The 55,681-nt window shown below is 61.0% G+C and carries 54 protein-coding genes and 3 pseudogenes (1 of these 57 cut by a window edge); 34 read left to right on the forward strand and 23 right to left on the reverse strand.

The window, feature by feature from the left end; all coding sequences use genetic code 11:
- Positions 1 to 118 precede the first annotated feature (118 nt).
- The gene (arfB, locus tag HX807_RS06330) at positions 119 to 532 is read left to right on the forward strand and encodes an alternative ribosome rescue aminoacyl-tRNA hydrolase ArfB (RefSeq protein WP_003212972.1); all 414 of its coding nucleotides are present in this window, start codon (positions 119 to 121) and stop codon (positions 530 to 532) included.
- On the opposite strand, the gene HX807_RS06335 is transcribed toward arfB, so the two are convergent.
- The 3 genes from HX807_RS06335 to HX807_RS31600 form a co-directional block, all read right to left on the reverse strand.
- Entirely contained in the window at positions 529 to 1,728 is a 1,200-nt protein-coding gene (locus tag HX807_RS06335) for an MFS transporter (protein ID WP_177008479.1), read from the reverse strand. The genes arfB and HX807_RS06335 overlap by 4 nt on opposite strands.
- A gap of 86 nt (positions 1,729 to 1,814) precedes the next feature.
- Positions 1,815 to 1,988 (reverse strand): hypothetical protein, encoded by a 174-nt coding sequence (locus tag HX807_RS06340; protein ID WP_008430977.1) that lies wholly within the window; start codon positions 1,986 to 1,988, stop codon positions 1,815 to 1,817.
- A 74-nt stretch (positions 1,989 to 2,062) separates the two neighbouring features.
- Positions 2,063 to 2,191 carry a hypothetical protein gene (locus HX807_RS31600; protein ID WP_003212978.1) on the reverse strand — a complete coding sequence of 43 codons (129 nt, stop codon included), beginning with the start codon at positions 2,189 to 2,191 and terminating at the stop codon, positions 2,063 to 2,065.
- A gap of 362 nt (positions 2,192 to 2,553) precedes the next feature.
- Here HX807_RS31600 and HX807_RS06345 point away from each other — a divergent pair, with 362 nt between their 5' ends.
- Entirely contained in the window at positions 2,554 to 3,828 is a 1,275-nt protein-coding gene (locus tag HX807_RS06345; RefSeq protein WP_052024259.1) for an MFS transporter, read from the forward strand.
- On the opposite strand, the gene HX807_RS06350 is transcribed toward HX807_RS06345, so the two are convergent.
- Both HX807_RS06350 and HX807_RS06355 read right to left on the reverse strand, forming a co-directional pair.
- Complete coding sequence (locus HX807_RS06350; protein WP_177049526.1) at positions 3,825 to 4,409, reverse strand: HD domain-containing protein; 585 nt, start codon at positions 4,407 to 4,409, stop codon at positions 3,825 to 3,827. The two genes, HX807_RS06345 and HX807_RS06350, sit on opposite strands and share 4 nt — an antisense overlap.
- Positions 4,410 to 4,442: 33 nt before the next feature.
- Positions 4,443 to 4,754: a DUF962 domain-containing protein gene (locus tag HX807_RS06355; protein ID WP_003212984.1), complete on the reverse strand. Its 312-nt coding sequence runs from the start codon at positions 4,752 to 4,754 to the stop codon at positions 4,443 to 4,445.
- A gap of 161 nt (positions 4,755 to 4,915) precedes the next feature.
- Between HX807_RS06355 and HX807_RS06360 the strand changes: the two genes are divergently transcribed.
- A complete protein-coding gene (locus HX807_RS06360) occupies positions 4,916 to 5,971 on the forward strand; it encodes an AraC family transcriptional regulator (protein WP_003212986.1) in 1,056 nt (351 codons plus the stop codon).
- Here HX807_RS06360 and HX807_RS06365 read toward each other — a convergent pair.
- The 7 genes from HX807_RS06365 to HX807_RS06395 all read right to left on the reverse strand — a co-directional run bounded on the left by HX807_RS06365 (position 5,928) and on the right by HX807_RS06395 (position 13,605).
- Positions 5,928 to 7,382, reverse strand: coding sequence for a TrkH family potassium uptake protein (locus HX807_RS06365; RefSeq protein WP_177049527.1), 1,455 nt, complete (start codon positions 7,380 to 7,382; stop codon positions 5,928 to 5,930). The two genes, HX807_RS06360 and HX807_RS06365, sit on opposite strands and share 44 nt — an antisense overlap.
- Before the next feature lie 263 nt (positions 7,383 to 7,645).
- A complete protein-coding gene (locus HX807_RS06370) occupies positions 7,646 to 8,983 on the reverse strand; it encodes an imelysin family protein (protein ID WP_003212990.1) in 1,338 nt (445 codons plus the stop codon).
- A 162-nt stretch (positions 8,984 to 9,145) separates the two neighbouring features.
- Positions 9,146 to 11,197: a bifunctional diguanylate cyclase/phosphodiesterase gene (locus HX807_RS06375; protein ID WP_003212994.1), complete on the reverse strand. Its 2,052-nt coding sequence runs from the start codon at positions 11,195 to 11,197 to the stop codon at positions 9,146 to 9,148.
- A 270-nt stretch (positions 11,198 to 11,467) separates the two neighbouring features.
- The gene (locus tag HX807_RS06380; protein WP_003212995.1) at positions 11,468 to 11,665 is read right to left on the reverse strand and encodes a hypothetical protein; all 198 of its coding nucleotides are present in this window, start codon (positions 11,663 to 11,665) and stop codon (positions 11,468 to 11,470) included.
- A gap of 158 nt (positions 11,666 to 11,823) precedes the next feature.
- A complete protein-coding gene (locus HX807_RS06385) occupies positions 11,824 to 12,420 on the reverse strand; it encodes a superoxide dismutase (RefSeq protein WP_003212997.1) in 597 nt (198 codons plus the stop codon).
- Positions 12,421 to 12,595: 175 nt separating this feature from the next.
- On the reverse strand, positions 12,596 to 13,198 hold the full coding sequence (locus HX807_RS06390; RefSeq protein ID WP_003212999.1) for a LysE/ArgO family amino acid transporter: 603 nt from the start codon (positions 13,196 to 13,198) through the stop codon (positions 12,596 to 12,598).
- 5 nt (positions 13,199 to 13,203) lie between these two features.
- Positions 13,204 to 13,605, reverse strand: coding sequence for an ACT domain-containing protein (locus HX807_RS06395; RefSeq protein WP_003213000.1), 402 nt, complete (start codon positions 13,603 to 13,605; stop codon positions 13,204 to 13,206).
- Positions 13,606 to 13,703: 98 nt separating this feature from the next.
- On the opposite strand from HX807_RS06395, the gene HX807_RS06400 reads away from it, so the two are divergent.
- The 10 genes from HX807_RS06400 to HX807_RS06445 all read left to right on the forward strand — a co-directional run bounded on the left by HX807_RS06400 (position 13,704) and on the right by HX807_RS06445 (position 24,877).
- The gene (locus tag HX807_RS06400; RefSeq protein ID WP_003213001.1) at positions 13,704 to 14,597 is read left to right on the forward strand and encodes a LysR family transcriptional regulator ArgP; all 894 of its coding nucleotides are present in this window, start codon (positions 13,704 to 13,706) and stop codon (positions 14,595 to 14,597) included.
- 52 nt (positions 14,598 to 14,649) lie between these two features.
- Positions 14,650 to 15,648 carry an NAD(P)-dependent oxidoreductase gene (locus HX807_RS06405; protein ID WP_003213003.1) on the forward strand — a complete coding sequence of 333 codons (999 nt, stop codon included), beginning with the start codon at positions 14,650 to 14,652 and terminating at the stop codon, positions 15,646 to 15,648.
- 118 nt (positions 15,649 to 15,766) lie between these two features.
- Positions 15,767 to 16,594, forward strand: coding sequence for a hypothetical protein (locus HX807_RS06410; RefSeq protein WP_003213005.1), 828 nt, complete (start codon positions 15,767 to 15,769; stop codon positions 16,592 to 16,594).
- 156 nt (positions 16,595 to 16,750) lie between these two features.
- Positions 16,751 to 18,010 carry an AGE family epimerase/isomerase gene (locus HX807_RS06415; protein ID WP_177049528.1) on the forward strand — a complete coding sequence of 420 codons (1,260 nt, stop codon included), beginning with the start codon at positions 16,751 to 16,753 and terminating at the stop codon, positions 18,008 to 18,010.
- A 106-nt stretch (positions 18,011 to 18,116) separates the two neighbouring features.
- Positions 18,117 to 19,403 (forward strand): ABC transporter substrate-binding protein, encoded by a 1,287-nt coding sequence (locus HX807_RS06420; protein ID WP_003213009.1) that lies wholly within the window; start codon positions 18,117 to 18,119, stop codon positions 19,401 to 19,403.
- Between the two features lie 88 nt (positions 19,404 to 19,491).
- Positions 19,492 to 20,400 carry a carbohydrate ABC transporter permease gene (locus HX807_RS06425; protein ID WP_003213011.1) on the forward strand — a complete coding sequence of 303 codons (909 nt, stop codon included), beginning with the start codon at positions 19,492 to 19,494 and terminating at the stop codon, positions 20,398 to 20,400.
- Positions 20,393 to 21,238 carry a carbohydrate ABC transporter permease gene (locus tag HX807_RS06430; protein WP_003213012.1) on the forward strand — a complete coding sequence of 282 codons (846 nt, stop codon included), beginning with the start codon at positions 20,393 to 20,395 and terminating at the stop codon, positions 21,236 to 21,238. The genes HX807_RS06425 and HX807_RS06430 overlap by 8 nt, the downstream gene beginning before the upstream one ends.
- A 2-nt stretch (positions 21,239 to 21,240) precedes the next feature.
- Positions 21,241 to 22,401 (forward strand): ABC transporter ATP-binding protein, encoded by a 1,161-nt coding sequence (locus HX807_RS06435; RefSeq protein WP_017475738.1) that lies wholly within the window; start codon positions 21,241 to 21,243, stop codon positions 22,399 to 22,401.
- Positions 22,402 to 22,506: 105 nt separating this feature from the next.
- A complete protein-coding gene (locus tag HX807_RS06440) occupies positions 22,507 to 23,853 on the forward strand; it encodes a carbohydrate porin (protein ID WP_063027703.1) in 1,347 nt (448 codons plus the stop codon).
- Positions 23,854 to 24,031: 178 nt separating this feature from the next.
- Positions 24,032 to 24,877 carry a D-hexose-6-phosphate mutarotase gene (locus HX807_RS06445; RefSeq protein ID WP_003213018.1) on the forward strand — a complete coding sequence of 282 codons (846 nt, stop codon included), beginning with the start codon at positions 24,032 to 24,034 and terminating at the stop codon, positions 24,875 to 24,877.
- Positions 24,878 to 25,019: 142 nt separating this feature from the next.
- Here the strand turns inward: HX807_RS06445 and HX807_RS06450 are convergent, their stop codons facing one another.
- Positions 25,020 to 25,880: a MurR/RpiR family transcriptional regulator gene (locus HX807_RS06450; protein WP_173406104.1), complete on the reverse strand. Its 861-nt coding sequence runs from the start codon at positions 25,878 to 25,880 to the stop codon at positions 25,020 to 25,022.
- A gap of 218 nt (positions 25,881 to 26,098) precedes the next feature.
- Between HX807_RS06450 and zwf the strand changes: the two genes are divergently transcribed.
- From zwf to HX807_RS06465, 3 genes are read left to right on the forward strand one after another with little or no spacing between them, the layout of a single operon-like run.
- Positions 26,099 to 27,565 (forward strand): glucose-6-phosphate dehydrogenase, encoded by a 1,467-nt coding sequence (gene zwf, locus HX807_RS06455; protein WP_003213023.1) that lies wholly within the window; start codon positions 26,099 to 26,101, stop codon positions 27,563 to 27,565.
- Positions 27,552 to 28,265, forward strand: coding sequence for a 6-phosphogluconolactonase (pgl, locus tag HX807_RS06460; protein WP_008431579.1), 714 nt, complete (start codon positions 27,552 to 27,554; stop codon positions 28,263 to 28,265). The genes zwf and pgl overlap by 14 nt, the downstream gene beginning before the upstream one ends.
- Before the next feature lie 17 nt (positions 28,266 to 28,282).
- Positions 28,283 to 28,948 carry a bifunctional 4-hydroxy-2-oxoglutarate aldolase/2-dehydro-3-deoxy-phosphogluconate aldolase gene (locus HX807_RS06465; RefSeq protein WP_003213027.1) on the forward strand — a complete coding sequence of 222 codons (666 nt, stop codon included), beginning with the start codon at positions 28,283 to 28,285 and terminating at the stop codon, positions 28,946 to 28,948.
- Positions 28,949 to 29,047: 99 nt separating this feature from the next.
- Here HX807_RS06465 and HX807_RS31605 read toward each other — a convergent pair.
- From HX807_RS31605 to HX807_RS06475, 3 genes and pseudogenes are all read right to left on the reverse strand, one after another.
- A pseudogene (locus HX807_RS31605) lies at positions 29,048 to 29,155 on the reverse strand (outer membrane lipoprotein carrier protein LolA); the annotation flags it as partial.
- Positions 29,146 to 30,327: an aminotransferase class V-fold PLP-dependent enzyme gene (locus HX807_RS06470; protein WP_177049529.1), complete on the reverse strand. Its 1,182-nt coding sequence runs from the start codon at positions 30,325 to 30,327 to the stop codon at positions 29,146 to 29,148. The gene HX807_RS06470 and the pseudogene HX807_RS31605, both read right to left, overlap by 10 nt.
- A gap of 12 nt (positions 30,328 to 30,339) precedes the next feature.
- On the reverse strand, positions 30,340 to 30,576 hold the full coding sequence (locus HX807_RS06475; RefSeq protein ID WP_003213031.1) for a DUF3820 family protein: 237 nt from the start codon (positions 30,574 to 30,576) through the stop codon (positions 30,340 to 30,342).
- A gap of 206 nt (positions 30,577 to 30,782) precedes the next feature.
- On the opposite strand from HX807_RS06475, the gene HX807_RS06480 reads away from it, so the two are divergent.
- Entirely contained in the window at positions 30,783 to 31,250 is a 468-nt protein-coding gene (locus tag HX807_RS06480) for a PA2169 family four-helix-bundle protein (protein ID WP_003213033.1), read from the forward strand.
- 55 nt (positions 31,251 to 31,305) lie between these two features.
- Here HX807_RS06480 and HX807_RS06485 read toward each other — a convergent pair whose 3' ends face one another.
- Positions 31,306 to 31,776 carry a MaoC family dehydratase gene (locus tag HX807_RS06485; protein WP_003213034.1) on the reverse strand — a complete coding sequence of 157 codons (471 nt, stop codon included), beginning with the start codon at positions 31,774 to 31,776 and terminating at the stop codon, positions 31,306 to 31,308.
- A gap of 58 nt (positions 31,777 to 31,834) precedes the next feature.
- Positions 31,835 to 32,779, reverse strand: a complete 945-nt coding sequence (locus tag HX807_RS06490; RefSeq protein ID WP_177049530.1) for an alpha/beta hydrolase — start codon at positions 32,777 to 32,779, stop codon at positions 31,835 to 31,837.
- 209 nt (positions 32,780 to 32,988) lie between these two features.
- Between HX807_RS06490 and fadD2 the strand changes: the two genes are divergently transcribed.
- Positions 32,989 to 34,677 carry a long-chain-fatty-acid--CoA ligase FadD2 gene (fadD2, locus tag HX807_RS06495; protein WP_003213039.1) on the forward strand — a complete coding sequence of 563 codons (1,689 nt, stop codon included), beginning with the start codon at positions 32,989 to 32,991 and terminating at the stop codon, positions 34,675 to 34,677.
- A gap of 394 nt (positions 34,678 to 35,071) precedes the next feature.
- Positions 35,072 to 36,763, forward strand: a complete 1,692-nt coding sequence (fadD1, locus tag HX807_RS06500) for a long-chain-fatty-acid--CoA ligase FadD1 (RefSeq protein WP_003213041.1) — start codon at positions 35,072 to 35,074, stop codon at positions 36,761 to 36,763.
- Between the two features lie 183 nt (positions 36,764 to 36,946).
- Here the strand turns inward: fadD1 and HX807_RS06505 are convergent, their stop codons facing one another.
- Positions 36,947 to 37,324, reverse strand: a complete 378-nt coding sequence (locus tag HX807_RS06505; RefSeq protein WP_003213043.1) for a hypothetical protein — start codon at positions 37,322 to 37,324, stop codon at positions 36,947 to 36,949.
- A gap of 199 nt (positions 37,325 to 37,523) precedes the next feature.
- On the opposite strand from HX807_RS06505, the gene HX807_RS06510 reads away from it, so the two are divergent.
- From HX807_RS06510 to def, 3 genes are all read left to right on the forward strand, one after another.
- A complete protein-coding gene (locus HX807_RS06510) occupies positions 37,524 to 37,709 on the forward strand; it encodes a CsbD family protein (protein WP_003213044.1) in 186 nt (61 codons plus the stop codon).
- 181 nt (positions 37,710 to 37,890) lie between these two features.
- Entirely contained in the window at positions 37,891 to 38,835 is a 945-nt protein-coding gene (locus tag HX807_RS06515; RefSeq protein WP_017475750.1) for a YihY/virulence factor BrkB family protein, read from the forward strand.
- Positions 38,836 to 38,838: 3 nt separating this feature from the next.
- Entirely contained in the window at positions 38,839 to 39,378 is a 540-nt protein-coding gene (def, locus tag HX807_RS06520; protein ID WP_177049531.1) for a peptide deformylase, read from the forward strand.
- Positions 39,379 to 39,514: 136 nt separating this feature from the next.
- Here def and HX807_RS06525 read toward each other — a convergent pair whose 3' ends face one another.
- Entirely contained in the window at positions 39,515 to 40,333 is an 819-nt protein-coding gene (locus HX807_RS06525; RefSeq protein ID WP_177049532.1) for a class I SAM-dependent methyltransferase, read from the reverse strand.
- Between the two features lie 60 nt (positions 40,334 to 40,393).
- Complete coding sequence (locus tag HX807_RS06530) at positions 40,394 to 40,831, reverse strand: GNAT family N-acetyltransferase (RefSeq protein WP_177049534.1); 438 nt, start codon at positions 40,829 to 40,831, stop codon at positions 40,394 to 40,396.
- Between the two features lie 334 nt (positions 40,832 to 41,165).
- Between HX807_RS06530 and HX807_RS06535 the strand changes: the two genes are divergently transcribed.
- The 9 genes from HX807_RS06535 (at position 41,166) to HX807_RS06575 (ending at position 52,244) form a co-directional block, all read left to right on the forward strand.
- Complete coding sequence (locus HX807_RS06535) at positions 41,166 to 42,107, forward strand: fatty acid desaturase (protein ID WP_003213058.1); 942 nt, start codon at positions 41,166 to 41,168, stop codon at positions 42,105 to 42,107.
- A gap of 9 nt (positions 42,108 to 42,116) precedes the next feature.
- Positions 42,117 to 42,896 carry a phosphate/phosphite/phosphonate ABC transporter substrate-binding protein gene (locus HX807_RS06540; protein WP_102369758.1) on the forward strand — a complete coding sequence of 260 codons (780 nt, stop codon included), beginning with the start codon at positions 42,117 to 42,119 and terminating at the stop codon, positions 42,894 to 42,896.
- Positions 42,897 to 43,114: 218 nt separating this feature from the next.
- Positions 43,115 to 43,624 carry a sigma-70 family RNA polymerase sigma factor gene (locus tag HX807_RS06545; protein ID WP_003213062.1) on the forward strand — a complete coding sequence of 170 codons (510 nt, stop codon included), beginning with the start codon at positions 43,115 to 43,117 and terminating at the stop codon, positions 43,622 to 43,624.
- Positions 43,621 to 44,556: a FecR domain-containing protein gene (locus HX807_RS06550; RefSeq protein ID WP_177049536.1), complete on the forward strand. Its 936-nt coding sequence runs from the start codon at positions 43,621 to 43,623 to the stop codon at positions 44,554 to 44,556. The genes HX807_RS06545 and HX807_RS06550 overlap by 4 nt, the downstream gene beginning before the upstream one ends.
- 253 nt (positions 44,557 to 44,809) lie before the next feature.
- The gene (locus HX807_RS06555) at positions 44,810 to 47,449 is read left to right on the forward strand and encodes a TonB-dependent receptor (protein ID WP_177049538.1); all 2,640 of its coding nucleotides are present in this window, start codon (positions 44,810 to 44,812) and stop codon (positions 47,447 to 47,449) included.
- A gap of 146 nt (positions 47,450 to 47,595) precedes the next feature.
- Complete coding sequence (locus tag HX807_RS06560) at positions 47,596 to 48,609, forward strand: ABC transporter substrate-binding protein (protein ID WP_003213067.1); 1,014 nt, start codon at positions 47,596 to 47,598, stop codon at positions 48,607 to 48,609.
- The gene (locus tag HX807_RS06565) at positions 48,609 to 49,535 is read left to right on the forward strand and encodes an aliphatic sulfonate ABC transporter substrate-binding protein (RefSeq protein ID WP_008431606.1); all 927 of its coding nucleotides are present in this window, start codon (positions 48,609 to 48,611) and stop codon (positions 49,533 to 49,535) included. The genes HX807_RS06560 and HX807_RS06565 overlap by 1 nt, the downstream gene beginning before the upstream one ends.
- 313 nt (positions 49,536 to 49,848) lie before the next feature.
- A complete protein-coding gene (locus tag HX807_RS06570; protein WP_177049540.1) occupies positions 49,849 to 50,853 on the forward strand; it encodes an ornithine cyclodeaminase family protein in 1,005 nt (334 codons plus the stop codon).
- A complete protein-coding gene (locus HX807_RS06575; protein ID WP_177049542.1) occupies positions 50,850 to 52,244 on the forward strand; it encodes an aromatic amino acid lyase in 1,395 nt (464 codons plus the stop codon). Before HX807_RS06570 ends, HX807_RS06575 begins: the two co-directional genes overlap by 4 nt.
- A gap of 106 nt (positions 52,245 to 52,350) precedes the next feature.
- Here the strand turns inward: HX807_RS06575 and gstA are convergent, their stop codons facing one another.
- A complete protein-coding gene (gene gstA, locus HX807_RS06580) occupies positions 52,351 to 52,953 on the reverse strand; it encodes a glutathione transferase GstA (RefSeq protein WP_008431610.1) in 603 nt (200 codons plus the stop codon).
- Positions 52,954 to 53,051: 98 nt separating this feature from the next.
- On the opposite strand from gstA, the gene HX807_RS06585 reads away from it, so the two are divergent.
- The 3 genes and pseudogenes from HX807_RS06585 to HX807_RS31930 all read left to right on the forward strand — a co-directional run.
- Entirely contained in the window at positions 53,052 to 53,921 is an 870-nt protein-coding gene (locus HX807_RS06585) for a LysR family transcriptional regulator (protein ID WP_177008465.1), read from the forward strand.
- Between the two features lie 272 nt (positions 53,922 to 54,193).
- Positions 54,194 to 54,817: pseudogene (locus tag HX807_RS31925) on the forward strand (PAS domain-containing protein); the annotation flags it as partial.
- Between the two features lie 165 nt (positions 54,818 to 54,982).
- Positions 54,983 to 55,408, forward strand: a pseudogene (locus HX807_RS31930) (methyl-accepting chemotaxis protein); the annotation flags it as partial.
- A 137-nt stretch (positions 55,409 to 55,545) separates the two neighbouring features.
- Here the strand turns inward: HX807_RS31930 and HX807_RS06595 are convergent.
- Positions 55,546 to 55,681, reverse strand: partial view of a hypothetical protein gene (locus tag HX807_RS06595; protein WP_008431614.1) — the end only. Its footprint extends 374 nt past the window's final position; only the last 136 of its 510 coding nucleotides appear in the window; its start codon lies beyond the right edge, outside the window; it ends in the stop codon at positions 55,546 to 55,548.

The following is a 55,681-nucleotide window of genomic DNA, read 5'->3' on the forward strand; positions in this document are numbered from 1 at the left end:
AAGAGCGGAACCAATATCAGCCATCACCCAAATAACGGATATGTACCCAGCCCCCAGCCCCCAGCAGCCCAACACATTGGCGTATCCTTACCCCTCCACCCCAAGGCCCGATCAAAAAATGCTGGTGATATCCAACAACGTGCACCTCCCCGACGCCGAGATCGAACTGACAGCCATCCGCGCCCAGGGCGCTGGCGGTCAAAACGTCAACAAGGTCTCCAGCGCCGTGCACCTGCGTTTCGACATCCCGGCCTCGTCCCTGCCTGACTTCTACAAGGAACGCCTGCTGGCCCTGCGCGACACCCGCATCACCAGCGAAGGCGTACTGATCCTCAAGGCCCAGCAATACCGCACCCAGGAACAAAACCGCGCCGACGCCCTCGAGCGCCTGGTGGAACTGATCCTCAGCGCCACCAAGGTCGAAAAGAAACGCCGCCCCACCAAACCCACCCTGGGCTCAAAGAAGCGCCGCCTCGAATCCAAGACCAAACGCGGCAGCATCAAGGCCGGCCGCGGCAAGGTTGATTTCTAAGCCGCGTCCCGCTCCTCGCGGTACTTCGGCGCCTGCCGATACAAATACAGGCTCAACAGCAACCCGCCAAACGCCGCGATCGCCGCAAACAGGAAGATCGAGGCAAACCCGAACCCCGCCGCAATCGCCCCGGCCAACGGCCCGGTGATCCCCAACGACAAATCGATAAACAGCGAATACGCCCCCACCGCCGCACCCCGGCTCGAGGCGGGCACCAGGTTGACCGCCTCCACACCCAAGGCCGGAAACACCAGGGAAAAGCCAAACCCGCTCAACGCCGCACCCGCCAACGCCAAATGAGGATCCGGCGCCAGCCACAGCAGCAGCAGCCCCAGCGTCTCCACCGACAAACAGGCAATCGCTACGCGAAACCCGCCAATGCGGTTGATCAAATTGCCGAACAACAACCGCGCCCCGATAAAGCTGGCACCGAACAGGCTCAGGCACAGCACCGCGTTATCCCAATGCTGGGTCGCGTAATACAAGGTGATGAAGGTGGCGATGGTGCCAAACCCGATCGAGCCCAGCGCCAGCCCGCAGCCGTGAGGCAACACGCGCCCCAGCACATGCATGAACGGCAGGCGCTCGCCCACCACGATCGGCGCGGCGACTTTCGGCCAGGCCAGCAGCAGGCCCAGCACCGCCAGCAGGATGATGCTGACGCCCATGCTCCACAACCCGAAATGACTGACCAGCAACACCCCCAGCGGTGCGCCGATGGCCAGGGCGCCGTAGCTGGCGATGCCGTTCCAGGAGATGACCTTGGCGGTATTCGCCGCGCCCACCCGGCCAATGCCCCAGCCGATGGAACCCGAGCCCACCAGGCTTTCAGCGCTGCCCAGCACCAGGCGGCCAATCAGCAGGCTGGTGAGGCTCAGCGCCGGCAGGTGTGACAGCCACGCCGAGAGCAACATGAACACGCCGCTCAAGCCGCAACCGGCCAGGCCGTACATGACGGCGCGCTTGCTGCCGCGGTTATCGATGATGCGTCCCGCGTAGGGCCGGCTCAGCAGAGTGGCCAGGTATTGCACGCTGATCACAAGGCCCGCGATCACGGCGCCAAAGCCCAGGTCGCTGTGCACATAGCCAGGCAACACGGCCAGGGGAATGCCGATATTCAGGTAGCCGATGAAGGTGAACAAAACGATGGAAACGACTTGCAGCGTGACCGCCATGGGGCGCTGGGTATCTGGCATGGGGAGAGGTCCACTGTCGCAGCAGGAAAAGATAGGCTGCTTATGATACCGATGCTGGGCGCGTGCGGGGGCAGCAAAGCAAACTTTTAGCGATCGGCGGGGTTGAGCAGTTGCGTGGTTACCAACGCGGCGAGGGCGTTTTCCTGGGTGCCGAAGCGCTTGAGCAGGAGGGCCTGTTTTTCCGGGGTGAGGCGGTTCCATACGTCGACCATGTGCAAGGCAGTGTCGAGCAGGGCGGTATCGGGGGTGGTGTCGGTCATGGCGGGGCTCACGGTGTTCAGGCGGTGTGGAAAGCGCGCAATGTCACGCTTTCCACACGGTCTGGGTACGGCTCTCAGTCTTCGCTCTTGCGGTCGACCGGTTTTGCCTCTTTGGGCTCGGGCTTGGTGGCACCGGCCTGTTGCGGGGTTGGCTGCTCAGTTTCGTGCAGGCTTGGGAAGGGGAGATTAGGGATTTCGTGCATCGTCGTCGCTCCTCGCAAGATCTGTTTTATCAATCGCAGGTGATTCCGCGCGTTCAAAAAGCCTGTGCAGGATACAGCACTGTAAATGACAGAAAGATTTTATCTCAGAAAATGAACGCGTCTTCATCCCGCCGCGCAAGTGACGTGGCGCCACAGGGGTGTCGATTGTCATCGTACAACATCACCCTTCACGGATTGACATCGTGCTGCGGACTGAATATAACGCTAACAGTTGTATGACGACATATGACGTTACAGTTTTATAGCGCCCGTAATACGGATGCGCTCGGTCGCAGAACGTACGCCTCAAATCTAAAAATAATTAAGGTGAAGCGATGAAAATCAAAGGCATCCGTTGGTGGATGGTCGGGCTGATGACGGTCGGCCTGATTATTAACTACCTGGCCCGCAACACGCTCTCAGTCGCAGCCCCCACGCTGATGACCGACCTGAGCATCTCCACTGAGCAGTATTCCCACATCGTTGTTGCCTGGCAGGTGTGCTACGCCTTGATGCAGCCGATCGCCGGTTATGTGATCGATGCGATCGGTACCAAGATGGGCTTTGCCATCTTCGCCATCTCCTGGTCGGTAGTCTGTGCCCTGGCGGCATTCGCCACCGGTTGGCAGAGCCTGGCAGTGGCCCGTGGCGCACTGGGGCTGACGGAGTCGGCGGGCTTCCCCGGCGGCGTCAAGGCGATTACCGAGTGGTTCCCGGCCAAGGAGCGCTCCGTCGCCATCGGCTGGTTCAACTTTGGTTCGTCGTTTGGTGCGTTGTTGGCGCCGCCACTGGTGGTCTGGGCGATTTTGCACAGCGGCTGGCAGTTGGCATTCCTGATCGTTGGCGGCATCGGCCTGGTGTGGAGCGGGCTGTGGCTGCTGCTGTACAAGCACCCGCGTGACCAGCGCCTGCTGGCCCAGGCCGAGCGTGAGTACATCGAGGCCGGCCAGGAAACCCACCTCAAGGAAGGCGTGCAGAAGAAAGCCAGCTGGAAGCGCATCCTCAAGAGCCGCAACTTTTTCGCCATCGCCTCGGCGCGGATGCTCTCGGAGCCGGCCTGGCAGACGTTCAATGCCTGGATTCCGTTGTACCTGATGACCGAGCGGCACATGAACATCAAGGAAATGGCGCTGTTCGCCTGGCTGCCGTTCCTGGCCGCCGACATTGGCTGTGTGCTGGGTGGCTACCTGAGCCCGTTGTTCCACCGCTACTTCAAGGTCTCGCTGTTCACCTCGCGCAAGCTGGTGATGCTGTTCGGTTGCCTGTGCATGATCGGCCCGGCGTGCATCGGCCTGGTGGACAGTGCCTACACCGCGATTGCCCTGCTGTGTGTCGGCGGTTTCGCCCACCAGACCTTGTCGGGTGCACTGTTTTCCATCGCCTCGGACTCATTCGGCAAGAATGACGTGGCCACCGCCACCGGTGGCGGGCAGATGTGCGGGTTTATCGGGGCTGCGGCGTTTACTGCGGTGTTCGGCGTGCTGGTGACCAAGGTCGGCTACAGCCCGCTGTTTGTGGTGCTGGCGATTTTCGACATCATTGCGGCCATCGTGATCCTGATGGTGGCCCGGGAGATCGTCAAAGATCCGGAGCCAGCCACCCAAACCGGTCACGGCGGCACATTGCTGCCGGTTTAACCCTGGAGTTCCATCGCCGCCTTGTAGAGCGAGTTCTTCGGCTGGGCAAACACCCGCGCCAGCATCGGCTCGAAGAAGCTCAGCGGCAGGGTGTCGTAGGCCGGGTCGAACGCCGCCGCGTCGTACTGCGCGCAGAACTCGATGGTTTGCCGGTACTGCGGGTGGTCGCCAAATTGCTCGCGCAGGTGGCGGTCCATCCCCAGGTGGTGGAAGAAGTAGTAGCCCTGGAAGATCCCGTGCTTCTCCACCATCCACAGATTCTCGGCGCTCACAAACGGCTTGAGGATCGCGGCGGCGATGTCCGGGTGGTTGTAGGAACCGAGGGTGTCGCCGATGTCGTGGAGCAGGGCGCACACCACGTACTCTTCATCCCGGCCATCGTGCCAGGCGCGGCTGGCGGTTTGCAGCGAGTGGGTCAGGCGGTCCACCGGGAAGCCGCCGAAGTCGCCCTCCAGCAGCCGTAGATGCGCCAGGATCCGGCTTGGCAATTGCCGGGCGTAAGCACTGAAATCCTTGGCGATGATCGCCCAGTCTTCCTGGGTACCATCCTGCATATGGGTGAAGCGGGCCTGCTGGTTCATCAAAGCCTCTCTTATTGTTCTTCAAGCGTGGGGCTAGAACGGCACCTTGCCCAGAATCATGTCGCGGTACATCACGAAATCCCCCAACAGGCTGTACAGCGGGTGCTGGAAGGTCGCCGGGCGATTCTTTTCAAAGAAGAAATGGCCGATCCAGGCAAAGCTGTAGCCGGCCACCGGCAGCGCCAGCAGCAGCCACCACGCACCTTTGCCGATCGCCAACGCGAGTATGAAGATAACGAGGCTGGTGCCGATAAAGTGCAGGCGACGGCACGTACTGTTGCCGTGTTCGCTCAGGTAATACGGGTAGAAATCGGCGAAGCTGTTGAATTGCCTGGCATTTTCCACAGTGGTCGGCCCTCTGGTTATTGTTCTGCCCGACAGATGTTCGGCGGGGAGCTTATTTGAGTCTAGAGTCATCAGTGGTAACAGCCAGTGACAATAGATGCCACTTTAGTATCCTTCGGATTCCTGGCTGTCGTTTCAGCCTTCCTTGTTAAGAAAACGCCATGAGCGAACGAACGACTTCTGCAAGCTGGGCGATGGGGATAGTCAAGGCGCTGGAAATGGACGGCCTGGATTGCCGTGCCTTGTTCAAGCAGCTTGGCCTGGATTACGCCGCGCTGAATGACCCGGATGCACGCTTCCCCCAGGACTCCATGACCCGGCTCTGGCAGCGCGCGGTCGAGCTGTCGGGCAACCCGGCGATTGGCTTGAACATGGGCAAGGTGGTGCGCCCGGCATCGTTTCATGTGGCCGGCTACGCCTTGATGTCCAGCAATACCCTGGCCGAAGGTTTTATGCGGCTGGTGCGTTACCAGCGAATCATTGCTGAAAGTGCCGACCTGAGTTTCCGCCTGTTGCCCGAAGGTTATGCGCTGATTCTGACGGTGCACGGCGACCACCTGCCGCCTACCCGGCAAAGTGCCGAAGCGTCCCTGGCCAGTGCCCTGGCGTTATGCGGCTGGCTGACCGGGCGCACGTTGCAACCGCGCAAGGTGCTGGTGCAGGGCGATCAGCCAGCGGACCTGGCGCCCTACAAACAAGCCTTCCATGCACCGCTGGTGTTCAACGCGCCCTATGACGCGCTGATCTTCGAGCGGGCCGATATGGAAGCGCCGTTGCCCACGGCGAACGAGGCGATGGCGTTGTTGCACGATCGTTTTGCCGGGGAGTACCTGGCGCGGTTTTCCGAGAGCCGGGTGACCCACAAGGCGCGGCAGGTGCTATGCCGATTGCTGCCCCAGGGCGAGCCCAAGCGTGAAGTGGTTGCGCAGACGTTGCACCTGTCCCAGCGCACCTTGCAGCGCCGCTTGCAGGAGGAGGGCACGAGTTTCCAGACCTTGCTCGACGACACCCGCCGCGAACTGGCCGAGCAATACCTGGCGCAGCCGAGCATGACCCTGCTGGAAATTGCCTACCTGTTGGGGTTTGCCGACCCGAGCAACTTCTTTCGTGCGTTCCGCCGCTGGTTCGATGCCACGCCCGGCGAGTACCGGGCGCGGTTGCATGAGCTGCCTGTCAGTGACGCCAAAACGCCGGAATGCACAGCACAAACACCGTAATGATCTCCAGCCGGCCCAGCAGCATGCCGAATGACAGGATCCACTTGGCCGCGTCCGGCAGGGTGGAGAAGTTACCGGCCGGGCCGATGGTTTCACCCAGGCCCGGGCCTACACCGGACACGGTGCTGGCGGCGCCGGTCAGTGCGGTCATCCAGTCCAGGCCCAGCAGTGACAGGGCCAGGGCAATGGCGCAGATGGTGATGGCGAAGAAAAACGAGAAGGTCAGGATCGACCGCACGATTTCTTCATCGAGGCGATGGCCGTTGTACTTCTGCTTGATCACCGCCCGTGGGTGAATCAACTGGTTCAAGTTGGCCTTGAGCAGGATGTAGGCGACCTGGAAACGGAAGATTTTGATCCCGCCAGCCGTGGAGCCGGAGCAACCGCCCACAAAGCCCAGGTAGAAGAACAGCATCAGCGAGAAATTGCCCCAGATGCTGTAGTCCCCGAGTGCGAAACCGGTGGTGGTCACCACAGAGGTGACGTTCACCGCCACGTGGCGCAGCGCGTCCAGCCAAGGCAGGTCGGTGGTCCACCAATACCAGGTGCCGAGCACCAGCCAGGTCACCACCAGCAACCCGAGCAAGCCTTGCACCTGCTGATCCTTGATCAGTGCCCGGCGGTTGCCACGCATCGTGGCCACATACAGGGTGAACGGCAGGCTGCCCATGATCATCACCACCACGGCCACCCAGTGCACCGCCGGCTGTTTCCAGTGGGCCAGGGATTCGTCGGAAGTGGAAAACCCGCCGGTGGAAATTGCCGACATCGCATGGTTGACCGCATCGAACAGCCCCATCCCGGCCCACCAGAACGCCAGGCTGCCGAGGATGGTGATGCCCACGTACGCCGCCACGATCAGGCGCGCCACCATGTGCGAGCGGGGCATGACCTTTTCCGAGCGGTCGGAGGATTCGGTCTGGAACAGGCGCATGCCACCGATGCGCAGCAGCGGCAGGATCGCCACCGCCATGCCGATAAAGCCGATACCGCCGAGCCAGTGCAGCAGCGAGCGCCAGATGAGGATGCCCGGGGACATGGTGTCCAGGCCGCTGAGCACCGTGGAACCGGTAGCGGTGATACCGGACATGCTTTCGAAGAACGAGTCGGTGTAGCTGATGTGCTGGGTCAACAGGAACGGCAGTGCGGCGAAGATGCACACCACCAGCCAGCTGGAGACGGTCAGCAGGTACATGTCCCGCGGGCGCAGGTGCACGTGTTCCGGACGGCCGGGGATGACCAGTGCCAGGCCCGCGATAAAGGTAATCAGGCTGGCCCAGAGGAACGACGGCAGGTCGCTGGTGCGTTCAAAAAACACCAGGGTCGCCATGGGGATGACCATGGCGATCGCCAGGGTGATCAGGAAGATGCCGATAATGAAACCGATTATCCGTAAGGTCGGCAACGCCATGAGGTCCGCTCGGGGTGACAGGAAAGGCGCCATTCTACCTGCGGTGCAGGGCAAGTAAACCGGGGGGCGTTGGAGACGTGGCAGATCAAGTGTGGGAGCGGGCTTGCTCGCGAAAGCGGTGTATCAGTCAACGGATGCATTGGCTGACCCACCGCTTTCGCGAGCAAGCCCGCTCCCACAGGAGATTTGTGCAGGTTGATGGAGCTTGGAGGGCAGGCACAAAAAAGGCGACCCGAAGGTCGCCTCATTCAACGCGGCACTGATCAGAACTCGTGATCAGCGTTATCCGGGTTCAAGTCACTGATGCCCAGCTTGCCAGCAGCCTGTTCGATCGAACCGGTCTGCTTCACCAATGCGGCGATGGCGTCACGTACGATCTGGTTGCCTTTGTCGTTACCGGCAGCAATCAACTGGTCGTAGTGTTCGCCGTTGTTGGCGTGGTCCACCATCACCTGGATCTTCGCTTCGGTGGAGGCCAGGTCAGCCTTCAACGCTTCATCGGCCGCCGGGTCGGCCTTGGCCACCAGGGAGGACAGGCTGGCGCCGGTCATCTTGGTACCGTCGGTGCGGGTGTACTCACCCAGGTAAACGTTACGAATACCCTTGGCGTCGTAGAAGTGCGAGTTGTGGGTGTTGTCGCTGAAGCAGTCCTGTTCGTCTTCCGGCGAGTTGGCTTCCAGGGAAACCTTCATGCGCTCACCGGCCAGCTCGCCCAGGGACAGGCTACCCATGCCGAACAGCATCTTGCGCAGGCCATCGGTCGCAGGTTCTGCTTCCAGCGTGGCGCGGTAGTTGTCTTCGACGTTGGGCTTCCAGTTGCCGACCATTTCTTCCAGGTCGCTGACCAACAGTTGAGTCACGGCGCGCAGGTAGGTGCGGCGGCGCTCGTTGTGGCCGCCAGTGGCGCCATCACCGGTCATGTAGTCCGACGCTGGACGGTTGCCGGCGCCCGGGCCGGTGCCGTTCAGGTCCTGGCCCCAGAGCAGGAATTCAATTGCGTGGTAGCCGGTGGCTACGTTGGCTTCGGAACCGCCCAGCTCATTCAGGCTGGCGAGTTTTTCCGGGGTGATGTCTTTGACATCGACCTTGTCTTCGCCGACCTGGATCTCGTTGTTGGCGATGATGTTGGCGGTGGCGCCAGGGTTGCCCAGGGCGTGTTCGTAGGTCTTGTCGACGTAGTCGATCAGGCCTTCGTCCAGGGGCCAGGCGTTCACCTGGCCTTCCCAGTCGTCAATGATGGTGTTGCCGAAGCGGAACACTTCACTCTGCAGGTACGGCACGCGCGAGGCGATCCAGGCGGTACGGGCCGCTTTCAGGGTGTCGTCGTTCGGGTTGGCAAGGAAAGTGTCGATCGCGGTTTGCAGGGTTTTCGCGGTGGACTCGGCATCGCTGTACACCGCGAACACCATGTCAGCGTAATGCGCGACCACAGCCTTGGCGGCGGCCTCGTCTACCTGGCCTGCCGGGGCAGCCGCCGGGGCGGTGGTGCTGGCGGCGGCCGGGGCTTGAGGCGCGGCGGCCTTGTCTTTGCCTTCACCGCAACCGGCGAGCGAAATGGCAATGGCGAGAAGGCTGGCGGTGGCCAGGGGCATACGAATCATGGCGAACATCCTGCTTCGGTTGTTGATGGGGCACGCGGGGGGCGCGCAAAACTGCGACATAATGCGAAAGATTTGCATTTTGTGTAAAGCGTTATAAGCAGGAAATATTTAGTATCGATTTGCCGGCCATCGGTGCGCGTGGCCCCGATGGCCGGCATCGCTTCAGAGGATGGCGGCGTTATTGCGCTGGGCCTGCTTCAAGTAGGCCACCAACTCCCGTGCCGGCAAGGGTTTGCTGTAGTGGTAGCCCTGACCCTCGTGGCAACCCTCGGAGATGATGTAGGCCTCCTGTTCGGCGGTCTCCACACCCTCGGCGATCACCTGCATGCCAAGGCTTTTGCCGAGCTGGATGATCGCCCGCACGATGGTCGCATCGTCGTCGTCATCCAGCAGGTCCTGGACGAAGCTCTTGTCGATCTTGATCTTGTCCAGCGGCAGGCTTTTCAGATAGCTCAGGGACGAATAGCCGGTGCCGAAGTCATCAATCGCAATCAGTGCCCCGGACCGGCGCAGGCTCAGCAGGTGCTGGGCGGCGGTGCTGATGTCTTCCATCAGGCCGGTCTCGGTGACTTCCAGCTCCAGGCTACGCGGCGGCAAGCGGTAGATTTGCAGCAGGTTGTTGACCACCCGTGGCAGCTCGGCGTGGTGCAACTGTACGGTCGACAGGTTGACCGCCATGCGCAGCTCGGTGAAGCCCAGGTCATGCCATTCCCGCAGTTGCCGGCAGGCCTGGTCCAGTACCCATTCGCCGATGGCAATGATGGTGCCGTTCTGTTCGGCCAGGGGGATAAACAGGTCGGGCGGCACCAGGCCGTGCTCCGGGTGCTGCCAGCGGATCAACGCTTCGACACCCACCACACGGTGGTCGAGATAGCTGATCTGCGGCTGGTACACCAGGTGAAACTGCTCGCGGCTCAAGGCGTCGCGCAGATCCTTTTCCAGCTCGCGGCGGCGGCGCATTTCGCTGTCGACGCTGGCGATATAGAACTGGTAGCGGTTGCGCGAGCGGCTCTTGGCCAGGGTCATGGTCTGTTCGGCTTTTTGCAGCAGCTTCTCGGTGCTGTCGCCGTCTTCCGGGAACAGGGTGATGCCGATGGTGGCACGCAGGCGGATCTGTTCGTGATCGAGGGCGAATTCGGCTTCCAGGTCGTCGAGGATGCTTTGTGCCAATTCGGCGGCTTCGTAGGGCTGCTCGATATCGGCCTGCACCAGGGCGAACTGGTCGCCGCCGAGGCGGGCGAGGGCGCCGAGGCGGCCGCTGTGGGCGCGCAGGCGGTCGGCCAGGGCCAGCAGCAACTGGTCGCCGGCCTGGTAGGTGAACTGCTCGTTGACGCTTTTGAAGTCATCCAGCCCCACGCACAACACCGCGACCCGGCGTTGCCGGCGGCCGGCGTCGATCAGGATCTTGTCCAGTTGCTCCTGCAGTTTCTGGCGGTTCGGCAGGCCGGTCAGGAAGTCGTACTGGGCCATGCGCAGCAGGCTGTTTTCCGCCTCATGGCGCAAGTGCGTATTGCGCTCGATGGATTCGAGCAACTGGTTGGCGGTGTTGATCCAGAGCCCCAGCTCGTTTTTCTCGTGGCCCTTGAGCTGCGGGATCTTGTGCTCGCTGGGGCGGTCGGGGTTGATCGAACTCAGGTGCTCGATGATGCGCGAGAGCGGCTTGGTCAGCAGCCAGTGATAGACCAGGTACAACACCAGCCCCATGGCCAGCGCCCGCAGCACCCCGGAGATGAAAATGATCACCGAACTGACAAGAAACCCTTTGCCATAGGTGGCGGTGTCGAGGGTGATGCTCAGGTCACCGTAGTACTCGCTGTAAGGCCCGCGCCCCACCAGCGGCGTGGTGAACGTGCGTTCCTGGCCCAGAATCAGGTCGGTCAGCCAGCGGCTCGGGGATTGTTGCAGGTCGCGGGTTTTTTCCGCGAGCATGGTTTCGTTGGGGTGGCCGATGGAGGCCATGCGCACGGCATCATCCTGGAACAGGCCTTCGATGACCTGCATGCCCATCTCCCGGTCCAGACTGTAGACGGCCTGGGTGGACGGGTCGCGAAACATGTCGAGGATCCGCTGGGCATCACCGGCCACGGCCTGGCGCGTCTTGTACGCATCAAAGACGATCTGCGCCGCGCTCAGTACCACGCCCACGGCCAATGCCGAAAGCAGTACCACCCGTAGCAACTTCACCGACAAGCTGTTTTTGAGTTCCAGCTTCAAAGGGTTATTCCTTGTTCCATGCGGGTAGCCTCAATATGCCATGAGTATTGGCAATCCCGTGAGGGCAGTCAAAGGGACATTGCGGCCAGGGCAGGTTTTGCAGTTTAGATGAGCGCGTCCGGGGGTAAGACGTTGGGAGGGGGAATGGAAAGGCAGGCCTGGCATGGAGTGAAGTCGGCGGATCGTACGTGCCGACTTCTTGTACCGTCTTTTCAGGACGAGCGCGGGTTTTTCAGTCCAGCGAAACAAACCGTCGAGCGTCAGCGCCCATCAGGTAAACGAAATTTTCGGCGGTTGTGGCTGGTCTTGCGCCTGAGGGTCGATTTGCCCCAAGGCCTGTCGAGCTATGTCCACGGTCTTATCAAGGATGCCCAAGCTTTTGTCCAGGACGTCCAGGCCCTTATCTGTCACGTTATCGAACACGTTAAGTGCTTGAGGGGCCATGCCGATCAAAGATGCTAGATCCATATCAAGTTCTCCTGCAGTCAATCAGAGGGACATTCCTCTTACATGCTGCGTGGCGAAATCCTTTTGATGAGTTCCAGCGTTTTCCTGGCATTTTTCCATTTGTAATCGCCCACAAAAAAGCCCGGCAATCGCCGGGCTCTTTCTACTGCAAGCGGTACTTAAGCGGTGAAGGTCTTGCCTTCGAACTGCTCAGCCACGAACTTCCAGTTGACCAGGTTCCAGAACGCTTCCACATACTTTGGACGCACGTTGCGGTAGTCGATGTAGTAAGCGTGTTCCCAGACGTCGCAGGTCAGCAGCGGGGTGTCGCCGCTGGTCAGCGGGTTGCCGGCGCCGATGGTGCTGGCCAGTGCCAGGGAACCGTCAGCCTTTTTCACCAGCCAGCCCCAACCGGAACCGAAGGTGCCGACGGAAGTCTTGGTGAACTCTTCCTTGAACTTGTCGAACGAACCGAAGGCAGCGTTGATCGCCTCAGCCAGTGCGCCGGTAGGTTGGCCGCCAGCGTTTGGCGCCAGGCAGTTCCAGTAGAAAGTGTGGTTCCAGACCTGAGCGGCGTTGTTGAAGATGCCGCCCGAAGAAGACTTGACGATTTCTTCCAGGGTCTTGCCTTCGAACTCGGTGCCAGGCACCAGGTTGTTCAGGTTCACGACATAGGTGTTGTGGTGCTTGTCGTGGTGGTATTCCAAGGTTTCCTTGGAAATGTGCGGCTGCAGGGCATCGTGTGCGTAGGGCAGCGGCGGCAATTCGAAAGCCATGATGATTCTCCTAATCAGGTCAGTTGCGGTGAGCGCAAGGCCGATCACGGGCGGCCAAACAAGCGCCGGGGAGTTTGTACTCTTTGCGGCGCAGGGGCTGGATCATAGCACCGGGGGTGCGGCAAAACCACGCAACAACTGTGTGGGATAGAGGTTCCAGAGCGTTTTGGAATATCTACGCTGCGCTGATTAATTGATAGGCCACGCTGAACATCATGGCGGCTACCAGCAGGTCCAGAATCCGCCAGGTGGCGGGACGCGCCAGCCACGGTGCCAGCCATGCGGCGCCCAGGGCCAGGGTCATGAACCACAGGAACGAAGCGCTGGCGGCGCCGGCCACGTAGGCGCCCGGTTCGGTTTGCTGGGCGCCGAGGGAGCCGATCAACAAGACGGTGTCCAGGTACACGTGGGGGTTGAGCAACGTCACTGCCAGGGCGCTGAGCATCACCGCCTTCAACGAGCGTACCTTGAGGTTCTCGCCCTCGCCCAGGCTCTGCTTCGAGCAGGCCCGGCGCAGGGCGAGGGTACCGTACCAGAGCAGGAACGCCGCACCACCCCAGCGGGCAATCGCCAGCAATACCGGGTTATGCGCCAGCACGGTGGCCAGGCCGAATACGCCGGCGGCCACCAGGATCGCGTCGCACACCACGCACAGTGCCGCCACCGGCAGGTGATGTTCGCGCCGCAGGCTCTGCGCCAGCACAAACGCGTTCTGGGTGCCGATCGCCATGATCAAACCAAAGGCCACCAACAGGCCGTTCATATAGCTTTGCCACATAGGATTTACTCCGCGCCCGCCGCCAATTGCCGCAACACCGTCATGGCGCGCTCGGCATCGGCGCGGCCGACAAACAGGTGATCGTGGTAGTAGCCGGCAATCACGTTGCAACTGATCCCGGCCTGGCCCAGGGCCGTGGCGAACGCGGCGGTCAGGCCGACCGCTTCCAGGGCCGAATGGACGTTGAGGGTGATCCACGCAGCCACATAGTCGAAGGCCAGTCCGGCGCGCTCGGCCTGCTGGCGCTCGACGATCAACGTCAGGCCTTCCTGCTCGCGGAAGCTGCCGATCACCTCGCAACCTTCGGGGATTCGGCTGTCGGCCAGGGTGCAGAACACGTAGTCGCCGTCATTGAGCTGTGGGCTCATGCTGCGCAGCAGGGTTGCCAGGGCGGTTTCGCCAGCCATGTGGAGGTCCTTGAATAAGAAGAAGCGATGCTGGCTATTCTCCCGTCCAAGGTTGTATAAGAAAAACCAATATTGCTGATCGCTCATTAGGAAAACTGATGTTCGACTATAAATTGCTTTCCGCCCTGGCGGCGGTGGTGGAACAGGCCGGCTTCGAGCGGGGCGCGCAGGTACTGGGAATTTCCCAATCGGCGATTTCCCAGCGCATCAAGCTGTTGGAGGCGCGAATCGGCCAGCCGGTGCTGGTACGTGCCACGCCGCCGACGCCCACCGAGATCGGCCGCCGCCTGCTCAACCACGTGCAACAGGTACGATTGCTGGAGCGCGACCTGCAAAGCCAGGTGCCCGCGCTGGATGAAGAGGGCATGCCCGAGCGCCTGCGCATCGCCTTGAATGCCGACAGCCTGGCCACGTGGTGGGCCGAGGCGGTGAGCGACTTCTGCGCCGAGCAGCATTTGCTGTTGGACCTGGTGGTAGAAGACCAGACCGTCGGCCTCAAGCGCATGCGCGCCGGCGAAGTGGCAGCCTGTATTTGCGCCAGCGAACGCCCGGTGGCCGGTGCCCGCAGCCTGTTGCTCGGCGCGATGCGGTATCGGGCGCTGGCCAGCCCGGCGTTTGTCGCCCGGCACTTTCCCGAGGGCGTGCGGGCCGATCAACTGGCCCGCACGCCGGCGCTGGTGTTCGGCCCGGATGATTTCCTGCAGCATCGCTACCTGGCGTCCCTGGGCGTCGACGGTGGTTTCGAACACCATCTATGCCCCTCGTCCGAAGGTTTTATTCGCCTGACGGAAGCCGGATTGGGCTGGGGCCTGGTGCCCGAATTGCAGGTGCGCGACCAGCTGGAAAAGGGCGTGTTGGTGGAGTTATTGCCAGATAAGCCGATCGATGTGCCGCTGTACTGGCATCATTGGCGCAGTGGTGGACAATTGCTGGGCCTGCTGACGGATCATCTGGCACACACAACGGGGCAATGGTTGGTGCCGTTGGCGTGATGGCCAGCGTCAAGGCAACAGCGATGAAAAACGAAAGAATGCGGAGTAAGTCATGAAAATTCTGGTCACCGGCGCAAGCGGCTTCATTGGCGGGCGCTTTGCGCGTTTCGCCCTGGAGCAGGGCCTGGACGTGCGGGTCAACGGGCGGCGGGCCGAAGGTGTGGAGCACCTGGTACGGCGCGGCGCCGAGTTTATCCAGGGTGATTTGAATGATCCGGACCTGGTGCGCGAGCTGTGCCGCGACGTCGAGGCCGTGGTGCATTGCGCCGGGGCCGTGGGGCTGTGGGGGCGTTATCAGGACTTCCACCAGGGCAATGTGCTGGTTACCGAAAACGTGGTGGAGGCCTGCCTCAAGCAGCGGGTCGGGCGCCTCGTACACCTGTCTTCGCCGTCGATCTACTTCGACGGCCGTGACCACCTGGGCTTGACCGAAGAACAAGTGCCCAAGCGTTTCAAGCATCCGTATGCAGCCACCAAATACCTGGCGGAGCAAAAGGTGTTTGGCGCCCAGGAGTTTGGCCTCGAAGTGCTGGCCCTGCGCCCGCGCTTTGTCACGGGGGCCGGCGACATGAGCATCTTCCCGCGCCTGTTGAAGATGCAGCGCAAGAACCGCCTGGCGATTGTCGGCGATGGCCTGAACAAGGTCGATTTCACCAGCGTGCACAACCTCAATGAAGCCCTGCTCAGCAGTTTGCTGGCGACGGGCTCGGCGTTGGGCAAGGTCTACAACATCAGCAACGGTGCCCCGGTGCCGGTGTGGGATGTGGTGAACTACGTGATGCGACAGATGGACATGCCTCAGGTCACCCGTTATCGGTCCTACGGCTTGTCTTACAGCGTTGCGGCGCTCAATGAAGCCTTCTGTGCCATGTGGCCAGGGCGCCCGGAACCGTCTTTGTCACGGCTGGGCATGCAGGTGATGAACAAAGATTTCACCCTCGACATCACCCGCGCACGGCATTATCTCGACTACCAGCCCAAGGTCAGCCTGTGGGCGGCCCTCGACGAGTTCTGTAGCTGGTGGAAGGCCCAGGACGTCGGACTTAAATAACCGGCAACACACCGGGAACCGAATTTGCGAACCCGGGTCGATCAGTGCGGCAGGTCGGGGGTTTATACTCCGACGCCTGGCTATCCATATGCCACCTCAAAGGATTTAAGGTTGATTCATGCGTAACGATGCTAACGACGACTTCGACAACGTTCCCAGCCTGCGGGCCGACACCTCGGACGACGATGATTTCGAGCCCACGCCGGCTACCTCCGTGCGCTCCCGGCCTGCGCCGGTTGTCAAGGTCAAGAGCGCCAGTACCGGGCCGCTGTGGGCATTGGTCGGTGCGCTGCTGTTCGCCTTCGCCGGCCTTGCCTGGTGGAGCTTCCAGCAGATTTCCCTGATGGGCCAGCAACTGGTGGCGACCCAGGAAAGCTTCGCGCGCATCAGCGAGGAAGCGGCGGGGCGCCTGCAGGATATTTCCGGCAAGGTGGTGGCCAGCGAAGCCAATGTGAATAATGGCAGCGAGGCCCTGAAACTGCAGATCAAGCAGCTGGAGACCCAGTTGCTGGAGCAGGGCAAGCAGCAGATGGGCGTGGCCGGCCAGGCGACTGACCTGGACAAGCGCCTGGAGCAGATGACCGCCAGCACGACCCAGCTGTCCAGTGCCAACGCGCAATTGCAGGGCCAGGTCCAGGCGCTGACGGAGGCGGTGGCTACCCTCAAGTCCCGGGACGCCGAGTTCAAGGACCTCTCCGCCGACGTCGCAGCCCTGAAAAAACAGGGCAACCCCACGGCCGCCATCGCCCGCCTGGAGCAGGACCTTGTGGTCCTCAAGAGCGAACTGGACAACCGCGCCGCGGCTTCGGACGGTCCGTCCACCAAGGAGTTCGACGTGTTCCGCATCCAGACCACGCGTAACGTCACTGCCTTGCAAAGCCAGGTGCAGAACCTGCAGCAGCAGATCAACCAGCCGGCCCGGATCACCCCTCTCGGGCAGCAGTGATGTGAGGTGCTGCAGGCGTCACTACACATGACGCCTGCAGGCCCTGGCACAATCAATGTCACCAATCGGTGACATTTCCCGTCTCCTTCGTTACTTGCCCTCGCGCCGCCCTTGTTTAGACTCCCGTCATCCCGCACATAATAAAAAGGGCTAATCATGACCACGCAACCACTGCCTGCCAGTAGTTGGCTGAACGCACCTGCCCATCACGCCTGGCTTGCCACTGAAGGCCAGCGCCTGCTGTCATTCGCCAAGGCTTCCAGGCTGCCTGACGGCTTCGGCAACCTCGACGATCAAGGCGTCCTGCCGCCCGATGCCGTCGCCGAAACCATGAACACCGCCCGCATGACCCATAGCTTTGCCATGGCCCATGGGCTGGGCCTGCCAGGTTATGCCGACCTGGTGGAACACGGCGTCGTGGCCCTCAGCGGCCCGCTGCGCGATGCCCGGCACGGCGGTTGGTTCGCCACGCCCGACGCCCGCGACGGCAACACCGGCAAGGCCGCCTACCTGCACGCCTTTGTCGCCCTGGCCGCCAGCTCCGCAGTAGTGGCCGGCGCTCCCGGCGCGCAAACCTTGCTCAACGACGCGATCCACATCATCGACCAGTACTTCTGGAACGAAGAGGAGGGCGCGATGCTCGAGTCCTTCGCCCAGGACTGGAGCGGGGTAGAAGCCTATCGCGGCGCCAACAGCAACATGCACGCCACTGAAGCCTTCCTGGCCCTGGCCGATGTCACCGGTGAAACCCGCTGGCTGGACCGGGCACTGCGCATCGTCGAGCGGATTATTCATACCCATGCGGCGCAAAACCGGGACATGGTGATCGAGCATTTCGACAGCCATTGGCAACCCCTGCGTGGTTACAACGAAGACAACCCGGCCGATGGTTTTCGTCCCTACGGCATCACCCCCGGCCACGGCTTCGAATGGGCGCGACTGGTGTTGCACCTTGAGGCTGCGCGCCTGGATGCCGGGCTCGTCACCCCTGAGTGGCTAGTGACCGACGCCAAGGGCCTGTTCGCCAGCGCCTGTGAATACGCCTGGGCCGTCGACGGCGCCCCCGGCATTGTCTATACCCTCGACTGGAGCCAGCGCCCCGTGGTACGCGAGCGCCTGCACTGGACCCATTGCGAAGCCAGTGCCGCTGCCCAGGCGCTGCTCAAACGCACGGGGGAGCTGCATTACGAAACCTGGTACCGGCGCTTCTGGGAGTTCTGTGAAACCCGTTTCATTGACCGCACACACGGCAGCTGGCACCACGAACTGAGCCCGAAAAACCAGCCCAGCGCGAAAATCTGGGGTGGCAAACCGGACCTCTACCACGCCTGGCAGTCTGTCTTGCTGCCGGGGCTACCCTTGTCACCGAGCATGGCCAGTGCCGTGGCCACCGGGCGCTATGTCACCAAGTGGTGACATTTTGGCGTCCCTTTGTTACCTGCACCTGAAAAATCCCTGTTTAAACTCGTTTGCAGCGCAAGCACCGACTTGCATGCATAACAACAAGAAAAAAGGTACTCAGATGAAAGCGATCAGTCGCCTCGCCGTAGCTATTTCCGTTGCCTCGTTGTTTCCCCTCAGTGCTTTTGCCGCCGACTCGAAAGGGACGGTTGAAGTTGTGCATTGGTGGACCTCGGGTGGCGAGAAAGCGGCAGTAGATGTCCTGAAGGCCCAAGTTGAAAAAGACGGTTTCACCTGGAAAGACGGTGCCGTCGCCGGCGGTGGCGGTTCCACTGCCATGACCGTACTGAAAAGCCGCGCCGTTGCTGGCAACCCGCCAGGCATGGCCCAGATCAAAGGCCCCGACATCCAGGAATGGGCGTCCACCGGGCTGCTCGACACCGACGTCCTGAAGGAACCCGCCAAAGAAGAGAAGTGGGACAGCCTGCTGGACAAGAAAGTCTCCGATACCGTGAAGTACGAAGGTAACTACGTGGCCGTGCCGGTGAACATTCACCGCGTGAACTGGCTGTGGATCAACCCGGAAGTGTTCAAGAAAGCCGGTATCACCAAGAACCCGACCACCCTCGAAGAATTCTACGCAGCGGGCGACAAGCTCAAGGCCGCGGGCTTCATTCCGCTCGCCCACGGTGGCCAGCCTTGGCAGGACAGCACCGTCTTCGAAGCGGTCGTGCTCTCGGTCATGGGGGCTGACGGTTACAAGAAAGCCCTGGTGGACCTCGACGAAAAAGCCCTGACCGGCCCTGAAATGATCAAGTCCCTGACCGAGCTGAAGAAAGTCGCGACCTACATGGACGCCGACGGCAAGGGCCAGGACTGGAACCTGGAAGCCGCCAAGGTCATCAACGGCAAGGCCGGCATGCAGATCATGGGTGACTGGGCCAAGAGTGAATGGACCGCCGCCAAGAAAGTCGCCGGCAAAGACTACGAGTGCGTAGCCTTCCCGGGCACCGACAAGGCCTTCACCTACAACATCGACTCCCTCGCAGCCTTCAAGCAGAAAGACAAAGGCACTGCTGCCGGTCAGCAGGACATCGCCAAGGTCGTGCTGAGCGAAAACTTCCAGAAAGTCTTCAGCATCAACAAAGGCTCGATCCCGGTTCGTATCGACATGTTGCAAGACATGGGCAAATACGGCTTTGACTCCTGCGCCCAGACTGCTGCCAAGGACTTCCTGGCGGATGCCAAGACTGGCGGCCTGCAACCAAGCATGGCCCACAACATGGCAACCACGCTGGCGGTACAAGGCGCGTTCTTTGATGTCGTGACCAACTACATCAACGACCCGAAAGCTGACCCTGCCGATACCGCGAAGAAACTCGCGGCAGCGATCAAGTCGGCCAAGTAACGGTTAGTACCGAATGGCCTTGTGGGGGGACCCCTAACCCCCACAAGGCATGTTCCTGTAGTCCTTTTTCCCTGTACTGGATTTTCCCATGAGTTCTGTTGCTGTGTTCAGCAAAGCCTCGCCGTTCGATGCACTGCAGCGCTGGCTACCCAAACTGGTGCTGGCGCCGAGCATGTTCATCGTTCTGGTGGGCTTCTATGGCTACATCCTGTGGACGTTCGTGCTGTCGTTCACTAACTCGACTTTCCTGCCGACCTACAAGTTCGTAGGCCTGGCGCAATACGTGCGCTTGTTCGACAACGACCGCTGGTGGGTCGCGAGCAAGAACCTCGCGGTGTTCGGGGGCATGTTCATCGGCATCACCCTGGTGATCGGCGTGACCCTGGCGATTTTCCTCGACCAGAAAATCCGTCGCGAAGGTTTTATCCGCACCATTTACCTGTACCCGATGGCGCTCTCGATGATCGTCACCGGTACCGCCTGGAAATGGCTGCTCAACCCAGGCATGGGCCTGGACAAACTGCTGCGTGACTGGGGCTGGGAAGGCTTTCGCCTGGACTGGCTGATCGACCCGGACCGTGTGGTGTATTGCCTGGTGATCGCTGCTGTGTGGCAAGCCTCGGGCTTCATCATGGCGATGTTCCTCGCCGGCCTGCGCGGTGTTGATCAATCGATCATCCGTGCGGCGCAGATCGACGGCGCGAGCATGCCGCGCATCTACTGGAAAGTGGTGCTGCCAAGCCTGCGCCCGGTGTTCTTCAGTGCGGTAATGATCCTGGCGCACATCGCGATCAAGAGCTTCGACCTGGTGGCGGCCATGACGGCGGGTGGTCCGGGTTACTCCTCCGACCTGCCGGCGATGTTCATGTACTCCTTCACCTTCAGCCGCGGCCAGATGGGCATGGGTTCGGCCAGTGCGATTCTGATGCTCGGTGCGATTCTCGCAATCATCGTGCCTTACCTGTACTCCGAGCTGAGGACCAAGCGTAATGACTAGTCTTGCTGGCAAACCTGCCATCAGCCTGAGCCGCGTCGCGATCTACGCGGTGCTGATCCTCGCTGTCCTGCTGTACCTGGTGCCGTTGGTGGTCATGTTGCTCACCAGCTTCAAGACCCCGGAAGACATCAGCACCGGCAACCTGCTGAGCTGGCCCACCGTGATCACCGGCATCGGCTGGGTGAAAGCCTGGGCCACGGTTGACGGCTACTTCTGGAACTCGATCAAGATCACCGTTCCGGCGGTACTGATCTCCACCGCCATCGGTGCGTTGAACGGCTACGTGCTGTCGATGTGGCGCTTCCGTGGTTCGCAGTTGTTCTTCGGCCTGTTGCTGTTCGGCTGCTTCCTGCCGTTCCAGACCGTGCTGCTGCCAGCCTCGTTCACCCTCGGCAAGATGGGCCTGGCCAGTACCACCACGGGCCTGGTGTTCGTGCACATCGTCTACGGACTGGCGTTTACTACACTGTTCTTCCGTAACTACTACGTCAGCATTCCCGATGCACTGGTGAAGGCGGCTCGCCTGGATGGCGCGGGGTTCTTCACGATCTTCCGCCTGATCATCCTGCCGATGTCGACACCCATCATCATGGTGTGCCTGATCTGGCAGTTCACGCAGATCTGGAACGACTTCCTGTTCGGCGTGGTGTTCTCCAGCGGTGATTCGCAGCCCATCACGGTGGCGCTGAACAACCTGGTCAACACCAGTACCGGGGTCAAGGAATATAACGTTGATATGGCGGCGGCGATGATCGCCGGGCTGCCGACCCTGCTGGTCTATGTGGTCGCAGGCAAGTATTTCGTGCGCGGCCTGACGGCCGGCGCGGTCAAGGGGTAATCATGGCAACGCTCGAACTTCGTAACGTAAACAAGACCTACGGTACCGGCCTGCCGGACACCCTGAAGAACATCGAACTGTCGATCAAGGAAGGTGAGTTCCTGATCCTGGTCGGCCCTTCGGGTTGCGGCAAATCTACCTTGATGAATTGCATTGCCGGCCTGGAAAACATCACCGGTGGCGCGATCATGATCGGCGACCAGGACGTCAGCGGCATGAGCCCCAAGGATCGTGACATCGCCATGGTGTTCCAGTCCTACGCGCTGTACCCGACCATGAGCGTGCGCGAGAACATCGAATTCGGCCTGAAGATTCGCAAGATGCCCCAGGCGGCGATCGATGAAGAAGTGGCGCGAGTGGCCAAGCTGCTGCAGATCGAGCACCTGCTCAATCGCAAGCCGGGCCAGCTCTCCGGTGGCCAGCAACAACGTGTGGCCATGGGTCGGGCACTGGCGCGTCGCCCGAAGATCTACCTGTTCGACGAACCGCTGTCCAACCTCGACGCCAAGCTGCGGGTCGAGATGCGTACCGAAATGAAACTGATGCACCAGCGTCTGAAAACCACCACCGTCTACGTCACCCACGATCAGATCGAAGCGATGACCCTGGGCGACAAAGTGGCGGTCATGAAGGACGGCATCATCCAGCAGTTCGGCACGCCGAAAGAGATCTACAACGACCCGGCCAATCTGTTCGTGGCGAGCTTCATCGGTTCGCCGCCGATGAACTTCATTCCACTGCGCCTGCAACGCAAGGACGGCCGCCTGGTGGCGCTGCTGGACAGCGGCCAGGCCCGCTGTGAATTGCCGTTGAACATGAACGATGCCGGTCTTGAAGACCGCGAAGTGATCCTGGGCCTGCGCCCGGAGCAGATCGTACTGGCTGCCGCTGAAGCCACCGGCGCGCCGACCATTCGGGCCGAGGTGCAAGTCACCGAGCCGACCGGTCCGGACACCCTGGTGTTCGTGCAAATCAATGACACCAAGGTCTGCTGCCGCCTGGCGCCCGATGTGGCGCCGCAAGTGGGCGAGACCCTGACCTTGCAGTTCGACCCGGCCAAAGTGTTGCTGTTCGACGCCAAGACCGGCGAGCGCCTGGGCACTGCCGCTTCGTTGCCTGCCCAGGACCGTGCCGACAACGTCGCTCAATTCAAGGGACGCTGAAGTTTCAAATGATGTGTAGGGGCTTTTGTGAGAGTCCTGCTCTCACAAAGAAGTAAACCGCGTTAGATAAAAACAGTTAATAACAATAAAGACGAGGATGTAGGGATGAAAAAGCACCACAACAACACCCGGTTGATCTGCCAACTGTCAGCAGCAGCCGCCCTGGTACTGTCCGCCAATGCGATGGCGGACGACGCGTTCAGCGCCGATTCCAAGTGGATGACCGGCGATTGGGGCGGCGAGCGTACCAAGCTGATCGAGCAAGGTATCGACATCAAGGCGGATTACGTCGGTGAAGTCGGTGGCAACCTCAGCGGTGGCTACAACAACGACAAGACTGCCCGTTACGCTGACCAGTTCGGTCTGGGCGTGGCACTGGACCTGCAAAAGCTGTGGGGCTGGGATAACACCCAGGCCAAGATCCAGTTGACCAATCGTAATGGCGCAAACATTTCCAACGACCGTATTGGTGACCCGCGTGCCGGCACCTTGAGCTCGTCTCAGGAAGTCGACGGCCGAGGCCACATGGTGCGTCTGACCCAGTTCTGGATTCAGCACCAGATGTTCGACAACAAGCTGGACGTGAAACTCGGTTACTTCGGTGAAGGCGAAGACTTCAACACCTTCCCGTGCGACTTCCAGAACCTGTCGTTCTGTGGCTCGCAGGTCGGTAACTATGTAAACACCTGGTACAACTGGCCCGTCAGCCAGGCGGCTATCCGCGTGAAGTACAACATCACGCCTGAGCTGTATGCGCAAATCGGTGCGTACAACCAGAACCCGTCGCAACTGGAGCACGGCAACGGCTTCAAGCTCAGCGGCAGCGGCACCAAGGGCACCGTATTGCCGGTTGAATTGGTCTGGTCGCCGAAGGTCAATGGCCTGCCGGGCGAATACCGTGTGGGTTACTACAAGAGCACCGCCGACGCTACCGACGTACGTGAAGACGTCAACGGTAACGATGCTGGCACCACGGGCGCAGCCTTCCGCGTTCGCAGCAGCAAAAGCGGTTACTGGGGCGTTCTGCAACAGCAACTCACCACCCACAATGGCGATGCTTCCCGCGGCTTGAACATTGCGGCCAACGTCACCTTCCACGACAAAGACACCAACCTGGTCGACAACTACCAGTCGCTGATGCTTGTGTATAAAGGTCCATTCGACGCACGTACAAAAGATGACGTGGGTATCGGTGTATCCCGTATCCATGCCAACAGTGACGTGAAGAAAAATGCTGAGTTGCTCAACGCGGCCGGCGGGTTCACGGATTACGACCAATCGGGTTACGCACCGCTGCGTAACACGGAGTACAACGTCGAACTGAACTACGGCTTCCACGTCACCAACTGGCTGACCGTGCGTCCTAACCTGCAATACATCGCCAACCCAGGTGGTGTTAAGCAAGTCGACAACGCGGTGGTAGCGGGCCTGAAAATTCAGTCTACGTTCTAACGTTGTTGCGATAAGCTCCTTCTCTCTGTGCGCATTTTGCGGGTAGCCATGGCTATCCGCTTTTTTTTGTGTGGGAGCTGGCTTGCCTGCGATGCGAGCCCTGCGGTGTATCTGCCACACCGAGGCGATGCCATCGCAGGCAAGCCAGCGCCTGCAAAGATATTCAGGACCGTGGCACATGCATGAGCATCCGCTGCAACGCTTTTTCAAATCCCTGCGCGAGCGGCCGGTATTCGCCTGGGAACGCTTCCAGATGCGCGATGTGCTGGTGATCGATCACCCGCTCTGCCAGGCGGTGTTCAGTCGCCAGGGCGCGCAATTGCTGCACTTTCAGCCCACGGGCCAGAAACCCTGGCTGTGGTGCGCGGCCAAGTGGCCGCAGGTCGGCGCCATCCGTGGCGGCGTGCCGGTGTGTTGGCCGTGGTATGGCCGCCATCCCAGCGAAAACGCCTGGCCGTCCCATGGCTGGGCACGGCTGATCGACTGGAAATTGCTGGACAGCAGCACCGACGACGACGGCGTGCGTTTGCACTGGCAATTGCAGCTATGCGACTGGCAGGTGGACCTGCATGCACACCTGGGGGAAACCCTGGAGCTGCGCCTGGCCACCGAGCACCAGGACGAGCTGCCGTGCCAATTGAGCCATGCTTTGCACGCTTATTGGCGGATTGGCAACGTTGGTGAGATAGCGCTGTCTGGGCTGGATGGCGCGCAGGGCTACGACCAGCTGAATCGCCAGGCGTGCCAGCAGGAAGGTGAGTTGCGTGTCGATGGTGGGTGTCAGCGGGTGTTCCAGCACGACGGCGAACTGCACCTCAAGGACCATGCCTGGCAGCGCGAATTGTGCATCGACACCGGTGAGAGTGCCGACACGGTGGTGTGGCACCCGGGGAGTCGACCGTTGCTGGGGGTAAGCTTCAACGAGGCTGCGGGGTTTGTGTGTGTGGAGTCGGCGATGGCTGCTGCGAGCCTGGCGCCGGGGGAGAGGGCGCATTTGAGTTTGCAGGCCAGGGCGGGGGCTTGATCCGGATGTTCCGGTGTTGCTGATGCCGCTTTCGCGAGCAAGCCCGCTCCCACATTAGACCGAGTTCCACTTTTGGAATGCAGTCGAATGTGGGAGCGGGCTTGCTCGCGAAGAGGCCGGCACATTCACAGTAGATTCGGGCCTAGTTGAATTCATCCCCAACCGGATACCGGCTGTCGTTCAAGCTCTCTTTGATCTTGCGCAAGTGCGGCTGGAAATCCACTCCGCGACGCAAGGTCATGCCCGTCGCCAGTACATCCAGCACCGTCAACTGAATGATCCGCGAGGTCATCGGCATGTAGATGTCGGTGTCTTCCGGCAACGGAATGTTCAGGCTCACCGTACTGGCCTTGGCCAGCGGCGAATTTTCGGCGGTCACGCCCAGCACCGAGGCGCCGTTTTCCCGCGCAATACGTGCTACTTCCACCAGTTCACGGGTACGCCCGGTGTAGGAAATGATCACGAACAACTCCCCGGTGTGGGCCACCGAGGCGATCATCCGCTGCATCAGCACATCGGCGTGGGCCGTGACCGACAGGTTGAAACGGAAAAACTTGTGCAGCGCGTCCATGGCCACCGGCGCCGAAGCACCCAGGCCGAAGAAGTGGATCTGCCGAGCCTGGATCAGCAGGTCGACGGCCTTGCTGATCAGGTTCGGGTCCAGGGCCTGGCAGGCGCTGTCGAGGGACGCGATGGCACTGCCGAAGATCTTCTGGGTGTAGGCCTCCGGGTTATCATCGGCCTCCACCGCGCGGCTGACATACGCCGCGCCGCTGGCCAGGCTTTGCGCCAGCTGCAATTTAAGTTCAGGGTAACCACTCACGCCGAACGAGCGGCAGAAGCGGTTCACTGTAGGTTCGCTGACCGAAGCGGCCTGGGCGAGGGCGGCGATAGAGAAGCGGGTCGCCTGCTGCGGGTTGAGCAGGATGACCTCGGCGACTTTACGTTCAGCCTTGTTCAGTTCTTCGAGGCGTTTCTGGATCTGTTCCAGTAGATTTCGCACGCGGTCCATTCATGTTTCCTTAGGGCGACGATGCAAATAAGGGTCGTCAACCAATCGACGAGCGGCCCTTTGCGGTGGCCTATCCTACTGAGGGTAGTTGAACACCACCACTCGGAATACGTTTTTCGGGAAAATGTTGTGGTTATTACTACATTTTTCCTTGAGTGATGCCTTAAAAAAAGGTATTTGTAGCTTAACTTGATAAAAGAACAAACATCATGCCTTCGATAACCGTAGAACCCTGCACCTTTGCCCTGTTTGGCGCCTTGGGTGATCTGGCGCTGCGCAAGTTATTTCCTGCCCTCTATCAACTCGATGGTGCGGGCCTGCTGCACGAAGACACGCGCATCCTGGCCCTGGCCCGTGAGGCCGGTTCCGAGCAACAGCACCTGGCCCACATCGAAAAAGAATTGCGTGGTTACGTTGGCAAGGAACTGGACGAAACCGTCGCCCAGCGTTTCCTGGCCCGCCTGACGTACCTGCACGTCGACTTCCTGAAGGCCGATGACTACGTCGCCCTGGCAGAGAACGCCGGCACTGAACAACGCCTGATTGCCTACTTCGCCACCCCGGCGGCGGTGTATGGCGCGATCTGCGAGAACCTGTCCAAGGTCGGCCTGGCGGAAAATACCCGCGTGGTCCTGGAAAAACCCATCGGCTCGGACCTGGATTCCTCGCGCAAGGTCAATGACGCCGTGGCGCAGTTCTTCCCGGAAAACCGCACCTACCGCATCGACCACTACCTGGGCAAAGAGACCGTCCAGAACCTGATCGCCCTGCGTTTTGCCAACAGCCTGTTTGAAACCCAGTGGAACCAGAACTACATCTCCCACGTTGAAATCACCGTGGCCGAGCAAGTAGGCATCGAAGGTCGCTGGGGCTATTTCGACAAGGCCGGGCAGCTGCGGGACATGATCCAGAATCACCTGCTGCAGCTGCTGTGCCTGATCGCCATGGACCCGCCCGCCGACCTGTCTGCCGACAGTATTCGGGACGAGAAGGTCAAGGTGCTCAAGGCCCTGGCGCCCATCAGCCCAGACGGCCTGACCACCCAGGTGGTGCGTGGCCAATACATCGCCGGCTACAGCGCCGGCAAGCCGGTACCGGGTTACCTGGAAGAAGAGAACTCCAACACCCAGAGCGACACCGAGACCTTCGTCGCCCTGCGTGCCGATATCCGTAACTGGCGTTGGGCCGGGGTGCCGTTCTACCTGCGTACCGGCAAGCGCATGCCGCAAAAACTGTCGCAGATCGTCATCCACTTCAAGGAACCGTCCCACTACATCTTCGCCCCCGAGCAGCGCTTGCAGATCAGCAACAAACTGATCATCCGCCTGCAACCGGACGAAGGGATTTCCTTGCGCGTGATGACCAAGGAGCAGGGCCTGGACAAGGGCATGCAACTGCGCAGCGGCCCGCTGCAACTGAATTTTTCCGACACCTATCGCAGCGCACGGATTCCCGATGCCTACGAGCGGCTGTTGCTGGAAGTAATGCGTGGCAACCAGAACCTGTTTGTGCGCAAAGATGAAATCGAAGCTGCGTGGAAGTGGTGTGACCAGTTGATCGCCGGATGGAAAAAATCCGGTGATGCGCCCAAGCCGTACGCGGCGGGCTCCTGGGGGCCAATGAGCTCGATTGCACTGATCACGCGGGACGGGAGGTCTTGGTATGGCGATATCTGATTTGAAACTGCCTCAGGGCGTGACTGCCCATGAGTACCGCAACCCGGTGCTGCTGGCGGATGGCTTGGCCAATGACGTGGCCGAACAACTGCGCGCGGCCATCAGTGCCCGTGGCGAGGCGACCCTGGTGGTGTCCGGCGGCCGCAGCCCGGTGGCGTTCTTCCAGAACCTCGCCAAGCAAGGCCTGGACTGGTCCAAGGTGACCATCACCCTGGCCGACGAGCGCTGGGTGCCGGTGGAACATGCCGACAGCAATGCCGGCCTGTTGAAGAAGTATTTGCTGCAAGGCCCGGCGGCCAAGGCCAAGTTCCTGAGCCTGTACAGCGTCGCCGCCACCCTTGACGACGCTGCCGAGCAGGCCGATCGCCTGCTGGCCGAGTTGCCGGCGATTGATGTGCTGGTACTGGGCATGGGCGACGACGGCCACACCGCGTCGCTGTTCCCCAACAGCCCGAACCTGGCTGAAGCGTTGAAGCCGGACGGCAGCCGTCGTTGCTGGCCGATGCTGGCGCCGACCGTGCCGCACCAGCGCCTGACCATGAGTCGCGCGCTGCTGGCCACCGCCCACTACACCGTGCTGTCGATTTCCGGCAGCTCGAAATTGACCACCTTGAGCGCCGCGCTGGCCAGTGACGACGTTGCTGCCATGCCGATACGCGCGTTTTTGCAACCTACTCTAGAGATTTACTGGTGCCCATGAGCCAAGGATCAGCCGCGATGAACAGCCCTCAACCTACCGTTTCCATGGCGGACAAAGTTGCCTTGATCGACAGCCTCTGCGCCAAGGCGCGGATCCTGCCGGTGATCACCATTGCCCGTGAACAGGACATCCTGCCGCTGGCCGATGCCCTGGCAGCCGGTGGTTTGACCGCACTGGAAGTGACCCTGCGTTCGCAGTTCGGCCTCAAGGCCATCCAGGTACTGCGTGAGCAGCGTCCGGAGCTGTGCACCGGTGCCGGTACCGTGCTGGATCGTCATATGCTGGAAGCGGCCGAAGTGGCCGGTTCGCAATTTATCGTCACCCCCGGGATTACCCGTGACCTGCTGGAAGCCTCGGTACACAGCTCGATTCCGCTGTTGCCGGGCATCAGCAATGCCTCCGGGATCATGGAAGGTTATGGCCTGGGTTATCGCCGTTTCAAGCTGTTCCCGGCTGAAGTCAGCGGTGGCGTGGCGGCGATCAAGGCCCTGGGCGGCCCGTTTGGCGAAGTGAAATTCTGCCCGACTGGCGGGGTTGGCCCGGCCAACATCAAGAGCTACATGGCGTTGAAAAATGTGATGTGCGTGGGCGGTAGCTGGATGCTTGATCCGGAGTGGGTCAAGAACGGCGACTGGGCACGCATCCAGGAAACCACCGCCGAGGCGCTGGCCCTGCTGGACTGATTGGATTTACCGAATCGTTGTTGCTGTGTTCTACGGCATTTTTGCGGTGCACTTGGTCGGTGTACCGCTTTTTTTTGCCTGCGGAAAATGGCCCACTCCCACTGTAGGAGCGAGCTTGCTCGCGAAAAAACCGAGAGCACCGCTGGGTGTCAGGTTTCCCGTGTCATCGTTAACGACCTTCGCGAGCAAGCTCGCTCCTACAGTGATATCGCGCTCAGTTCGGTGATGGCTTTGATCAGCACATGAATGTCCGCCGCTGACGTCAAAAAGCCTGGTGTCACCCGAATACAACTGCCGAACGAGGCCCCGCTGCGGGTTGTGGTGAAGAGGTTGTATTCCTTGAGCAGTCGGTCCGCCATCACCTGCTGATCCGGCTTGTCAGTGAACTTGAACGACGTGATCGCGCAATACAGCCGTGGATCGTCGGGCGTCAGCACTTCAATTCCCGGCAACTGCCGCACCTCACTCACCCACAAATCCCGCAGGTAATTAAGGCGGGCCCCCTTGGCCTTCGACCCGCCCAATGCCCGATGCTCTTCGAACACCAGCGGCAAGGTCATCAACGCCGGGAAATTCGGCGTGCTGTACGGCGTGCGGGCACGTACATCGGTCACCGGATAGTGAAACTCACCCATGTCCGGATCAATGTCCGCCAACCGTTGCGGGTCGATATAAATAAAGCCCAGGGTCAACGGCGCACCGATCCACTTGTGCAGGTTGAAACCGGCAAACGCGATACCCAATTGCGCGAGGTTGAACTCGATCTGCCCCAGCGCATGGGCGCCATCGAGGATCACATCAATTCCATGTTCCCTGGCAGCGCCGGCAATCGCCTCCACCGGCATCACCAGCCCGGTGCGGTGAGTCACGTAGGTCAGTGCGAGCAGTTTCAGGCGGGGATAGCGCAGGAACGCATCGCGATACGTCTGCACCAGGCTGTCGAAACTGGCCGGGTGTTCGTGGGCAATCTCGATCACTTCTACGCCACGATTCTGCGCCAGCCAGCGCATGGCGCCCTTGACGGTGTCGTACTCCAGGTCGCTGATCAGCACCTGGTCGCCGGGCTGCAAGCGGTTGTAGTTGCGGATCAGCGACTGCAACGCATCCGAGGCGCAGCGGGTGAGGGCGATGGCTTCAGGATCGGCGTCCATCAACTGCGCCAACTGGTTACGGATCTCGACGTTTTCGCCCTGCTCGAAACGCTGGCGCACATGGATCGAGTTGCTGCGGTTGATGAAGGCGACGTTGTCCTGATACTGCTCAAGTACCGCGCGGCTCATGCGCCCGAAGTAACCGTTTTCGAGGTTGATCGGGCCGGGCTCCAGGTCGTAGCGCTGGGCGATGGCGTGCCAGTGTTGTTCGTCGCGGGTACTGTCCATGTGCGTGCTCTATTAATGACGAGGGGCGGGCTTGCCGTGCTTGGCGCGTAGGGGTTCCAGCAGTTCGGATAAACCGTTGTGGTCGATTTCCTGCATCAGGGCCAGCAACCCGCCCAGTTCGCCGTGGGGGAAACCTTCACGGGCGAACCAGTTCAGGTAGGGGCCGGGCAAGTCGGCAATGATCCGGCCCTTGTACTTGCCGAAGGGCATTTCGCGGGTGATCAGCAGTTCAAGTTTTTCAGGGTTCATTGCGGCTTCAGGTGTTTGAGTCGATGCCTTGGAAAATACAGGCATTCTGCATGGAGGCCAAATGACAGATCATGCAAATAAAGCGGATACAGATTTTTGTGTATTGGCTAACTTATTGAAATTTAAGTAATAAATTGTTTTTCAAAAGCTGGCACGGGCGCTGCAATTACTAATACACGTTTCTTAACCCGCGAAGGAATTGAAAAATGACTGATATCAACAAAGAATCGATCTCTGTACTCAACGACCTGATCGAGACCAGCAAAGACGGCCAGGAAGGCTTCAAGACCTGCGCAGAAGACATCAAGCACCCAGAACTCAAAGCCCTGTTTGCCAAACGTTCCGTTGATTGCGGTACCGCCGCTGCCGAACTGCAGACCGCAGTAAGAGCGCTGGGTGGCGATCCGGAAGATTCCGGTAGCGTCGCCGGTGCCTTGCACCGTGGTTGGGTCGACGTGAAGTCGATGGTGACCGGTAAAGACGAAGAAGCCGTGCTGAACGAAGCCGAGCGCGGTGAAGACCACGCACTGAAGGCTTACAAAGAAGCGATCGAGAAGATCAACAAGCACAACCTGCTGGGCATTCGTGACCTGGTAGAGCGTCAGTTCCACGGCGCGCAACGCAACCACGACCAGGTGAAAGCCCTGCGTAACCAGGCTCGCGCTCAGTCTTGAGCCCCGCCTGAATAAAAAAGCCCCGCAGATGCGGGGCTTTTTCATGGGCATTCGTTCAACCGATGCTGATGGCCGGCAGTTCGGTCAGGGTCACGGTCTGCTGCTTGCGTGGCGCGAGGATCTCGGCTTCGCCATCCACCACCAGTTCATCGCGCTGGTTGAATACGCGGGTGGCGATACGCACGCGGAATTTCGGCAGCTTCTCGAGGATTTCCAGACGCACGGTCAGGGTGTCGCCGATTTTGACCGGCTTCTGGAAGGTCATTTGCTGGCCGATGTATATCGTGCCGGGCCCAGGCAACTCGCACGCAACCGCCGCGCTGATCAGGGCGCCGCTGAACATGCCGTGGGCAATGCGCTCCTTGAACATGGTCGCCTTGGCGAATTCGGCGTCCAGATGCACCGGGTTGTGGTCGCCGGACATTGCCGCGAACAACTGGATATCGCGCTCTTCGACGGTCTTGCTGTAGCTGGCGGTCTGGCCGACTTCGAGGGCTTCGTAAGGCGTGTTGGTAACCTGGGTCATCAGTTGGTGCATCCTGTGGCTAATCAGAAATCTTAATATATTGATTTTAAACGAAAAATCATTCGCAGCGAGTAGGGCGGCGCAGCACTGCTGCCTGGGCCAGCCACGTCAGCACGTCGGCTGTGACCGCATCACGGTTGGTTTCGTTGAATAATTCGTGGCGCGCCTGTGGGTAAATGCTCAGCTCCAGGTGCTGGCAGCCGGCTTCACGCAACGCATTGGCCAGACTTTTGAGACGCTTGCCTTCACTGACCGGATCACATTCACCGCCCATTATCAGGATCGGCAGCCCCGGGTCTATCTGAGCGAGATTGGACGCTTTGCTGATTTGCTGCAAGCCGCCCAGCAGGTCGATCCACAGCTGGTTGGTGCAACGGAAGCCGCAAAGTGGGTCGCTGACGTACTTGTCGACCTCGGCCGGGTCACGGCTGAGCCAGTCGAAAGCGGTGCGATTGGGTTTGAACGCCTTGTTGAACGATCCAAATGACAGGAAATCAATCAGCGCACTGCGCCCGCGCAACCCCTGGCGCAGGCGTTCGCCATGGGCAATCACCTTGGCCGCGCCGTACAGCGCCACCGGCTGGAAATTCGAGCCGCTGAGAATCGCCCCGTTAAGGCTCGCGCTGTGGTGCAGCAGGTACGCCTGGGCAATGTAGCTGCCCATGCTGTGGCCCAGCAGGATGATCGGCACCCCCGGCGCTTGCTGGCCGATATGCTGGTTGAGGCTCGCCAGGTCGCCCACCACCTTGTTCCAGCCGTCTTTCTCGGCGAACAGCCCCATGGTGCCCTCGTCGGCGGTACGCCCGTGACCGCGCTGGTCGGGGGCGTACAGGCCGTAGCCGGCATCGCACAACGCCTGGGCCAGGCGGGCATAGCGGCCACTGTGCTCGGCCATGCCGTGGGCCAGCATGATCAGCGCCTTGGGCGGCCCGTCCGGCAGCCACTGGTTGACGTACACCCGACTGCGGTCATTCGCGGTCAGCCAGAAAGTGGTGTGGTTCATGGCGCTTCCTTTGCTCAGGGTCGTTGCAGTGTATAGCTCATTCACCGCAGGCCGCTGGATCAGCGCTGGCCTTGGCGGGGAGATTCACACAATCAATGACGCATCTTGTTGTATTTGCCTGATTGACCATAGCTGCTAACGTCCCCAAAGCTCCGCTTTCATCGCAACATCAAAAGCGGCCGGACCACTCAGGTAAGAGGACAAGAATAATGCAACCTGATTTCTGGAATGACAAACGCGCAGCCGGGGTTCCCAACGAGATCGACCTCACAGCCTATAAATCGGTGATCGAAGTCTTCGAGCGTTCCTGCAAGACCTTTGCCGATCGTCCGGCGTTCAGCAACATGGGGATCACCCTGACCTACGCCGAGCTGGATCGGCGCAGCGCCGCGTTCGCCGGTTACCTGCAGTGGCACACCGACCTCAAGCCGGGTGACCGCATTGCCGTGCAGATGCCCAACGTCCTGCATTATCCGATTGCCGTTTTCGGCGCCCTGCGCGCCGGGCTGATCGTGGTCAACACCAACCCGTTGTACACCCCGCGGGAAATGCGTCACCAATTCAAGGATGCCGGCATTCGTGCGCTGGTGTACCTGAACCTGTTTGGCTCGCGTGTTGAAGAAGTCAGCAAGGACACCGAGATCGAATACCTGATCGAAGCGAAGATGGGCGACTTCATGCCCGCTGCCAAGGGCTGGCTGATCAACACCGTGGTCGACAAGGTGAAGAAGATGGTCCCGGCCTATAACCTGCCGCAAGCCATCTCCTTCAAGCGCGCCCTGCGCATGGGCGCCGGCCAGGCACTCAACCGCCACCCGGTGACCCTCGACGACATCGCGGTGCTGCAATACACCGGCGGCACCACCGGCCTGGCCAAGGGCGCAATGCTTACCCACGGCAACCTGGTGGCCAACATGCAGCAAGTGCGGGCGTGCATGTCGCAACTGGGGGACGACGGCCATCCGCTTATCAAGGAGGGGCAGGAGGTGATGGTGGCGCCGCTGCCGCTGTACCACATCTATGCCTTCACCGCGAATTGCATGTGCATGATGGTATCGGGCAACCACAACGTACTGATCACCAATCCCCGGGACATTGGCGGCTTTATCAAGGAGCTGAAAAAGTGGCGCTTCACCGGGCTGCTGGGGCTCAACACCCTGTTCGTGGCCTTGATGGACCACCCGGACTTCAAGAGCCTGGATTTCTCCCACCTCAAGCTCACCAACTCCGGCGGCACCGCACTGGTCAAGGCCACGGCCGAGCGCTGGCAGCAACTGACCGGCTGCGCGATTGGTGAAGGCTACGGCTTGACCGAAACCTCACCGGTGGCCAGCACCAACCCCTATGGCGGCAAATCGAAGCTGGGCACCGTGGGCATTCCGGTGCCGGGCACGGCGATGAAGATCATCGACGACAACGGCGCGGAGCTGCCGCTGGGCGAGCGGGGCGAGCTGTGCATCAAGGGCCCGCAAGTGATGAAGGGCTACTGGCAGCAGCCGGTGGCGACCGCCGAGACCCTGGACGCCGAAGGCTGGCTCAAGACCGGCGATATAGCGGTGATCGACCCGGACGGCTTTGTGCGCATCGTTGATCGCAAGAAGGATCTGATCATCGTCTCGGGGTTCAACGTGTACCCCAACGAGATCGAAGACGTGGTGATGGCGCATCCGGCGGTGGCCAGCTGCGCGGTGATCGGCGTACCGGACGAGCGTACCGGCGAGGCGGTGAAGCTGTTTGTGGTGGCCCGTGCCCAAGGCGTGAGCCTTGAAGAGCTGAAGACCTACTGCAAGGCCAACTTCACCGGCTACAAGGTGCCCAAGCACATTGTGTTGCGTGAGTCGTTGCCGATGACGCCGGTGGGCAAGATCCTGCGGCGCGAATTGCGCGACATAGCCTGATTTGAAATAGGCCACAAAAATGTGGGAGCGGGCTTGCTCGCGAAAGCGGTATACCAGTCGACATATCCTGTGACTGACACTGCGCTTTCGCGAGCAAGCCCGCTCCCACATTTGGTTTTTATTCATTCAGTTTAAATGCGTAGAAGCCCATTCCAGAGCCCTTTCTTGGCTTATAGAATCTTTGCTCTAAAAATGACCATTAGATATTCTTGAGTCATGTTTATGACCGTAGGGGCCTCTTTTGGCTCTAGGCGGCCCTTGGCAAAGCTGCTACTCTCGGCGCGCTTTGTGACCTCTTGGCCTGCTTTTAACCGCCAGACTCACCCAAAAACAAACAAATAATAATCGCATCAAATGCGATGAATGAATTCGCGTCGCTGAGGAGTGGGCTTCCATGATCGAAGACTTTTGGAAGGATAAGTACCCCGCCGGGATTGCTGCAGAAATCAATCCAGACGAGTATCCGAATATTCAGGCGGTACTGAAGCAGTCCTGCCAACGCTTCGCCAACAAACCGGCTTTCAGCAACCTGGGCAAGACAATCACCTACGGTGAACTGTACGAACTGTCCGGCGCCTTCGCCGCTTACCTGCAACAGCATACCGACTTGCAGCCCGGTGATCGAATCGCCGTGCAACTGCCCAACGTCCTGCAATACCCGGTCGCCGTGTTCGGCGCCATCCGTGCCGGCTTGATCGTGGTCAACACCAACCCGCTGTACACCGCGCGGGAAATGGAACACCAATTCAACGACTCCGGTGCCAAGGCCCTGGTCTGCCTGGCCAACATGGCGCACCTGGCTGAAAAAGTCGTGCCCAAGACTTCCGTCCGGCACGTGATCGTCACCGAAGTCGCCGACCTGTTGCCGCCGCTCAAGCGCCTGCTGATCAACAGCGTCATCAAGTACGTGAAGAAGATGGTCCCGGCCTATCACTTGCCCAAGGCGATCAAGTTCAACGACGTATTGGCCAAGGGCCACGGCCAGCCGGTGAACGAAGTCAGCCCCGCCAGCGACGAAGTCGCCGTGCTGCAATATACAGGCGGCACCACGGGCGTGGCCAAGGGCGCGATGCTGACCCACCGCAACCTCGTCGCCAACATGCTGCAGTGCAAGGCGCTGATGGGCTCCAACCTGAATGAAGGTTGCGAGATCCTGATTACCCCGCTGCCGCTGTACCACATCTATGCCTTCACCTTTCATTGCATGGCGATGATGCTGATCGGCAACCACAACATCCTGATCAGCAACCCGCGCGACCTGTCGGCGATGGTCAAGGAACTGTCGAAGTGGAAGTTCAGCGGCTTTGTCGGCCTGAACACCCTGTTTGTTGCCCTGTGCAACAACGACGCCTTCCGCAAGCTGGATTTCTCGGCGCTGAAGGTCACCCTGTCAGGCGGCATGGCCCTGCAACTGGCGGCGGCCGAGCGCTGGAAAGCGGTCACCGGCTGCTCCATCTGCGAAGGTTACGGCATGACCGAAACCAGCCCGGTGGCCACCGTGAACCCGATCCAGAACATCCAGATCGGCACCATCGGCATTCCGGTGCCGTCGACCCTGTGCAAGGTCATCACCGATGACGGCGTCGAGCTGGCGCTGGGTGAAGTGGGCGAATTGTGCGTCAAGGGCCCGCAAGTGATGAAGGGCTACTGGCAGCGCGAAGACGCCACCGCCGAGATCCTCGACAGCGAAGGCTGGCTGAAGACCGGTGACATCGCGATCATCCAGCCGGATGGCTACATGCGCATTGTCGACCGCAAGAAGGACATGATTCTGGTCTCCGGTTTCAACGTCTACCCCAACGAGCTGGAAGATGTGCTGGCGACCCTGCCGGGCGTGCTGCAATGCGCGGCCATTGGTGTGCCGGACGAGAAGTCCGGGGAACACATCAAGATCTTCATCGTGGTCAAGCCGGGTGCCAGCCTGACCAAAGACCAGGTGATGGAGCACATGCGCGCCAACGTCACCGGCTACAAGGTGCCCAAGGCCGTGGAATTCCGCGATGCGCTGCCGACCACCAACGTGGGCAAGATCCTGCGCCGCGAACTGCGGGATGAAGAACTGAAAAAGCTGGGTTTGAAGAAGTAAATCGGCCCCAACAAAAAGCCCCGCAGATGCGGGGCTTTTTATTGAACGCTGATCCGGCCACTTGGAATGCAATCCAAATGTGGGAGCTGGCTTGCCTGCGATAGCGGTGGGCCAGTCAAAGCAGTGTTAGCTGACCCACCGCTATCGCAGGCAAGCCAGCTCCCACAGGTTTAGACCGTATTCCTACAGTGCGAACTGCGCGAAGCTCACACCGGCACCGGCCGGGCGTACGTCCTTGAGGAACGAGTCCTTGTCGGCACTCAGCTCCAGGGTAATCTCCGGCTTGCGCTTGCCGGCATTGCGCACCACCAGGCCTTCCAGCTTCTCGCGCAGAAACACCGTTGGCACCTTCAGGTGCAGCAACTGGTCGCTCTCGGCGTTGTGCATCAACAAGTGGATCCACTCGTACTGGCCCACGGCAATCCGGCCCACCGGCAGGTCGAACCACCAGATGTTGCGTTTGCGGTCCAGGTCGGTGAAGTGGCAGTTGTTGACACCGAGTACGGCACCGCCCAGTTCCTGGTTTCTGCGGGCAATGGCCTGTGCTTTATTGAGTTTCATAACCTTCCTACGGGATCTGTTACCCAGCGCTTGCGCCTGGATGTGCCCGGCATTCTCGTGGGTTGGCCGCAAAACATAAAGCCAAACCTGTACGGCGCGATGAAATGCCGCTGAAAAAATAATTGAAACTCTCTGGAAAGGCCAAGGGTCAACGTTTACGTAGTGACCAAAATCCTTGATTGTTCCCAGGAGAAATACCATGAGTAGCACATCGGATAAGGCAAAAGGTTTAGCGAACGAAGCCGTAGGCAACATCAAGCAAGGTGTTGGCAAAGTCACCGGCAACGACAAGTTGCGGGCTGAAGGCGTGGTTCAGGAAAAGAAAGGTGAAGTGCAAAAAGCAGTCGGCGACACCAAGGACGCAGTAAAGAAAGCGGTCAAATAGTCCCGACCTGGCTGCCTGCACTCCAGCAGCCCGACGGCCATCCACGGATGGCCGTTTTTGTGTCACCTGCAGTGATTAAAGTTTGGAAATTGTTTCAAGGTCGCCAAATAAGCTACCTTGATGTAGAAAACGGCCCCTGAGTCGCCCACGAACTCAACTTTTTGCGGCGAAAGGAGACGCTATGATTTTTCCGGTATTACAAGGCTTGCCCCTGCACAAAGTGCTGGTGCGCACTGTCACAGAGTTCCTCGATGACGAGATGCCTACGTACGCCTCGGCGCTGGCCTACCAGATGCTGTTCTCGCTGTTTCCCTTCCTGCTGTTCCTGATTGCCCTGATCGGTTTCCTGCACCTGCCGGACTTCTTCACCTGGCTGCGCATGCAATCGGAACTGGTATTGCCGCCCCAGGCCCTGGAGCAGGTCAACCCGGTGATCGACCAGTTGCAGCAATCCAAGGGTGGCCTGTTGTCGGTGGGTATCGTGATCGCGCTGTACACCGCCTCGGCGGGTGTGCGCCTGATGATGAGTGCGATGAATGCCGCCTATGACGTGGTGGAAGGCCGACCGATCTGGAAGCGCTTCCCGCTGTCGATTTTCTACACCGTAGGCTTCGCCGGCATGCTGTTGGCCGCCGCCGCCTTGATGGTGCTCGGGCCCCAGGTGATGGAATGGCTGGCGGGGCAGATCGGCATGCAGGAATTCGTGGTCACGCTGTGGACCATCCTGCGTTGGCCGCTGATCGTCATCCTGTTGATGTTCTCCGTGGCCTTGATGTACTACGTGATGCCTGACGTGAAGCAGAAGTTTCGCTTTATCACACCGGGTTCGGTGCTGGCGGTGGTGGTCTGGATCATCGCTTCCCTGGGTTTTGGCTACTACGTCAAAACCTTTGCCGACTACAACGCCATGTATGGCAGTATCGGCGCGATCATTGTGCTGCTGTTGTACTTCTACATCTCGGCTGCCGTGCTGTTGCTGGGGGCGGAGATGAACGCGGTGATCGAACACATGTCGGCCGAAGGCAAGGATCCTGGTGAAAAGGACTTTGGCGAGCACGACGAAAAAAAGCATGTCTCAGGCCTTGGCCGCGACCCTTCCCTCAAGCCCACTACCGATGAAGTCTGATCGATGATCCGTGAAATCCTGAAAATGGGCGATGAGCGCCTGCTGCGTATTGCCCCGCCGGTTCCGCCGGAAATGTTCGACAGCCCCGAGCTGTGGCAGTTGATTGATGACATGTTCCAGACCATGGAACACGTCGGCGGCGTCGGCCTGGCCGCACCGCAGATTGGAGTGGACCTGCAACTGGTGATCTTCGGTTTCGAGAGCAGCGAACGCTACCCGGACGCGCCCGCCGTGCCCCAGACCATCCTCATCAACCCGCTGATCACGCCCCTTGGCCCGGTGCTGGAAGAAGGTTATGAAGGGTGCCTGTCGGTGCCGGGCTTGCGCGGGGCCGTGGACCGTTACCAGCAGATTCGCTACGAAGGGTTTGACCCCAAGGGCGAGCCGATTGTGCGGATTGCCGAAGGCTTTCACGCGCGGGTGGTACAGCACGAGTGCGATCACCTGATCGGCCGGCTGTACCCGTCGCGGATTACCGATTTCAGCAAGTTCGGGTTTATCGAAGTGATGTTCCCGGATATGGATCCCACCGCAGACGAATAACCCTCAGGCAAAACACACCTCAAACTGTGGGAGCGGGCTTGCTCGCGAAAGCGGAGTGCCAGTCACCGAAGATATAGACTGATCCACCGCATTCGCGAGCAAGCCCGCTCCCACATTTGTTCTGCGTGCATTCAGCTTATTTTGCGGGCTTCACAAACCGCAACGTCATCCGGTCCGACTCACCAATCGCCACATACTTGGCCTTGTCCTTTTCCCCCAACGTCAACGCCGGCGGCAAGGTCCAGACCCCATCCGGGTAGTCCTTGGTATCTTTCGGGTTGGCATTCACCTCGCTCTGCCCCTCAAGCTTGAACCCCGCATCCGTCGCCAGTTTCACCACATACGCGGTGGTCAGGTAACCGCTGTGCTTGATGTCTTCCAGCGATGCCCCGTCCTTGGCCCGGTGATCCACCACCCCCAGCACGCCGCCCGGTTTCAACACCTTGAAGAACGCCTCGAACATCGCCGGCGCCGTATCCGCCATCACCCAGTTATGCACGTTGCGAAAGGTCAGCACGGTGTCGGCCGAGCCAGGCTTGCCCAGCACCGGAGCCTTGGGGTCGAACTCGGCGAAGCCGGCCTTGGAATAATGCACCGGGTCTGCGGCGAATTTCTTTTTCAGGTTTTCTTCTGATGTACGCGCGTAGGCACTGCTGTTCGGCGCCTGCACGGCAGCGATGTAGTGGCCGTTATCCTTGAGCAGCGGCGCCAGCAGCTCGCTGTACCAGCCGCCACCGGGGGTGATTTCGATCAGGGTCTGGTTGGCCCGCAGGCCAAAGAACTCCAGGGTCTGCTGCGGGTGACGATACCCATCACGCGCGCTGTTGGCCGGCACGCGCCAACTGCCGGCGAGCACGGTTGCATACTGCTCGGCGGAAACCGGCGCTTCGGCTGCCTGGCTCAAGGCCGGGGCGAGGAGGGCTGCAAGGGATAAGGCTGCAAGGGTCGCTTTCATGATCATCCTGTAATGGGCCGCTGGTGCCGCCGAGGCTAGCACGGGGCCCACAACGGCTGATCACACTTTATTGAAGGTCGACCTCACCAACGATTCTAAGCCCATGGCGATCATGGGCTTGTTGCGTTTGTAGCGCACCAGGCGCTCCGACAAGGACTGCGGCAGCAACGTGTCCTGGGTAAAACCCAGGCGTTGATAAAAGCCTTCCAGGTCCGGATGGCACAGCAGCCACACCGTGCCTTCAACGCTTGCGACCGAGGCGCGAATCAATTGCGCCGCCAGCCCCTGGCCACGCAGCGCCGGGTCGACAAACAGCCCGGTCAACCACTGCCCACCCACCACCGGCGTCAGGCACAGGCCCGCGACAATCTCGCTGCCCCTGGCCACCCACAACTGGCCACCCTTGAGGGCCTTCATCGGTGAGTTATGGCTGCGATAGAACTTGTTCAGCAGCGGCCACAACGGCTCTGCCAGTCGGTCGATGTGAAACTCGGGCATGGTTTTCAAACACGCGAATCCAGGGGGCGCAGATTATAAGTCGGGCAAAGCGCCTTCTGTTGGGCAATCGGTGTTATACCCAGTGTTACATCCCCTGTAAGTGGAGCACGCATCATGGCCAAAGGTCTGAATTCCAAGAAAGCTGACAAGAAGAAACCGGCAAAGACCGCCGATGAAAAACGCGCCGAGAAAAAGGCCAAGAAAACCGACAGCAACCTGTTCGGTCATTAAGTTCTAAGCTAAGCACCAAACGATCTGCAAGATTTTCCCGCCCCATTGCACAGAGCAGGATGAAGCCGACTTTTTCGTCGGCCACGCCTGCCCTGAGCTGCCGATGTCCAACTACCTTGATGAAACCCAGCGCCGGGAAATCGAAGCCCTGGCCCAGACCTTTACCGCCCGCACCGAGTGGCCGACCTGGCTGCTGTTGATCGGCGTCTATGCCGGCTGGTTTGCGGTGATCCTCGCCAGCCACTGGCTTGGCCTGTGGCTGAGTACCGCACTGTTGATCCCGCTCGTGACGCTGTGGATGTCCCTGCAACACGAACTGCTGCACGGCCATCCCACCCGCTTCACTGCTTTGAACAAACTCCTCGGCTACGCACCGTTTGCCGTCTGGTACCCCTACACCCTGTACCGCAACTGCCACCTGGTGCACCACAACGACGAAGACCTGACGGTGCCCGGTGTCGACCCGGAAAGCCGCTACCTGAATCAGCGGCAGTGGGACGACAGTTCGCTGTTCGAGCGCACCTTGCATTGGCTGACCAAGACCGTCCTGGGGCGCTTCCTGTTGGGTTCGCCGCTGGCGCTGTGGAAGCTGGCGCGCAACGAGGTCAGACGCCTGCGCGAAGGCCAGCGCCAGGCGTGGCTGATGTGGCTGAGCCATGGCACCGTGACCGTGCTGATGCTGACCTTCATCGCCCACTACAGCGTGCTGCCGGTGTGGCACTACGTGGCGCTGGTCAGCGTGCCGGCCTTGTCGGTGGCGGCGATCCGTTCCTACTATGAGCATCGCCCGCACCCACAACCGGAACAGCGCACGGTGCTTAACGAAGCCGCCTGGCCGTGGACCTGGCTGTTCCTCAACAACAACCTGCACCTGGTGCATCACGACTTGCCGAAGCTGCCGTGGTATTTGCTGCCCACCGTGTACCGCGCGCGCCGCGAACAATGGGTGGCGCGCAGCGGCGGGTTCCTGGTGCAGGGTTACGGCCAGTTGATCGGCCGTCACGGGCTCAAGGCCATCGACAGCCCACGGCACCCCTTTGCTTGAGAGACGACCATGAGTGACCGCTACGCCGAACTGCTGATGTACGTGGCGCCGCAGCAGGTGCAACAGGCCAATGAGCGCTGGCTTTCGCGCATCCTTGAGCGCCTGGGCGCGACCCGCCGCAAGGCTGATCATCTCGACCTTCGCAGCCTGTGGCGCGCCCCGCAATTGCTGCTGACGCAAACCTGCGGCTACCCGCTGATGACCGAGCTGCGCGGGCAAGTCCAGGTGATTGGCCGCCCGCGCTACGAACTGCCCCACAGCAGCGGCGGCCAGCATTGCAGCCTGCTGCTGACCCGCGACGACAATCCCCGCGTTGCCTTGGCGGACTTCCAAGACAGCCGCGGCGTGATCAACGGCCATGACTCCAACAGCGGCATGAACCTGCTGCGCGAACGCCTGGCGCCGCTGCAGCAGGGCGGTCGGTTCTTTGCCGAAGTCGGCATCAGCGGCGCCCATCGCGAAAGCCTGCGATGGCTGCGGGAAAACCGCGCAGACCTTGCCGCCATCGACAGCGTGACCTACGACTACCTCGCCCGTTTTGCGCCAGAGGAAGTGGCCGGGCTGAGGATCGTCACCCGCAGCGCGCCCAGCCCGACGCTGCCTTACATCAGCGCGTCGGGCTCAAGTGAACACCTGCGGGAGGTCATGAACCTGGCCTTGCAGGATCTGCCCGAAGTGGTGCAAACCCTCGGCGTACACGAAGTGCTGCCCGCCACCGAAGCGGATTACCAGGTGCTGCTGGAATACCGGCAGCAGGCGGAAGCCTTGGGTTATCCACGCCTCCAATGATCGTTCCCACGCTCCGCGTGGGAATGCATCCTGTGACGCTCTGCGTCACGATTTCAAAGCAGACGCAGAGCGTCCAAGGCGGCATTCCCACGCAGAGCGTGTGAATGATTGGTTATATAAAAATACCTTTTAAATATTATTAAAGAATAAGCAGCCTTGCTAGGATCGCTCCACCGGAACACCGGACATAACGCGCAACCTACTCAGATGGAGCCACTATGTCCGGCGCCGACACTTCTCACAGCGATTACGTGGGCGGATTGTTCCGCAGTCATTACGACTGGCTGTGCGGCCGTTTGCACCGCCATCTCGATTCCCGTGCCCACGCCGAAGACATCGCCGCCGACACCTTCGTCCAACTGTTGAGTTCCCCGGGCGTGGCGCCGATCCGCCAGCCACGCGCCTTGCTCACCACCATTGCCCAACGCCTGATGTACCAGCTGTGGCGTCGCCGTGACCTGGAGCGCGCCTACCTCGACGCCCTCGATCAGGACGAAACCTCGCCCGCGCCATCCCCTGAGGATTTGGCGCAGATGCTCGAAGCCCTGCAGGCCATCGACCAGTTGCTCGACGGCTTGCCGGCCAAGGTCAAGGCGACCTTTCTGCTGTCGCAACTCAATGGCCTGACCTACCCGGAAATCGCGGCCGAGCTGGGCATTTCCCAACGCTCGGTCAGCGACTACATGACCCGTGCCGTCAACCGCTGCCTGCGGCTGTGCCTGGAATGAGCGACGACCTGATCGACAGCGCCACTCGCTGGGTGGTGTTGCTGCGCTCCGGCGAGGCGAGTGCCGCCGACTGGCAGCGTTATCATCAGTGGCGCGCCGCAGACCCGCGTCACGAAGCCTTGTGCCAACAACTGGAAACCCGCCTCGGTGTGTTTCAAATTCCGCAGGCCCAAGGCGTCAGCGGCAAGGTATTGCAGCAGGCACTGGACGCGCCATCCAGCCGCCGCACCGTATTGCGCGGTGCCCTGGTGGGCGCTGGTCTGATGCTGGGCGCCGGTTGGCTGGCCCGGCCGGTGGTGGAGGATTTGACCGCCGATATCCGCACCGGCACCGGCGAACGGCGCACTGTAGAGCTGGCGGATGGCAGCGAGTTACTGCTCAACGCCCGCAGTGCCGCCGACATCCAGTTCGACCCACAACACCGCGTGGTGCGCCTGCGCGATGGCGAGTTGCTGGTGAAGATTGCCAGGGACAGCAACCGACCGTTTTTCATCCAGACCGATCAAGCTCGACTGCATGCCTTGGGCAATCGCCTGTTGCTGCGCGAGCGCGAAGGGCAGGGCCATGTGGTGGCGCTCAACGGCGCCCTGGAGATCGACGGCCAGAACGGCGAACGCCTGCAACTGGAGGCCGGGCACGAGGTGACTTACGACCGCTTCGGCTTCGGCCCGGTGCTGGCCAGTTCCTCGGGGGCGACGGCGTGGATCGACGGTTTCCTGCAAGTGCGCGACCGCCCGCTGGTGGAAGTGATCGACGCACTGCGCCCGTATCACAACGGTGTGCTGCGCCTCGATCCGGCGGTGGCAGGGTTGCGGGTCAGCGGCCTATACCGCCTCGACAATCCCGACCAGATCCTCGACACCCTGGCACGCACCCTGCCGATCCACATCACCCGCCGGACCGGGTTGTGGGTGACCGTCAGTGCCGCCTGAAAACGGTTCACCTCGGTCAATGTGGGAGCTGGCTTGCCTGCGATGCGAGCACCTCGGCCTCGCAGATGTACCGCAGCGATACCATCGCAGCCTCGCTAAAGCTCGACAGCTCCCACAGTTGACCGCGTCGTTTCCGAATGTCGGTTCTAACGACATAACCAAACGATCTGCAAGTTTTGCCCCGGCCATCCCACATCACTCCCGTAAGCGCTGCGGGGAGCAGCGCTCAGGAGTTTCCTTGGGGGGAGCCAACGTGAGCCCATTCAACCGTACACCGCTTCGAACCTTTGCCCTGGTGCCGTTGGCCAGTCTGTTCCTGTCTTTCGCTGCCAGCGCCGAAGACGCGCGACAGGTCTACCACATCGCGCCCGGCCCGCTGGACGAAGTGCTGCTGAACATCAGCCGCCAGAGCGGCCAAGTGATTTCCTTCACGCCGCAGCTGGGCAATTATTCCTCGGCGCGGGTCGACGGTTCGCTGTCGGCGCAACAGGCGGTAGACGCCGCGCTCAAGGGCACCGGCCTGCAAGTCCAGGTCAGCCCGGACGGTGCATTCATCATCAAGGAAGGCGCCAAAGTCGCGCCTGCCAGCAACAGCATCAAGGCGCAAACCGCCGAAGCCCAGGCGCCGACCCTCGACCGTGTGGTCGCCATCGGTACCCGTCGCAGCGACGCCACGGCCCTGACCAGCAGCGCCCCGGTGGATGTGATAAACGCCGAGGAACTCAAGCAAACCGGCGCCACCAGCCTTAACCAGGCGCTGTTCCAACTGCTGCCCTCGTTCAACTTTCCACAGAACAACAGCGCCACCCGCGGCCAGGATCCGAAAGGCGCCTCCCTGCGCGGCTTGTCCCCGGACCAGACCCTGGTGCTGATCAACGGCAAGCGCCGGCACACCTCGGCGGTGGTGAACATTTCCGGTGGCGTGCCGTTCATTGGCGCGCAGCCGGTGGACCTCGACATGATCCCCATCAGCGCCATCGACCACGTTGAAGTGCTGCGCGACGGTGCCTCGGCGCAATACGGTTCGGACGCGGTGGCGGGGGTGGTCAACATCGTGCTCAAGGAGCGCGACAGCGGTGGCGGCATCAACACCCAACTGGGCAAATACGCCCAGGGCGACGGCTTCAGCAAAACCACCGATGGCTGGTACGGCATCGGCTTGCCGGGGGATGGTTTCCTGACCCTGAGCTTCAACACCCTGAACAACAAACCCGATGACATCGGCGACAAATACGTCGCCGACGGCCAGGTACAAGACCCGCGCTGGGGCGGTGCCGGGCGCGACAAATACAACCTGGCGGCCAACGCCGAAATCGGCCTGAACGACCAATGGCGCCTCTACAGTTTCGCCACCTTCGGCCAGGACACTTCGGTAAACAACACGCCGCCGCTGCTGGCCAGCAGCCCGAACAACGTGGCCGGGATCTACCCCAACGGCACCATCCCGAAATACCGCTATCGCTATGAAGACGGCGCCGTCACCGTCGGCACCCGCTATGAAGACGAGAGCATCGGCCGCTTCGATTTGAGCGCCACCTATGGCCGCGACGAGCACGACGAACTGGCTTTCAACACCGTCAACCCGAGCTACGGGATCAACAGCCCGACCAAGTTCAACGTCGCCACCCTGGTCAACGACCAGACCAACATCACCCTGGATTACGCCAAGGATCTGAACGTCGACTGGTCGAGCCATCCACTCACCGTTTCAGCGGGCGTCGCCTACCGGCATGAGCAATACCGGCTGGAGGCCGGCGACTACGATTCCTATTCCTACGGTGGCATCGACGGCGTGCAGGTTGGCGCGGTGCAGGCTTCGGGCCTGACCCCGGATGACGCCGGCACCTTCAAGCGTGATGTGGGCGGCGTGTATTTCGGCCTGGAAAACCAGGTCACCGACAAGCTCCAGGTGGGCATTGCCGGGCGTACCGAGCACTACTCGGACTTCGGTTCAGCCACCACCGGCAAACTCTCGGCGCGCTATGACTTCACCCCGAAAGTCGGCCTGCGGGCCACGGTCAACAATGCCTACCACGCGCCCAGCCTGGGCCAGATCGGCACCTCCTGGACCACCACCACCAACCTCGACGCCAACGGCAACCCGGTGCTGACCCGCATGCTGCCGGCCGACAACCCGGCCGCCCGTGCCCTCGGTGCGCAGCCGCTGAAGCCCGAGAAGTCCACCAACTTCTCCCTGGGCCTGGTGCTGCGCCCAACCGACCAGGCCTCGCTGACCATCGACGCCTACCAGATTTCGATTCGTGACCGCCTGCTGTTCAGCGGTGGCATTTCCGGGCCGCTGGCCGAGCAGATCCTCAAGGACGCCGGCTACGGCCAGTACTCCTGGGCGCAGTTCATGACCAACGCCGCCGACACCCGCACCCGTGGCGTCGACATCGTGGGCAAGTACAACCTGGACCTTGAGCAGTTCGGCAACCTGAACCTGTCGGCGGGCTACACCAAGGCCCGCACCACCATCGAGAAGGTCCACGAAAACCCCAACGGCTTCGAAGTGCTGACCCGTGAATCCCGTGGCTTCCTGGAGCACGGTTACCCGGAAGACAAGCTGGTGTTTGGCGCGGTCCACAAGCTCAACCAATGGACCATCGCCCTCAACGAAACCCGTTACGGCAAGTACCGCAAATATGCGTCCAGCGAAGCCAACGCCCAGTACGACCAGACCTTCGGCGCGCAATGGACCACCGACCTGGACGTGAACTACGCCTTCACCAAACAACTGCGGGTGTCGGTGGGCGTCAACAACCTGTTCGACAGCAAGCCTGACGACTACAACACCCGTTTGCGCCAGACCCCGGGCCAGCAATACAGCTACCTGTCGCCGACGGCGCCGGAAGGGGCGTTTTACTACACGCGGCTCAGTTATGACTTTTAAACCCTGATGCAAAACCTGTGGCGAGGGAGCTTGCTCCCGCTGGGGCGCGTAGCGGCCCCAAGCACTTTGGGCCTGCTGCGCAGTCCAGCGGGAGCAAGCTCCCTCGCCACAAGAGCACTCTTCATGGAATCACCACGAGGTAACACATGAAAACAATCAAGAACCTGCTCGGTGGCTCGCTATTGGCACTCACCGTCCTGGCACAATCAGCCACGGCCGCCGAACCTGCCAAACCGATCCACTTCGGTGACATCACCTGGGAAAGCGGCAGCCTGATCACCGAAGTGCTGCGCCTGATCGTCGAGAAAGGCTACGGCCTGCCCACCGACACCTTGCCCGGCAGCACCGTGAGCCTGGAGGCCGCCCTGGCCAAGGACGATATCCAGGTGATCGGCGAAGAGTGGGCCGGGCGCAGTCCGGCGTGGGTCAAGGCCGAAAGCGAAGGCAAGGTGTTCGGCCTGGGCGACACCGTCAAAGGCGCCACCGAAGGTTGGTGGGTGCCGGAATACGTGATCAAGGGCGACGCCGAACGCGGCATCAAACCCCTGGCCCCGGAGCTTAAATCCGTCGCCGACCTGGCCCGCTACAAAGACGTGTTCCGCGACCCCGAAGACCCGACCCGTGGGCGCTTCCTCAACAGCCCCACCGGCTGGACCTCGGAGATCGTCAACAGCCAGAAGCTCAAGGCCTATGGCCTGACCGACAGCTACGTCAACTTCCGCACCGGTTCCGGCGCGGCGCTGGATGCCGAGGTTGCATCCTCGATCCGTCGCGGCAAGCCGGTGCTGTTCTACTACTGGTCGCCGACGCCACTGCTGGGGCGCTTCAAGTTGATCAAACTGGAAGAACCACCGTTCAACGCCGAAGCCTGGAAGACCCTGGCCGACGCCAACAACCCGCACCCCATCGGTACTCGTTCGATGCCAGCGCACCTGGCGATTGGCGTGTCGGCGCCGTTCAAGGCGCAGTACCCGCAACTGGTGACGTTCTTTGAAAAAGTCGACCTGCCGATTGACCTGCTCAACGGCATCCTCGCGCAAATGGCCGAGAAACGCACCGCGCCGCGCCAGGTGGCCGAAGCGTTCCTGAAAGAACAGCCGCAGGTCTGGCAGCAATGGGTGCCGGCGGACGTCGCGGCCAAGGTCAAGGAGAGTCTCTGATGCGCAAGCTCATCGCAGCCACACTGCTGGCACTGTGCGCCGGGCCGCTGCTGGCGGCAGAACCGGCCACCCTGCGCGTCGGCTACCAGAAAAGCTCGGTGAGCATGGTGCTCGCCCGTGAGCATCACCTGTTCGAGCAAGGGTTGCCGGGCACCAAGGTCGAGTGGATCGAATTCCTCGGCGGCCCGCCGCTGATCGAAGCCCTAAATGGCGGCAGCATCGACATCGGCAATATCGGCGACATCCCGCCGATCTTCGCCCAGGCTGCCGGCATCGACATTCGCTACATCGGCGTCGAGCCCAATGACGGGCGCACCGAAGCCATCCTGCTGCCCAAGGACAGCACCGTGCAAAGCGTGGCCGAACTCAAGGGCAAGCGCGTGGCGTTGCTCAAGGGTTCCAGCGCCCACAACCTGTTCCTCAAAAGTTTGCTGCGTGCCGGCTTGCAGTGGAAGGACGTGAACGTGGTGTACCTGTCGCCCTCCGACGGCCGTGCCGCGTTTGAACAAGGCAAGGTCGACGCCTGGGTGGTGTGGGACCCGTACTACTCGGCGGCCGTGGTGGACGGTTCGGCGAAGGTGCTGGGGGATGGCCAGGGGCTGAACCCGGCGGGCAGTTTCTTCATCGCCAGCGGGCCGTTTGCCAAGCAGCACCCGCAGGCGATTGCGGCGATTCTCAAGGTGTTTGCCCAGGCGCAGCGGTTGTCGCTGGACCAGCATGACGAAAGCGTCGCGCTGATGGCCAAGACATTGGGCTTGCAGCCGGCGGTGGTGGAGAGTTACTTCCAGCACCGCTCGCCGACGCCGAGCCGGCCATTGGAAGCGGTGGATATCGCCAACCAGCAACGTACGGCCGACGCGTTTTTTGCCAACGGCCTGATCCCGAAAAAGGTCGATGTGCAGCAGGTTGTGTTCAAGGCTCCATAACTTGATCCCTGTGGAGAGGGAGCTTGCTGTAGGGAGGGAGCTTGCTGTGGCAAGGGAGGTTGCTTTAGGGAAAGAGCTGTTGTGGCGAGGGAGCTTGCTCCCGCTGGGCTGCGTAGCGGCCCCAAAAAAAAGCGGGAGCGCTGCGCACTCCAGCGGGAGCAAGCTCCCTCGCCACAGCAAGCTCCCTCTCTACAACAAGCTCCTCACCACAACAAGCTCCTTCACCACAACAAGCTCCCTCCCCAAAGCAATCTCCCTCACCCCATAAAAGCATCTTCAGCATCGACCTTCGCAACCCATCAGTGAGCAGACCATGCAACCGATCTACATCGACTTCCTCAACGGCCTGGACATCGACGAACTGGCCCTGACCAACGACGAAATCCTCAACGCCATCGAATCCAGCCTGGCGATCCAGGGCCGCAGCGAGGCGGTGATCGAGCCGCGCATGCACCTGATTCCCGGCGGTGAAATCAACGGCCACTTCAACGTGCTGCGCGGTGTATTGGGCGGCGCAATCGGCTACGCCGGGGTCAAGGTGGTGGGCGACTTTGTCGATAACTACCGCAAGGGCCTGCCCTCGGAACTGGCGATTCTCAACCTGCTGGACCCGGCCACCGGCATCCCCAAGGCCATCCTCGACGCCTCGGCGATTACCGACATGCGCACCGGCGCCGTCACCGCCATCGGTGCCAAATACCTGGCCCGTCCCGACAGTAAAGTCCTCGCGCACATCGGTGCCCGTGGCACGGCGTATTGGAACGTGCGGCTGCTGGACCACCTGTTCGACTTCGACGAAATCCGCGTGCACTCGCGCCGCAGTGAAAGCCGCGAAGCCTTCGCCGAACGCCTGCGCCGCGACCTCGGCAAGCCGGTGATTGTCACCGACGACTGTGAGTCCACGGTGCGCGGCGCCGACATCGTGGTGGAAGCTTCACGCCTGGATCAGCCGCAACCGTTGCTGCACACCGAGTGGATCAAGCCCGGTGCCTTCGTCGTGCCCTACGGCACCATGAGCGCGGTGGAACTGTCGTTGACCGACATCATGCACAAGCTGGTGGTGGACGACTGGGGCCAGTGCAAGGGCGGGATGTTCGGCGCATTGCGCGCCCATGTCGACGCCGGAAAACTCAGCGCCGAGACCTTGCATGCCGAGTTGGGGCAGATCGTAGCCGGCTTGAAGACCGGCCGGGAAACCCCCGAGGAAACCATCCTGTTCTGGCACCGTGGCTTGAGCCTCAGCGATATCGCCCTGGGCCACGCACTGCTGGAAAAATCCAGACGCCTGGGGATCGGCCAGCGGTTGCGCTGGGCATGATTCACTTCGATCCCGCCGGTTTGACGGTTGAGGATTTGCTGTCGATTGCCCTCCAAGACGCGCCGGCTGACTTCAGCGATGCGGCCCGCCAACGTATCGACGAAGGGCATCGACTGTTGCTGCGCCTGGTGGCTGAAGGCACGCCGATTTACGGGGTGACCACCGGCCTCGGTGCGGCGGTGGATACGCAGGTTGCGCCGGTGCAGGCAAACATTCCTTTGGGGCGTGCGGTGGGCGTTGGCCGCCTGGCCAAGCGTGAGGAATTACGCGCGATCACCGCAGCCCGCTTGGCCGGGTTGGCCCAGGGGCGTTCGGGTATTTCGCCGGGTGCGGCGCAGGCGCTGTTGGCGTTACTCAACTGCGGCATGGAGCCCGCGGTGCCGTTGCTCGGCTCGCTGGGTGAGAGCGACCTGGCGCCGTTGGCGCATTTGAGTCTGGCGCTGAACGTGCCATTGACGGGCAAGGATGGCCTGGCGCTGGTGTCGGCCAACTCCGCGAGTATCGGCCTTGGCGCGTTGCTGGTGGCCGAGGCCGAACAGGCATTGCAGGCCATGTTGGCGGGGCTGGCGTTGTCGTGTGAAGGCTATCGGGCCAACCTCAGTCCTTTCCAGCCGTGGGCTTCGCGGTTGCGTCCGGCGCCGGGGCAAAGCGGGCAATCAGCGGCGTTGCTGGAATTGCTGGCGGGCGGCGAATTGGCCGATAACCCGCGCCGGCTACAGGACCCGCTGAGCTTTCGCTGTGCCACGGTGGTTCAAGGCGCGGCGCAACAGGCAATGCAGGCGTTGCGCGAGTTGATCGAACTGGAACTGGCCAGCGGTGCGGACAATCCGGCGTTGATCAGCGAAGACGCGTTGGTGCTGGCCACGGCCAATTTCGACAGCACCCATCTTGCGCTGGCGGCCGAAGGCTTGGGCCTGGCGTTGAGCCGTGTGGCGGTGTGCAGCGCCGAGAGGATTGCCAAGTTGCTGTCGCCGGCTTCCAGTGAACTGCCGCGCTTTCTGATCAACCAGCCCGGCCACGTGGGCATGGCCGCCTTGCAGCGCACCGGTTCGGCGTTGGTGGCGGAGATCGGGCACTTGGCCAATCCGATCCCGGCGGTGAGCGTGCCGGTGGCTGATCGCGTGGAAGATTATGCGGGGCAGGCGCTGGCGGTGGTCGAGAAAACCCGGCAACTGGTGCAGCGCGTGGTGTGGCTGGGCAGCATTGAGTTGATCGTGGCGGCGCAGGCGGTGGACCTGTGCGGCACGGTTCAACTGGGGCAGGGCACCCGGCGTATTCATCAGGCGGTGCGCCGCCAGGTGGCGCAACTGGATCAGGACCGTTCGGGGTCGGTGGATGTGTTGGCGTTAAGTGCATTCATCGAAAACGATGGCTTGAAACCCATTCTCTAAACCAATGAAGACCCAATGTGGGAGCTGGCTTGCCTGCGATAGCGGTGTTGGATTCACCATCGCTATCGCAGGCAAGCCAGCTCCTACAGATTGATCGCATTTCAGGTCATGGATTTTCAGCGGCCAGGGCGGCAATCACCGCCGGCCGCTCACCGACCCGCTGCTGAAACTTCGCCAACGCCGGCCACTGCTGCAAGTCGATATCAAACAACCCCGCCCAGCGCAGCACCACAAACAGGTACGCATCCGCCACCGAGTACTGCGCGCCCAGCAGGTAATCCTGGCGCTCCAGGGTCTGTACCAGAATCGCAAAACGCTTGAACAACGTGGCCTTGAACAGCGCCTTCACCTCATCGGGAATCGCGTCCTTGAACAACACACCCAGCCCGCCATGAATCTCGCTGGAGACAAAGTTCAGCCACTCCTGCAAACGCACCCGCTCCCAGCTGCCATTGGCCGGCGCCAGGCCCGCTGCGGGTACCCGGTCGGCCAGGTATTGCAGGATGGCCGCACCTTCGGTCAGTACCTCGCCGTTGTCCAGTTGCAGTGCGGCCACATAGCCCTTGGGATTGATCTGCAGGAAATCATCACCGTCAGCCGTGAGCTTTTTCTGGTTGTCGACGCGAATCAATTCAAACGGCAGGGCCAATTCCCGCAGCGCGATATGGGAGGCGAGGGAACAGGCATTCGGGGAAAAATACAGCTTCATCGGGGCAACTCCGCAGGACAGTTGCCTTCAGTCTCGTGGGCATGGCACCTTGGGTAAAATTAATCTTTCAGAATCCTGCCATAAGGACAGCTACTGCCATGATGAACCTGATGCACTGGCGCCTGCTGGTGGCCGTGGCGGACAACGGCAGCATCACTGCCGCCTCCGAACGAGTGGGCATGACTCAGTCCGCCGCCAGCCAGGCGATGGCGGCCATGGAGGCCAACCTCGGTGCGCAGTTGTTTGTGCGTGAGGCGCGTCAGACCGTGCCTACCGCCCTGGGCCTGCAAGTGATCGAGCAGGCGCGGGTGATGTTGGAAGCGTTGCAGGCGATTCGCACCACCGTGGACGAAGCGCGGCCGATGCTGCGTGGGACGATTCGCATCGCGAGTTTCCCCATGGTGCTGGCGGTGTTCCTGCCGCCGCTGCTGCGTCGGTTCAACCAGCTTTACCCCGGCATCGAGGTCACGGCCCTGGAAGTGACCGACGATGAAGTGAACACCTTGCTCGACGCGAATCTGATCGACCTGGGCGTGGTGCTCAACCCGCCGTCCGAGCGCAATGCCGCCGTGCTGGGGCGCGATAACTGGGTGGCGGTGCTGCCGATGGCCCACGGGTTTTCCCGGCGCCCGGCGCAGGCAACGGTCACGCTGGAAGAGTTGGTGGAGCAACCGTTCGTGCTTGCTACCGGCGGCTGCACCGTCAACGCCCGCAGCCTGGCGCAGGAAGCCGGCCTGGTGCTGCGCGAGGTGCGGGTGGAAGTGCGCGAATGGAACAGCGCTTTCAGCCTGGTGCGTGAAGGCGTGGGAGTGACGCTGGTGCCCGAGATGACCCTGCCGGCCCAGCGCCAAGGCTTGCGCATCATGCCCCTGGCGGAGCCGGTGCATCGCGAGTTTGCGTTGGTGACATCACGCCACCAACCGCCCTCCGCAGTGGTTAATGCTTTGTTGCAAATGCTGGCTGACTAGTGGCCTTGCATAGCGCCAACGCCTGTCTATGCTCACCCAGAACCGTTGATGACGCTCGGCATATAAAGCGTTTTGGATAGGTTTCTCCATAAAGGTCTGCGATCCAGATTCAAACCGTGAATGGAATGCGCCCGCGTGGGCGTCGGGAAAATAAAGGGTGATCTGACATGTTCAACCGCCAACACAAATCCGACCTGCTGGAAATCGAACGTTTCTCCTGCGCCCTTACCGAAGCCAAAGCCAAATTGGCCGCCATCAGCCGTTCCATGGCAATGATCGAGTTTGATCGCGACGGCATCGTGCTGGATGCCAATGAAAATTTCTGCAAGACCATGGGCTACCGCGCCGAAGAAATTCGCGGCAAGCATCACCGGATTTTCTGCGAAGAGGCCTACACCCACACCGACGCCTACGCCAAGCTCTGGCGCGACCTGGCGCGGGGCGAGCCCCTCAGTGGCACCTTCATGCGGTTGAACAAGCATGGTCAGGAAGTGTGGCTGGAGGCCAGTTACATGCCGGTAATCGGTGCCGACAACCAAGTGCAGAGCGTGATCAAGGTGGCCTCGGACATCTCGGCGCGGATTCACCGCGAGCATGAAAACCAGAGCTTGATCGACGCCATCGGCCGCTCCATGGCGGTCATTGAGTTCACCCCGCAAGGCCAGATCCTGAATGCCAACGACAACTTCCTGAAGACGGTGAAGTATTCCCTCAGTGAAATTGTCGGCCAGCACCACAGTCTGTTTTGTCATCGCGGTGAGACCGATTCGCCGGCCTACAAGGCATTCTGGGCCTCGCTCAATCGCGGCGAATATCACTCTCACCGGTTTGAGCGCAAAGACAAATTCGGCCAAACGCTGTTCCTGGAAGCCTCCTACAACCCGATCTTCGATGCCAACGGGCGCCTGTACAAAGTGGTGAAGTTCGCCAGTGACATCACCGACCAGGTCACCACCTTGCGCACGGCTGCCGACTCGGCTCACGCCACCTCGGTGCAAAACGACGCCTGCGCCCGCAAGGGTTCGGAAGTGGTGCAGCAGACCGTGCAGATCATCGAAGAAATTTCCCGTGACCTTAACGAAGCGGCCGTGAGCATCGACGCGGTGAGCAAGCAGTCGGACATTATCGGCACTATCGTCCAGACCATCCGCGGCATCGCCGACCAGACCAACCTGCTGGCGCTGAACGCCGCAATCGAAGCGGCCCGAGCGGGTGAACATGGGCGCGGGTTTGCGGTGGTGGCGGATGAGGTGCGCAGCCTTGCGGCGCGAACCAGCCAGGCGACGATCGAGATTGTGGATGTGGTGCGCAAGAACCACGACCTGTCGATCAGCGCGGTGTCGAGCATGCAGTCGAGCCTGAGCCGCACGGGGCTTGGGGTGGAGCTGGCGAATGAGGCGGGGCAGGTGATCCTGGAGATTCAGGAAGGGTCACGGCATGTGGTGGATGCGATCAGTCAGTTCAACTCGACACTGCAATTGCAGTAACACCGCAGATCAAATGTGGAATGAGCTTGTGTGGGAGCGGGCTTGCTCGCGAATGCGGTGTGTCAGTCAGCACATGGATTGACTGACACACCGCATTCGCGAGCAAGCCCGCTCCCACATTTGGTTTGTGGTGTGGCTTAGATCGCAGCCAGGGTCTCTTTCACGTTCTGCGCCTGCGGGTCAGCGGTCTTCGCCGCTACCTGCTGCGCCTGCTGCTCCTTCAGGCGTTCTGCAACTTCCTTGGAAATAGCATCCTGCTTGTCCTGAGGCATG

The organism is Pseudomonas sp. D8002, from assembly GCF_013385695.1.
Taxonomy (GTDB): Bacteria; Pseudomonadota; Gammaproteobacteria; order Pseudomonadales; family Pseudomonadaceae; genus Aquipseudomonas.

Excerpts from the sequence above, each read along its gene's own strand:
- HX807_RS06415 (WP_177049528.1), top strand. The coding sequence starts at position 16,751 with ATGACCACGCAACCACTGCCTGCCAGTAGTTGGCTGAACGCACCTGCC.
- HX807_RS06425 (WP_003213011.1), top strand. The coding sequence starts at position 19,492 with ATGAGTTCTGTTGCTGTGTTCAGCAAAGCCTCGCCGTTCGATGCACTG.
- HX807_RS06430 (WP_003213012.1), top strand. The coding sequence starts at position 20,393 with ATGACTAGTCTTGCTGGCAAACCTGCCATCAGCCTGAGCCGCGTCGCG.
- HX807_RS06365 (WP_177049527.1), bottom strand. The coding sequence starts at position 7,382 with ATGGCGTTGCCGACCTTACGGATAATCGGTTTCATTATCGGCATCTTC.
- HX807_RS06420 (WP_003213009.1), top strand. The coding sequence starts at position 18,117 with ATGAAAGCGATCAGTCGCCTCGCCGTAGCTATTTCCGTTGCCTCGTTG.
- HX807_RS06575 (WP_177049542.1), top strand. The coding sequence starts at position 50,850 with ATGATTCACTTCGATCCCGCCGGTTTGACGGTTGAGGATTTGCTGTCG.
- HX807_RS06445 (WP_003213018.1), top strand. The coding sequence starts at position 24,032 with ATGCATGAGCATCCGCTGCAACGCTTTTTCAAATCCCTGCGCGAGCGG.
- HX807_RS06530 (WP_177049534.1), bottom strand. The coding sequence starts at position 40,831 with ATGCCCGAGTTTCACATCGACCGACTGGCAGAGCCGTTGTGGCCGCTG.
- HX807_RS06380 (WP_003212995.1), bottom strand. The coding sequence starts at position 11,665 with ATGGATCTAGCATCTTTGATCGGCATGGCCCCTCAAGCACTTAACGTG.
- HX807_RS06540 (WP_102369758.1), top strand. The coding sequence starts at position 42,117 with ATGAGTGACCGCTACGCCGAACTGCTGATGTACGTGGCGCCGCAGCAG.
- HX807_RS06405 (WP_003213003.1), top strand. The coding sequence starts at position 14,650 with ATGAAAATTCTGGTCACCGGCGCAAGCGGCTTCATTGGCGGGCGCTTT.
- pgl (WP_008431579.1), top strand. The coding sequence starts at position 27,552 with ATGGCGATATCTGATTTGAAACTGCCTCAGGGCGTGACTGCCCATGAG.
- HX807_RS06440 (WP_063027703.1), top strand. The coding sequence starts at position 22,507 with ATGAAAAAGCACCACAACAACACCCGGTTGATCTGCCAACTGTCAGCA.
- HX807_RS06515 (WP_017475750.1), top strand. The coding sequence starts at position 37,891 with ATGATTTTTCCGGTATTACAAGGCTTGCCCCTGCACAAAGTGCTGGTG.
- HX807_RS06485 (WP_003213034.1), bottom strand. The coding sequence starts at position 31,776 with ATGACCCAGGTTACCAACACGCCTTACGAAGCCCTCGAAGTCGGCCAG.
- HX807_RS06480 (WP_003213033.1), top strand. The coding sequence starts at position 30,783 with ATGACTGATATCAACAAAGAATCGATCTCTGTACTCAACGACCTGATC.
- HX807_RS06395 (WP_003213000.1), bottom strand. The coding sequence starts at position 13,605 with ATGGCTGGCGAAACCGCCCTGGCAACCCTGCTGCGCAGCATGAGCCCA.
- HX807_RS06570 (WP_177049540.1), top strand. The coding sequence starts at position 49,849 with ATGCAACCGATCTACATCGACTTCCTCAACGGCCTGGACATCGACGAA.
- HX807_RS06400 (WP_003213001.1), top strand. The coding sequence starts at position 13,704 with ATGTTCGACTATAAATTGCTTTCCGCCCTGGCGGCGGTGGTGGAACAG.
- HX807_RS06545 (WP_003213062.1), top strand. The coding sequence starts at position 43,115 with ATGTCCGGCGCCGACACTTCTCACAGCGATTACGTGGGCGGATTGTTC.
- HX807_RS06465 (WP_003213027.1), top strand. The coding sequence starts at position 28,283 with ATGAACAGCCCTCAACCTACCGTTTCCATGGCGGACAAAGTTGCCTTG.
- HX807_RS06340 (WP_008430977.1), bottom strand. The coding sequence starts at position 1,988 with ATGACCGACACCACCCCCGATACCGCCCTGCTCGACACTGCCTTGCAC.
- fadD1 (WP_003213041.1), top strand. The coding sequence starts at position 35,072 with ATGATCGAAGACTTTTGGAAGGATAAGTACCCCGCCGGGATTGCTGCA.
- HX807_RS06535 (WP_003213058.1), top strand. The coding sequence starts at position 41,166 with ATGTCCAACTACCTTGATGAAACCCAGCGCCGGGAAATCGAAGCCCTG.
- HX807_RS06370 (WP_003212990.1), bottom strand. The coding sequence starts at position 8,983 with ATGATTCGTATGCCCCTGGCCACCGCCAGCCTTCTCGCCATTGCCATT.
- HX807_RS06510 (WP_003213044.1), top strand. The coding sequence starts at position 37,524 with ATGAGTAGCACATCGGATAAGGCAAAAGGTTTAGCGAACGAAGCCGTA.
- HX807_RS06410 (WP_003213005.1), top strand. The coding sequence starts at position 15,767 with ATGCGTAACGATGCTAACGACGACTTCGACAACGTTCCCAGCCTGCGG.
- gstA (WP_008431610.1), bottom strand. The coding sequence starts at position 52,953 with ATGAAGCTGTATTTTTCCCCGAATGCCTGTTCCCTCGCCTCCCATATC.
- HX807_RS06565 (WP_008431606.1), top strand. The coding sequence starts at position 48,609 with ATGCGCAAGCTCATCGCAGCCACACTGCTGGCACTGTGCGCCGGGCCG.
- HX807_RS06585 (WP_177008465.1), top strand. The coding sequence starts at position 53,052 with ATGATGAACCTGATGCACTGGCGCCTGCTGGTGGCCGTGGCGGACAAC.
- HX807_RS06490 (WP_177049530.1), bottom strand. The coding sequence starts at position 32,779 with ATGAACCACACCACTTTCTGGCTGACCGCGAATGACCGCAGTCGGGTG.
- HX807_RS06390 (WP_003212999.1), bottom strand. The coding sequence starts at position 13,198 with ATGTGGCAAAGCTATATGAACGGCCTGTTGGTGGCCTTTGGTTTGATC.
- arfB (WP_003212972.1), top strand. The coding sequence starts at position 119 with ATGCTGGTGATATCCAACAACGTGCACCTCCCCGACGCCGAGATCGAA.
- HX807_RS31600 (WP_003212978.1), bottom strand. The coding sequence starts at position 2,191 with ATGCACGAAATCCCTAATCTCCCCTTCCCAAGCCTGCACGAAACTGAG.
- HX807_RS06470 (WP_177049529.1), bottom strand. The coding sequence starts at position 30,327 with ATGGACAGTACCCGCGACGAACAACACTGGCACGCCATCGCCCAGCGC.
- HX807_RS06345 (WP_052024259.1), top strand. The coding sequence starts at position 2,554 with ATGGTCGGGCTGATGACGGTCGGCCTGATTATTAACTACCTGGCCCGC.
- HX807_RS06560 (WP_003213067.1), top strand. The coding sequence starts at position 47,596 with ATGAAAACAATCAAGAACCTGCTCGGTGGCTCGCTATTGGCACTCACC.
- def (WP_177049531.1), top strand. The coding sequence starts at position 38,839 with ATGATCCGTGAAATCCTGAAAATGGGCGATGAGCGCCTGCTGCGTATT.
- fadD2 (WP_003213039.1), top strand. The coding sequence starts at position 32,989 with ATGCAACCTGATTTCTGGAATGACAAACGCGCAGCCGGGGTTCCCAAC.
- HX807_RS06350 (WP_177049526.1), bottom strand. The coding sequence starts at position 4,409 with ATGAACCAGCAGGCCCGCTTCACCCATATGCAGGATGGTACCCAGGAA.
- zwf (WP_003213023.1), top strand. The coding sequence starts at position 26,099 with ATGCCTTCGATAACCGTAGAACCCTGCACCTTTGCCCTGTTTGGCGCC.
- HX807_RS06385 (WP_003212997.1), bottom strand. The coding sequence starts at position 12,420 with ATGGCTTTCGAATTGCCGCCGCTGCCCTACGCACACGATGCCCTGCAG.
- HX807_RS06435 (WP_017475738.1), top strand. The coding sequence starts at position 21,241 with ATGGCAACGCTCGAACTTCGTAACGTAAACAAGACCTACGGTACCGGC.
- HX807_RS06360 (WP_003212986.1), top strand. The coding sequence starts at position 4,916 with ATGAGCGAACGAACGACTTCTGCAAGCTGGGCGATGGGGATAGTCAAG.
- HX807_RS06335 (WP_177008479.1), bottom strand. The coding sequence starts at position 1,728 with ATGCCAGATACCCAGCGCCCCATGGCGGTCACGCTGCAAGTCGTTTCC.
- HX807_RS06475 (WP_003213031.1), bottom strand. The coding sequence starts at position 30,576 with ATGAACCCTGAAAAACTTGAACTGCTGATCACCCGCGAAATGCCCTTC.
- HX807_RS06505 (WP_003213043.1), bottom strand. The coding sequence starts at position 37,324 with ATGAAACTCAATAAAGCACAGGCCATTGCCCGCAGAAACCAGGAACTG.
- HX807_RS06525 (WP_177049532.1), bottom strand. The coding sequence starts at position 40,333 with ATGAAAGCGACCCTTGCAGCCTTATCCCTTGCAGCCCTCCTCGCCCCG.
- HX807_RS06550 (WP_177049536.1), top strand. The coding sequence starts at position 43,621 with ATGAGCGACGACCTGATCGACAGCGCCACTCGCTGGGTGGTGTTGCTG.